Genomic DNA, 55,378 nt, shown 5'->3' with positions numbered 1-55,378 from the left:
TACGAAGCCGTCAACGGAATCTCCTTCGCCGTCCCCCAGGGCGAGATCTTCGCCCTGCTCGGCACCAACGGAGCCGGCAAGACCTCCACCGTCGAGCTCCTGGAGGGGCTGGCCGCGCCGAGCGGCGGCACCGTCCGGGTCCTCGGCCACGACCCGTACCGCGAACGGGCCGCCGTACGGCCCCGGATCGGGGTGATGCTCCAGGAGGGCGGCTTCCCGTCCGACCTGACCGTGGCCGAGACCGTACGGATGTGGGCGGGCTGCACCACCGGTGCCCGCCCGGCCGGCGAGGCCCTGGAGGCCGTCGGCCTCGGCTCCCGCGACCGGGTGCGGATCAAGCAGCTCTCCGGCGGCGAACGCCGGCGCCTCGACCTCGCCCTCGCGCTCCTCGGCCGCCCCGAGGTCCTCTTCCTCGACGAGCCGACCACCGGCCTCGACGCCGAGGGCCGCCGCGACACCTGGGCCCTCGTCCGGGCGCTCCGCGACGAGGGGACGACCGTGCTCCTCACCACGCACTACCTGGAGGAGGCCGAGTCCCTGGCCGACCGGCTCGCGATCATGCACCAGGGGCGGATCGTGCTCTCCGGCACCCCCGCCGAGGTCACCGCCGCCCGGCCCGCCCGCATCCGCTTCACCCTCCCCGAGGGCGTGGAGCCCGGCCGGCTCCCGCTCGGTCTCAAGGCCGCGGCGGACGGCCAGCGCGTGGAGATCCGTACGCACGCCCTGCAGGACGCGCTCGGCGCACTCCTCGACTGGGCCCGCGAGACCGGCGTACGGCTCGACGGACTCGACGCCCGCTCGGCCACCCTCGAAGAGGCGTTCCTGGAGATCGCCTCCCGCACCGACGCCCTCGACCTGACCGTGGACCTGGAGACCGCCCGATGAACGCCACCGCACGCCGCATGACCGCGCTCGGACGGGCCGAACTCACCCTCCTCGGGCGGAACAAGAACAACCTCTTCATCGCCCTCCTCATGCCGCTGCTGATGATCTTCGTGCTGCGGTCCTCGCTCGGGCAGATGGAGCCGGACGAGCTGCCCGGCGGCATGGCGGGCACCACCCTCATCGGCGGCACCGGGATGGTCCTGGTCCTCGTCGTCTACATGGGCCTCGTCTCCGCCCTCGTGGCCCGCCGCGAGGAACTGGTCCTCAAGCGGCTGCGCACCGGCGAGGCGACCGACCTGGAGATCCTCGGCGGCGCCGCGCTCCCGTCCGCAGCCATCGCGCTCCTCCAGTGCGCCGTCCTCACCGTCGGCGGCGCCCTCGCCCTCGACGTACCCGCGCCGCGCAGGCCCGACCTGCTCGTGCTCGGGCTGATCGCCGCGATCCTGCTGCTCGCCGGGCTCGCCGCCGCGACCACCGCGATCACCCGGAACGTCGAGAGCGCGGGCCTCACCACGCTGCCGTTCTTCCTCATCTCCGCCATGGGCTCGGGGCTCATGGTGCCCCGCGACGTCCTTCCCGACCTGGCCGCGAGCATCACCGAACTGCTGCCGTTCACCGGAGTCATGGAGTTCGTCCGGGCCGGCTGGCTCGGGGTCGGCGACACCCAGGACCTGATGACGGCGACGCTCACCACGTTGGCCTGGGGCGTGATCACCGTGTTTGCTGTCCGGAAGTGGTTCCGCTGGGAACCGCGACGCTAGAAGGCAAGAGAGGGAGGCCGGGCGCTTGTCCAGGCTGACGGGGTGGTGGAGCGGGCGCGGCAGCGCGGCCAAGGTCGAGCTGTACACGCGGTGGAGCTTCCACTTCTTCATGGTCATCGAGATCGCCGCCATCGGTCTCGTACCGATCGCGGAGTCGGGGTACAACCCGCTCTCCACCCCTCTCGGCTCCGCCCTGACCCTCCTCGTCTGCGCGCACGCCGTACTGAACGCCGTCCTCTCCTCGCGGGCCCTGGACTGGGCCCTGGACCGGCGCGAGCGGCCGGTCCGGCTCGCGATCGCGGTCGCCGTCCTGACGGCGGGCTGCGCGCTGACGGTGCTCGCGCTGCGCGCCACGGGCGTGCTCAAGGACGCCGCGAGCGCCGCCGCCGTCGTCACCGGCCTGGTCACCTTCGCCGTGGGCAGCCTCGTGCTCTGCGTGCGGCGGCCCCGGCGCATGGTCTACGGCATCCCGGCCATCGCGCTCGCGACCGGCGCGGCCGCGGTCGCGATGGGGTTCCACCCGGGCGAGGGACTCGGCTACGTGGTCGGGATCACCCTGGCCGGCGCCGGGCTCGCCGCCGCCTGCGGGTTCTCCGGCTGGCTGATGAAGATCGTCTGGGAGCTGGAGAACTCCCGCGACCTGAAGGCCCGGCTCGCCGTCGCCGAGGAACGGCTCCGCTTCGGCCGCGACCTGCACGACGTCATGGGCCGCAACCTCTCGGTGATCGCCCTCAAGAGCGAGCTCGCCGTGCAGCTCGCGCGGCGCGAACGGCCCGAGGCCGTGGACCAGATGATCGAGGTGCAGCGAATCGCGCAGGAGTCCCAGCGGGAGGTACGGGACGTGGTGCGCGGCTACCGGGAGGCGGACCTGCGCGTCGAGCTCGAGGGCGCGCGCGGGGTGCTCGGGGCCGCGGGCATCGACTGCGCGATCGACCCGGTGCCCATGGACCTCCCGGCCGGCGTCCAGTCGGTCCTCGGCTGGGTGGTGCGGGAGACGACGACCAACGTGCTGCGGCACGGCGACGCGCGGCGGTGCGCGATCTCGCTGCGGGAGAAGGACGGTTCGGTGCTGCTGACGGTACGGAACGACGGCGTGCGGGAAGAGGCGGTGATGGAGCGCGGCTCGGGCCTCGCGGGGCTGCGGGAACGGCTCGCGGCGGTGGACGGCACCCTGGAGGCGGGGCCGGACGACGGCGGTACGTTCCAGGTGACGGCGCTCGTCCCCGTACCCCGGTCGGAGAAGGGGACGAGGTCGTGACCGTACGCGTGCTGCTCGCCGACGACGAGCATCTGATCCGGGGCGCGCTCGCCGCGCTGCTCGCCCTGGAGGACGATCTCGCGGTCGTCGCCCAGGCCGCCACCGGACCCGAGGCGCTCGCCATGGCCCGCGCCCACCGGCCCGATGTCGCCGTCCTCGATCTGCAGATGCCGGGCCTCGACGGTGTGAGGGTCGCCACAGCGCTGCGGGACGAACTGCCCGACTGCCGCACCATGATCGTCACCAGTCACGGCCGCCCCGGCCACCTCAAGCGGGCCCTCGCGGCCGGCGTGCGGGGCTTCGTGCCGAAGACCGTCAGCGCCCAGCGCCTGGCCGAGCTCATCCGTGCCGTACACACCGGAAACCGTTACGTGGACCCGGAGTTGGCGGCCGACGCGATCGCCGCCGGGGACTCCCCGCTGACCGCGCGCGAGGCCGAGGTCCTCGAACTCGCGGCCGACGGCGCACCCGTCGCGGAGATCGCCGAGCGGGCCTCGCTCTCGCAGGGGACGGTCCGGAACTACCTCTCCTCGGCGGCCGCGAAGCTCGGTGCCGAGAACCGTCACACGGCAGTGCGTCTCGCACGCGAGAAAGGTTGGGTATAGTTGGCTCCGCGCTACGGCGCATGCGGACGTGGCTCAGTTGGTAGAGCATCACCTTGCCAAGGTGAGGGTCGCGAGTTCGAATCTCGTCGTCCGCTCCATGAAAGAAGCCCCCGGTCCTCTCGGACCGGGGGCTTCTTCGTGTCGTCCTACTGCCAGTTCGTGCCCGTGAGCAGCTCGTACGCCTCGATGTACTTGGCGCGGGTCGCGTCCACGATCTCCTGCGGGAGCGCGGGCGGCGGCTGCTCGCTCGTCCGGTCCCAGCCGGAGGCCGGGGAGGTCAGCCAGTCGCGCACGAACTGCTTGTCGTACGAGGGCTGGGCGCGGCCCGGCTGCCACTGGTCGGCCGGCCAGAAGCGGGACGAGTCCGGGGTGAGGACCTCGTCGGCGAGGATCAGCCGCTCGCCCTCCTCGGTGGACACGAAGCCGAACTCGAACTTGGTGTCCGCGAGGACGATCCCCCGCTCGCGCGCGATGTCCCGGGCCCGGCCGTAGACGGCGAGGGTCGTCTGGCGCAGCAGGGCGGCGGTCTCCGCGCCGACCTGGCGGGCGACCTCCTCGTACGACACGTTCTCGTCGTGGTCGCCGACGGCCGCCTTGGTGGCCGGGGTGAAGATCGGCGCGGGCAGCTCGGAGCCGTCGCTGAGGCCCTCGGGGAGCGCGAGGCCGCAGACCGTACGGGACTCCTTGTACTCGACCAGGCCGGAGCCGGTCAGATAGCCGCGGGCCACGCACTCGACCGGCACCATCTTCAGGGACTTGCAGACGAGGGTGCGGCCCGCCCAGTCGGCGGGGGCGCCGGCCGGGACATCGGTGGAGATGACGTGGTTCGGGACGAGGTCCTCGAGCCGGTCGAACCACCACAGGGAGAGCTGGGTGAGCACCCGCCCCTTGTCGGGGATCTCGGTCGGCAGCACCCAGTCGTACGCGGACATGCGGTCACTGGCCACCATCACGAGCTCGCCGGCCTCGTTCTGGTAGAGGTCGCGCACCTTGCCCGTGTGGAGGTGGGTCAGGCCCGGGACCTGAACGGGCTCGGGCTTTTCTACGAATCCGGACACGGTTCCTCCGCGTAGGTTGATCCAGGAACGGGTCGATTCTCTCGCACCTGCCCGGCCACCGGACCATCGGCCCCTCGAACGCGCTGGTCAGTACCCGATCCGGGGGTCAGTCCCGCTTGCAGATCCGGTCGAGGAGGTTCGCCGTGGCGCGCTGGATCCGCTGGTCGACATGGCCCGGCCGGTCCAGGGCGGGCGACCAGGCGAAGGTGCCCGAGGCGAAGACCCACGCCCCGGACGGGGCGCGGTAGAGCGAGGTCTCCTGGTGGCGCAGGGCGCCCTCGCTGTCCCGGTACGGCGAGTGGGCGAGCAGGATGCGGCCCTCGTGCTCGGGGAGCGCGGTGCGCGGGAAGTAGCGGTCCGCCTCGCCCGCGACCAGACCGGGGATCTCGTCCCCGTCCCCGGCGCCGGTGGCCTCCCAGAGCCAGTGGTCCGCGTTCCGTACGACCAGCGGGTGCGGCTCCGGCACCCGGCCCGCGTACTGGATCCCGAGCAGCTGCTGCTCCGGGCGGTCGATCTCGCGCCAGAGCGCGGAACGGCCGGGGCCGCGGCGCTTGCGGCAGGTGAGCAGCCGGTCGGGCACTCCGGACGGGGAGGGGCCCAGCTCCACCTGCCAGTACATGGTGTTGGCGGAGAGGAAGACGAGCGAGGTGCCCTGCTCGCGGGCGAGTTCGACGGTCCGGCGCATGGGGACGGACCAGTACTCGTCGTGGCCGGGGAAGACCAGGCCCCGGTAGCGGGTCGGGTCGACGCGGCCCGCGTGCAGATCGCGGGTCTCGGCGTAGGCGAGGTCGTAGCCGTACCGCTCGGCCCAGCGGATGAAGTCGTAGGCGTGCCCGACGTGGAGGGGGAGGCCCGCGCCCGCGTAGGGGCGGTCGAAGGAGACGGTGATCGCCGCGTCCTCCTCGCCGAGGAGCCGGCCCTGCTCGTCCCACGCGTGGTAGAGGCTGGCGCCGGTGTGGCCGTCCTCCGGATAGAGGTTGTACGCCTGCCAGGTGATGTCCGGGAGGACGAGGAGCAGGTCGGCGGGGTGGTCGTCGCGGACGGTGAAGGGGATGTGGGAGCGGTAGCCGCCGGCGGTGGTGAGCACGGCGACGTACGCGCCGATCGACCAGTGGGCCGGGATCTGCAGCCGCCAGGACTGCCACCAGTGGTGACAGGAGACCGTGCGGTCGGCGGTGAGCGGGGCCGGCTGGACGATGCCGGAGAGCCGGGGGCTGGTGGTGATCTTGGTGGCGCCCTCGCCCGCGTAGTGACCGATCCGGTAGATGTCGACCGAGAACTGCTGCGGCGGGTCCACGGTGATGTGGAAATCGATCGCCTCGCCGGGCGCCACGGCCCCGTTGGAGACGAACCCCTTGATCTGGCCCCGTACGTCGTCGGCCGTGCGGGGGCCGCCGCTGCCGCCGCGGGCCAGTGTCTCGTCGGCGTACCAGGGGACGACCTGGCCCGTGTCGTCGAAGTAGTTCTCCGAGCCGCGCAGCCAGGGCAGGGGGCCCTGGCCGAACGGGTCCGTGACGGCGTGGGCGAGCGCGCCCGACTCCCACCGCCTGATCTGGTCCGCCCCCATGTCGCGCCCCTCCCTCGACTCCCCCGTGCGCCGTGTCATGTGCTGCTGTCAGTGCCGGTCTCCAGCACATCACATAACGCACGCACTCCGTCACCGTTCGTCGCGAATTGACGTGAAACGGAAGGTGCACTTCCGGCCCTTGGGCGGTCTCAGACGAGGCGGACGGGCTTCTCGGGGCGTACGCCGGTCTCCGCGAGCCAGGCGCTGAGCGGGTCCGGGTCGCCGTCCTCGACGAGGGCGAGCACGCGGGCGGTCAGGTCCGTGCTCCGCACGCCGCCGACGAGGAGGGCGGGCCCGTCGAGCCAGTCGAGGCCGGGGGCGGCGCCCGCGGTGTCCACGGCGGCGCAGCAGACCATCGCCGTGACGTGGTCGGCGAGCAGGTCACGGCCGGTCCGGGGCGGCTGCAGCGGGAAGAGCGGCAGCGCGTCGCCGCCGAGGGCGTCCGCGTGCGGCGCGGGCTCGGCCGGCACGGGCCGTGCGGCCTCCTCGCGCGCCACGTGGGCGGTGAGGGCGGCGGCGAGGGCATCGGCGGCGGGGTTCGCGGCGAGGGGCTGCTCGGGGTCGGGGTGGGCGGCGGGTTCTTGATCGGGGTCGGGGTCGGATTCGGGTTCCGGGTGGGCCTGGGGCGCGGGGTGGGGCTGGGGCCCGGTCGCGGGCTCCGGGTTGGCCGAGAGGTGGGTGAGGACGCGGGTCAGGGTGGGGCCGTCCACGTTGTCCGTACCCGTGGCGGTGCTCGCGCCCCTTCCCGTACGCGTACTCGAAGGGGCGGACGGGGACGGGCCGGTGCCGGCACCGTCCGCCGGGCCCGTCGGGAGGACGCCCAGTTCGTCGAGGACCTGGTGGAGGCGGGCCGCGTCGCTGCGCCACTTCCGGTCCACGACCTCCTCCGGGTACTGGCTCCAGTCCACCGGGGACCAGTCCGGGCCCGGCTCCGCCGGGCCGCCGTGGAAGAGCCGGGCGGCGAGCAGCGAGGCGGCCTCGTCCACGGCGCCGGGCTCTTCGAGCAGGTCGCAGGCCGGGCGCTCGCCGAGCCGGGAGGCGAAGCCGTCGGCGAGGCGGTCCCGGCGGGAGAGCTCGGTGAGGGCCGCGACCACGCCCACGTCGAGGCTGGCCGGCCAGCGGCCCATCCGCCAGGCGGGCAGCGCGACGCGGGTGAGCAGCCGGTCCCAGCCCGCGTAGGCGAGGCCGACCTGCTCCTGGGCGACGATCCGGATGCCGTAGTCCACAGCCTGTGCGCGCTCGGAGCCGGCCACGGCGACGCCCCGCTCCATCTCGGCGGCGTGCCCGCGGCTCAGCCGCAGCAGCAGCCGGGCGACCCACGCGATCCCGCGCGCGCCCAGCCTGCCGACCGGGCCGAGCCCGGGGGTGCGGGGAGCGGCGACGGCCGCGTCGAGGCCCTGCACGAAGCGGCGGGCCGCCGCTATGTCGGGGTGCGCCGCCGGAGCCGTACCGGCGACGACGGGGGCGAGGACCGCGCGCAGTTCGCCGACGCGCATCCACCACAGGAAGGGCGAGCCTATGACCAGGACCGGAGCGTCCGTGGAGCGCCGCAGGCCGGACGTACGGCCCGCGTCGTGCGCCGGGTGCGTACGGTCCTCGAGCCAGCTGTCGCAGTCCGGGGTCAGGGCTATCGCGGAGGGCGCCGGGACGCCGAGCCGGTCGGCCAGGTCCCGCACCATCCGGTACAGATCGGGGGCGGCCCGCTCGGAGAGCTCGACCGTCGGTGTGACGGCGGGCCGGGAGCGCGCGACGACCACGGCCACGGCCGCCGCCGCGAGCAGGACGACAAGGGCGAGCACGGTGGTGAACCCACGGGCCGCGTCCCAGCCGGGCCCGGTCATGTGACCGGTGACCCCGCCCGCGTACAGGATCACCGCCGCGGCGGTGGGGAGCAGTGCGACGGCCAGCGCCCTGGCGCGGACGCGGAGCACGGCGAGCGCCCGGGTGCGCGCGGCGCGCACACCCATCTCCTCGCCGACAACGGAACCGGAGCCGCTACCGGACACGCCGTTCATCACCCCCTCCTGCCCTCGTCGGGACTGCCTGTGGCGGTCTTGGTCACTCCCCCACTGTGGCACCCGCCACTGACATCGCAATGCCGGTGGGCCAAGTGCCGGAACGCCTTCGCCGCACCCTAGTTGGGGCTTCGGCGGGCGTCATCCGGATGGCTCAGCCGTCACTCGATGGAATGGCTTTGGGCAAAGGTGATGACGGTCCGGGGCGGTTAGGGGTTCACTCCCCCGCGGCCTTGCGTGCGATGTCCGTACGGTGTTGCGAGCCGTCCAGACGGATGCGGGCGACCGCCTTGTACGCCCTCTCGCGGGCGCGCGCCAGGTCCTTTCCGGTCGCGGTGACGGAGAGGACGCGGCCGCCGGCGCTCACGATCGCGTCGCCGTCCCGCTTGGTCCCGGCGTGCAGGACGTACGCGTGCGGGGCATCCTGCGCCGCCACCTCGTCCAGGCCCTCGATCGGGTCGCCCGTCCGCGGGGTCGCCGGGTAGTTGTGCGAGGCGACGACGACGGTCACGGCCGCGTCGTCGTGCCAGTTCAGCGGCGGTTCGTTGTCGAGGGTGCCGTTGGCGGCGTTCAGCAGGACGCTCGCGAGCGGGGTGCGGAGCCGGGCGAGGACGACCTGGGTCTCCGGGTCGCCGAAGCGGGCGTTGAACTCGATGACCCGTACGCCACGGCTGGTGATCGCCAGACCCGCGTACAGCAGGCCCTGGAAGGGGGTGCCGCGGCGGCGGAGCTCGTCGACCGTCGGCTGGAGGACGGTGTCCATGACCTCGTCGACCAGCTTGGGGTCGGCCCAGGGCAGCGGGGAGTAGGCGCCCATGCCGCCGGTGTTCGGGCCCTCGTCGCCGTCGAGCGCGCGCTTGAAGTCCTGCGCGGGCTGGAGCGGCAGGACGGTGACGCCGTCGGTGATCGCGAAGAGGGAGACCTCGGGGCCGTCGAGGTACTCCTCGATGACCACGCGGTCGCAGGAGAGGGCGTGGGCGCGCGCCTCGGCGAGGTCGCTGGTGACGACGACGCCCTTGCCGGCCGCGAGACCGTCGTCCTTGACGACGTACGGAGCGCCGAAGGCGTCGAGCGCCTCGTCGATCTCCTCGGCGGTGGTGCACACGTAGCTGCGGGCGGTCGGGACGCCGGCCCCGGCCATGACGTCCTTGGCGAACGCCTTGGAGCCCTCCAGCTGCGCCGCCTCTTCGGACGGGCCGAAGCAGGGGATGCCGGCCGTGCGGACGGCGTCGGCGACGCCCGCGACGAGCGGGGCCTCCGGGCCGACGACGACCAGGTCCGCCTGGAGGTCGGCGGCCAGCCGTGCGACGGCGTCGCCGTCCAGCTGGTCGACGGGGTGCAGCTCGGCGACCTCCGCGATTCCGGCGTTGCCGGGCGCGCAGTGCAGAGCGGTGACGTCGGGATCGAGGGAGAGAGAGCGGCACAGGGCGTGTTCGCGGGCGCCGCCGCCGATGACGAGGACCTTCACGCCAGCCAGGGTAGCCCGCGTGGCCGGATGCCCCTTGTGCGGGCCACCGAGCGAGACGCCCCTACTCGTTCGTGTATTCCTCCACAACGGTCGCCCCGAGCTCGCGCACGATCAGTTCGTGACCGGACAGCGCGGAGTCGACCAGGTCCGGGTCGTCCTCCTCGGGCACGTCGTCCTCGGGCGCCACGGGCATGGGGGCGGGGGCGGCCTGCGGGGGCGTGGGGGCTGTGTGGGCGTTCTGGACGGGGGGCGTGGGCTGCGCGGGCGGGGCCTGCGGGGGCTGCTGCGCCGGGGCCCACTGCTGCTGCGGAGGCGCGGCGGGGGCCTGCGCGGCCGGGGCCTGCCCGGCAGAGGCGGGACCGGCCGGACGGCCGCCGCCGAAGCCGGTCGCGGCGGGCGGCGGGTTGACGCCGCCCGAGGGGTCGATGATCGCCTCGATCTTCCACTGCACGTTGAACTGGTCGGCCAGGACCTGGCGCAGGACGTCCTCGCTGCCACTGCTGGCGAAGTTGTCCCGCGCGCCCGCGTTGAGGAAGCCGAGCTGGAGCGTGGTGCCGTCGAACCCGGCGACCTGGGCGTTCTGGCTGAGCAGGATCCACGTGAAACGGCGCCGGTTCTTGACCGCGTCGAGGATCGACGGCCACATGTTCCGCACCTGGGCGGCGCCTTGGGCCATGTCGCCGGAGGGGGCTTGTGCGGCCGGGGCCTGCGGGGTGGGCGCGGCGGGGGCCGGGGCCGCGGGCGTCGAGGCGCCGGCGCCGGGCCAGGCTCCGGGGGCGGGTGCGCCGGGGGTGGCGGCACCGGGCCAGGCACCGGGCCGGGGCCCGCTCTCGGGCTGTACGGGAGCGGGTGCGGGGGCTTGCTGGGCCGGGGCCTGCTGGACCGGGGCCTGCTGCACGGGCTGCGGGGCGGGCGGGGGCGGCGGCGGGGCCATCGGCGTGTGGGCGTCGGGCCCGGGGACGTACCCCATGGCGGGCGCGGGCGAACCGGCCGTGAAGACGGGGGCGGGCGCGGGCATGGCGGCGGCGCCGCGCTCCAGCCGGTCGATCCGGGCCTGGAGCGACCGCTCGTCGTCGAAGGCGGCGGGCAGCAGCACGCGCGCGCAGATCAGCTCCAGCTGGAGCCGGGGCGAGGTGGCGCCGCGCATCTCGGTCAGCCCCGCGTTGACGAGGTCGGCCGCGCGGCTGAGCTCGGCCGCGCCGAAGACGGACGCCTGCGCCTGCATGCGCTCGACGACGTCCACGGGGGCGTCGATGAGCCCCTTCTCGGCGGCGTCCGGCACGGCGGCGAGGATCACCAGGTCGCGCAGCCGCTCGAGCAGGTCGGCGACGAACCGCCGAGGGTCGTTCCCGCCCTCGATGACCCGGTCGACGACCTCGAACGCGGCGGCCCCGTCCCCGGCGGCGAACGCGTCGACGACAGAGTCGAGCAGGGACCCGTCCGTATAACCGAGAAGAGAGGTCGCCATGGCGTATGTCACACCGTCGTCGGCGGCTCCGGCGAGCAGCTGGTCCATCACGGACATCGAGTCACGCACGGAACCGGCGCCGGCGCGCACGACGAGCGGCAGCACGCCGTCCTCGACGGGAATCCCCTCGCGCCCGCACACCTGCCCCAGGTACTCCCGCAGGGTGCCGGGCGGAACGAGCCGGAAGGGATAGTGGTGCGTCCGGGACCGGATGGTCCCGATGACCTTCTCGGGCTCGGTCGTGGCGAAGATGAACTTGAGGTGCTCCGGCGGCTCCTCGACCACCTTCAGCAGGGCGTTGAAGCCCGCCGAGGTGACCATGTGCGCCTCGTCGATGATGTAGATCTTGTACCGGCTGGAGGCGGGCCCGAAGAACGCCTTCTCCCGCAGGTCACGGGCGTCGTCCACGCCACCGTGGGAGGCGGCGTCGATCTCGATGACGTCGATCGACCCCGGCCCGTTCCGCGCCAGGTCACGGCAGGACTGGCACTCGCCGCAGGGCGTGGGAGTGGGACCCTGCTCACAGTTCAGACAGCGCGCGAGGATGCGCGCACTGGTCGTCTTGCCACAGCCGCGGGGCCCGCTGAACAGGTACGCGTGGTTGACCCGGTTGTTCCGCAGGGCCTGCTGCAACGGGTCGGTGACATGCTCCTGCCCGATGACCTCGGCGAAGGACTCGGGACGGTAGCGGCGGTACAGCGCGAGAGACGACACGTATACGAGGTTATAGGCGCCCACCGACAACCCGGGAACGCAAGCGCCCCTCACGCACCCGCCAGAGCCGACCTACCCTTGCTGCCTTCCGGCCCTGGGGGAGTTCAGTCAGATAGCGCCACGTGAGGGGCTCCGCCAAGGGTACCTGATCCCAGACCCCCCGCGGGCCCCGCTCCCGACCACGGGGATCCCCTTCTGGATCACGTTCGCGAGCACCCCTCAGCGTCTTGTATTGTTTGCGGCGGAGGATTCGCCTAGAGGCCTAGGGCGCACGCTTGGAAAGCGTGTTGGGGGCAACCCCTCACGAGTTCGAATCTCGTATCCTCCGCAGCCGCCTGAACAGGCGAATCGAAGACCCCGGACCGCTTCAGCGGCCGGGGTCTTCGGCATGCCCTGGTCTCAGTTTCGGTCTCGCTTATATCCGACATTCGAGATATCTCGGTCGGCATGCCAGAACCATCGGAACCCCTGCCCGTTCAAGCGGCTCGCCTTCAGGGTGAACGCTCACGTACGCCACCTGCGGCGGCCATGGGATGCACCATCCTTGATCTGCGCACGGGCCGCATCTGGTCCGCTCGTGCGATCCCGACCTCGCGAGGTGTTCCCTGTGGCGTCCCGGTCCACGCTGACGGCCTGGTTGGCCGGCCTCGACGCCCCGCGGCTGGGGCGCGCGCTCGCCCTGCGGAAGGACGCCTCGGCTCCCCCTGAGCCGCGCTCGCTGGACGAACTGGCCGAACGTCTTCTGCGACCGGACTCGGTGGCGCTGGCTTTGCCGCAGCTCCCACTGCCGTGCCTCCAGGTGGCCGAGGCCCTGGCCGCCTTGGGGACGCCCCTGTCGCGCGGCGCTTTGGCGAAGGCGCTGGGAGCGACGACACCCACCGCCGCTCGGGAACTCGACGCCGTGCTGGAGACGCTGGCCGATCGCGCGCTGGTCTGGCCTGATGGCGACGGAATGCTTCGCATGGCCGCGCCATTGCGGCAAGCCTGGGAAGCGCCCTTGGGTCTTGACGCTCCGTTGGAGGAGCTCCTGGAGGGTATGACCTCCGAGGAACTGCGCGGCATGCTCGTCACGCTGGGCATCAAGCCGCCCGGCACCAGGCAGCAGCGCACGGCCGCCGTCATGCACCACCATGGCGATCCGGAACGCATCGCCTCCGTGGTCGCGAAGGCTCCTCCCTCCGCCCGCGAGCTGCTCGAGCACCGAGCGAGGTCCGCACCGCGACACACGGAGTTCATCGTGTTCGGGGCTCCTGAGCCCGATTCCCGGTCGGGCGAGCGATGGGCCCTCGACCGGGGCTTGCTGATCCGGAACCGTCACGGATACGGGCCGGCCCGCATGCCCGCCGAAGTGGCACTCGCACTCCGCGGCCCCGACTGGCATGCCCCGTTTGATCCTGTACCGCCTGCCGCAGAGATGGTGTCCGTCGCCGCTGCGGAGGTGGAACGGGAGGCAGCGGCAGCGGCTACGGGCTTCGCGGCCCACGCCGCCTCGGTCCTGTCGGTCTGCTCGTCGGCTCCCCCGGCCCGACTGAAGTCCGGTGGGGTAGGCGCACGTGAACTGGGCCGGATCAGAAAGGCCGCACAGGCCGATGACGCCGTGGTGCGCATCGTCCTGGAGGCCGCGTACTCGGTCGGGCTCATGGCCACGGACGGCCACCGCGTCGCGCCCACCGAGAAGTACGACGCCTGGGCGGCGCAGGAACCCGCGGCGCAGTTCGCCGTACTGCTCCAGGCATGGTGGAACTTGGCGCTCACCTCGTCCCAGGCCCGCGACGAGGAGAACAAGGCACTACCCGCCCTGGCCGGAGCGCCTCCCTGCGACGGCTGCCTGCAGGCACGCAGGGGACTCCTCACCGCTGCGGCACGGCTCTCGGAGGGGCTGGGCGCGCGGGCCGCCACGGATCTGGGCCCGCTCGTGGCCTGGCACCGTCCGGTCGCCCACCTGTCATTCCAGGATGAGACGCCGTTCGCCACCGCGGTCCGCGAGACCGAGCTGTTGGGCGTCATCGCCCGGGGCTCTCTCTCCCCACTCGGCGAGGCTCTGCTGGCCGGCAACGCCGAGGTACTGGCCACCGAGTGCCGACGACTGCTGCCGAAGGCCACCGGCACAGCCCGGCTCGGCAGCGATCTCACGGCCGTCGTCAGCGGCACGCCCGCGGCGAACCTCGCCGAGCTCCTGGACGCGACCGCGGACCGGGAGACCAGCGGGACGGCCTCGGTATGGCGATTCAGCGCCGCCAGCATCCGACGGGCCCTGGACGCCGGCCGCACTCCGGACAAGGTCTCGGCCGAGCTGGCCGCCATCGCCGAGGGGGCCTGTGCCGCCCTGCCACAGCCCCTGTCCTACCTCATCGCCGATGCCGCACGCCGTCACGGCCGTGTGCGCGTCGCCCCTGCCTCCTGCGTCATACACGGCGACGAGCCGTCCCTCCTGACCGAACTCGCCGCCCACCGAGGGCTCGCCTCGCTCGGGCTGCGGCAGCTCGCCCCGACGGTGCTCGTCAGCGCCGGCACACCTGACCAGACCCTTGCCGCGCTCCGGGACCAGGGCTATGCCCCCGTCGCCGAGGCCCCAGACGGGACCGTACGCATCGAGAGGGTCCCACCCCGACGGGCCGCCGCTGTTCCGACCCCACGAAAGCCGCCCGTGAAGACCGGCGGACGACTCGCGACGCACAAAGCAGCGGAGATGTCGGGGGGCATCGACTCACACGCTGTGGCTGCACGACTACTGGCGGCACCGCCGACCGTCCCGGACCCCGATCCCTTCGGCGCCGGAGGCCCCTTCGGTACGGACACCGAGGAGGTCGTCGCTGGGTACGCGAAGCAACTGACCTACACCGACGTCCGCCAATTGGGCCACGCCCTCGACACCGGTACGGACATCACGATCGAATACGTCGCTGCCTCGGGCAGCCGCACCGTACGCACCCTCAGCCGCCTCGAACTCGACCCGCCCTACCTCGAAGCCTGGTGCCACCTGCGTGAAGCCGAACGAGTCTTCACGCTCTCCGGCATCCAAGGTGTCATGCCGGTGTAGGCGAGGCCGCGCGCACAAGGTCAGCGCTGCAGCCCGAGGATCAGACGGACGGAGTCCTCCACACGGTGCAGTTCCCCCGGAGCGAGCAGCCCCAGCTTCCGTCGCAACCGGGACTTCGCCACGGTGTGGAGGTCCGCGCAGTTCACGTACGACTCGTCGTACTTCGTCAGTCCGGCGTCAGGCCCGATCGGGACATGGGTGACCTGGGGACCGGATGTACCCGTGATCAGCGCGACCGTCACCGAAGCGAGCGGCTCGGCGATCCGGTTGACGGTGAGGACGACGACGGGGTGCGGCCCCACCGGTTGTGGCAGTGCGCAGACCCACACCTCGCCGCGAAGCGCCGTGCCTGGACTCACCACTGCATCTCGTCCGCTGCCGCAAGCTCGGCATCACTCGGCTCGACCACGCCGTCAGGCAGAGGCACGGCCTGCTCTTGGTAGAAGGCGCGGATCTCTTCGGCCGCCCCTACCTCGGCCGCTTCCCGCGCGAGGAGCCTCAGCCCTTCGCGAAGAGCGTCCGAGGTCGAGTTGAGGTGCAGTGTCCGCATGACCTCCTGAAGGGCCTGCATCTCATCGCCACGGAGCCGGACCTGCGCCAAGCGACTGGGCCCGAGCACAGCTGCCGCATTTCGCCTCGTCGCCGTCGTGGCGGCCTTCTTGGCTGCCCTCTTCTTGGGAGCTGCTGCGGTATCCATGCCTCCTCCAGCCTGTCGTACAAATGTCATACACCTAGTGTGGGGCGGGTGGCCGACCCGGTCAAGGCATTACCGAAGGACCGCTTCCCACGAGCATGGCCAAGAGCGCTGTGAGCGGGACCAGGAAGTGGCCCAGCCGACGCCTGGTCTCAGTCCTGGTCTCACTCGCCCCCGTCCAGCCCCGTCCGGACGGGGTCACTCCGAACGCCCCGCCGCAGGTCAGGACGGGTACGGCCCCCACCGGACCCCCGTACGAACATTTGGAAAGCGTGTTGGGGGCAACCCCTCACGAGTTCGAATCTCGTATCCTCCGCCAGCTCGAAGGGCCGGACCGCATCTGCGGTCCGGCCCTTCGGCGTTGTTGTCCGGGCCGTGCGGCCGGCGTCTACGGGGCGAGGCGCAGGGCGAGGCCGTCGAGGATGACGTCCAGGCCGTACGCGAACTTGGCGTCGCGGGACTCGACCGGGTCGAGGGCCGCCAGGGACTCCTGGTAGGAGTCGGCCAGGTGGGCGTGGTCGGATGCGGCCTGCTGGGCGGCGGGGGCGAGGCGGGCGATGAAGTCGGCCTCCGTCTCGCCGGAGCGCGCGACCGTCGTGAGCCAGGCCGCCTCGGTCGTGCTCATGCCGATCACGTACGCCAGGAGGGACTCGATCGCGCGGTTCGGCTCAGGGAATCCGACGGCCGTGAAGAGGGCCGCCAACCGCTCCGAGTACGCCATGAGGTTGGGGCCCAGGTAGGCGAGGCCCGCCTGGCCGAGGACCGAGGCCAGCCAGGGGTGGCGCAGCGCCGCCGCACGGAACGAGCCGGCGGCCTCGATGGCCGCGGCGCGCCAGTCCGCGCTGTCGGCGGGCGGTACGGAGATCTCGCCGAAGACCTCGTCCACCGCGAGCTCCATCAGCTCGTCCTTGGTGGCGACGTGCCGGTAGAGGGAGGTCGCGCCGGCGTTCAGACGGGCGCCGAGCTTGCGCATGCTCAGCGCCTCGATGCCGTCGGCGTCCAGCATGACGATCGCCTCGCGGACGATCGAGGCGCGGCTGAGCGCGGGCTGCTCGGCGGCGGACTGCTGACGGGCCCAGACGGACGGGATGGGGTTCGTGGGGCTGGTCAGGCTGGTCGCCTTGGTCGGGCTCGATGGGTTCGGTGGGTTCGTCGGGGTGGGCTTCTCGGCCATGTGAACCTCCGCGATGGGCGGCGTACAGCGTGCGCATTCAGCGTACAGGAGTGAGGTCTTGCGCACGGCGTGCGCCCCTGCGTACAGTGTTCGCATCGAAGGAACACCGTGCGCAGCCGAGAGGAAAACGAGGAACCCCCATGGAAACCGTCCGCAATCCACGCCGCTGGTGGATCCTGGTCGTGCTGTGCCTCAGCACGCTGGTCCTGGTCGTCGACAGCATGGCCCTCACCGTCGCGGTCCCCTCGATGACCGAGGACATCGGCGCGAGCGCCACGGACATCCAGTGGATCCTCGACTCCTACATCCTGGTCTTCGCCGGACTGCTGCTGACCTCCGGAAGCCTGGGCGACCGGTTCGGGCGGCGGAAGGTCATGATCATCGGCCTGCTGCTCTTCGGGCTCGCCTCACTGGCCGCGACCTTCTGCGACGACCCCGGTGAGGTCATCGCCGTACGCGTCGCGATGGGTGTCGGCGGCGCGCTGATCATGCCCTCGACGCTGTCGATCCTCATCACCGTCTTCGACGAGGACGAGCGCAGCAAGGCGATGGCCGCGTGGGGTTCGGTGTCGATGCTCGGCCTGGTCGGCAGCCCGGTGCTCGGCGGCTTCCTGATCGACCACTTCTCCTGGCAGTCCATCTTCCTCATCAACGTGCCGGTCGTGATCCTGGCCGTCGTCGCCGCGCTCACCCTCATGCCCGAGTCCAAGGGCCCCTGGCAGAAGGCGGACCCGCTCGGCGCGGTCCTGTCGGCGGTCGGCATGACCGCGCTGATCTGGTGGATCATCGAGATCCCGCAGCACGGCGCCTTCGAGGGCCGTGGGGTCGTCACGCTGGCGGTCGCGGTCGGCGCCCTCGCCGGGTTCGTGATCTGGGAGAACGTCACCGAGTCGCCGATGGTCCCGCTGGTCCTCTTCAAGCACCGCAACTTCAGCGGCGGTTCGCTCTCGCTGACCCTGGTCCAGATCGGCAACGGCGGTCTCCTGCTCGTCCTGACCCAGTACCTGCAGTTCGTGCTCGGCTACTCCCCCGTCAAGGCGGGCCTCGCCTTCGTCCCGCTCGCCGTCGCCGCCCTGATCGGCAACGCCGCCGGCGCCGGACTCGCCGCGAAGGTCGGCTACCGGCCGCTGATCGTGGGCGGCCTGCTGGTGATGGCCGGCTCGTTCGGCCTCCTGACGACCGTCGACGCGACCTCGGGCTTCACGGTCCCGGCGATCGGCCTGGGCCTCCTCGGCCTCGGCGCGGGTCTCGCCATGCCGGCGGCGGTCGGTGCGCTGATGGGCACGATCCCGGAGGAGAAGGCGGGCGTGGGCTCCGCCCTGAACGACACGATCCAGCAGGCGGGCACGGCCCTCGGCATCGCGATCCTCGGCTCGCTCCTCTCCAGCCGCTTCGCCTCGGAGATGCCGTCCGACGCCCCGGAGCAGGCCAAGCACTCCATCGGCGGCGCGCTGGCGGCAGCGGGCGAGAACGGCACCCTGGCGAACGCGGCACGGGAGGCCTTCACGACGTCCATGTCGGCGACCTTCACGATCAGCGCGATCGGCGTCTTCGCGGCGGCGGTGCTGGCGGGGGTGGTCATGCGGGACGGGAAGCCGAAGCCCAAGGAGGACGCCGACCTCGCCCCCCAGCAGGAACTCGCCGCCTGACGACGAGCGCACACCGAACGGAACGGCACACGGTGGAAGGCCCCGACCGGGGAACGGTCGGGGCCTTCGCCGTACCTCCGTAAAGGCGACTGATGTGGTGATGTCACCGGTTCGAGGGGTCCGAGCAGGCAGTGACGTTCCGCCCGCCGCTTCGTTCCGTGATCACTGGAACACTTTCCGCTACGCCCAGTCAGGGTGCTCTCAACGTGGAGGAATACGTGCGGAAGTTGACGACGGTCGCGGTGGCGGCGGGGCTGTTCCTGGGTGGGATGGGAGCGGCGGTGGCGGATTCGTGGCACAGCCTGCCGACGATGACCACTCGCGGCGTGGTGGCGACTGGCAAGTACACGTGGGAGCCCAGGGGGCAGAACCACGGCGGCTTCCACTTCGACGTCAAGCTCAGGGACGACGAGGTGGCGGACGGTCACAACGTCTATCTGGAGACCAAGGTCGAGGGTTACAGCTGGAGCCGCCTCTACGGCGTGCAGAGGAAGACCGTCACCCTCAAGAAGGTGATCTACGACGGTGCCGCCCAGTACACCAACGAGGCCTGGATCCGGGCCTGCCGCGACCGCGGATCCCTCCGCCCGGACAACTGCGCGGACACGCTGAACTATAAGCGCCAGGGACAGCGGTAACCGAGGAATTCGGAGGCCGGCGACGTGCGGCCTCCTCAGCAAGGGAGTTCGCACCACGATGGACGCCATCCTCCGCGCCGAGGGCGTGGATCTCTTCTACGGGCCGCAGCAGGCCGTCAGCGGCGCCGACTTCTCGCTGAAGCGCGGGGAGGTGGCGGCCATCATGGGAAGCAGCGGTTCGGGGAAGTCATCGCTCCTGTACTGCCTCGCTGGGGTACTCGCACCGTCGCAGGGAACCGTCTCGTTCGGCGGGGTCTCCCTCGCGACCCGCTCCGACGACGAACTGAGCGCCCTGCGCCGTGAACGGTTCGGGTTCGTCTTCCAGTACGGGGAGTTGCTGCCCGAACTGACCGTGGAGGAGAACGCCGCACTCCCCCTGCGCCTCGCCGGCCAGCGGAAGGCACCGGCGCACGCGGCGGCCGGCGAGGTGCTCGGACGGCTGGGCATGACCGAGCTGTTGCAGCGCAGGACCTCGCAGCTGTCCGGTGGGCAGAGTCAGCGGGTGGCCGTCGCGCGGGCGCTCGTGCACCGGCCGGACGTGGTGTTCGCGGACGAGCCGACCGGTGCGCTCGACAGCGTCAACGCCTCTGCCGTACTGGAGGAGTTCCTGCGGCTCGCCCGGGATCAGGGGACGGCCGTGGTCATCGTCACGCATGACGCGAGTGTGGCCGAACACGCCGACAGCCGGTACACGATGACCGACGGGAAGCTCAAGTGAATCCCTTCGTGCTCGGCATGCGGCTGCTGTGGCGTGGCGGACGGCGAGGCCGCGCCCGGTTCCTGCTCATGACCGTCGGCTGCGCACTCGGCGTGGCCTGCCTCGCCGCCGTACTCACCATTCCGGCGATCCTCGCCGCTCACGACGCACGGACAGCCGCTCGCCAGCCGCTCGGCGACCAGTATCCGAAGGGCGGCTGGTCGACCTCCGACACGATCGCGATCAGCCGTGATGACGCCTACGGCTCCCAGCCACTCCACCGGCTCTTCGTCGCCCGTCCGGTCTCCGGTCCGGCGCCGGTTCCTCCGGGCATCGACCGGCTGCCCGCAGCCGGAGAAGTGATCGTCTCGCCGCGACTGCGCGAGGAGCTGGCCGAGTCGCCCGGAGTCGCCGGGCTCCTGCCGGGCAAGGTGAGCGGCACGATCGGGCCGGACGGGCTCGCCGGACCCGACGATCTGTACGCCTATGTCGGCACCACCCACGCCCAGATCCCGAAGGAGGGCGCCCAGCGCGTGGACTCCTTCGGCTCGCGCTACGCCACCCACGAGGTCGTCGAAGAGTCCACCCTCGACATCCTGAGGTTCACGCTCGCCTGCGTGGTCCTCCTGCCCCTCGTCGTGTTCCTGTCGGTGTGCGCTCGGCTCTCGGCCGAGTCGCGCGCCCGCAGGCTCGCCGCGCTGCGCCTCGTCGGCCTGAGTGTGAAGGACACCCTGCGGGTCAACGCCGGCGAGACCGTGTCGGCTGCCTTCCTGGGAGCGTTGCTCGGCATCGCCGGGTATCTCGGCTTCAACGAGATCATGGCGAGGGTCGGTCTGCCGGGCCTTCACTGGTACCCGGCCGACGGGCGTCCCGACGTCGGCACGCTTGTCGCCTGCCTGGTTCTGTGTCCGGCACTCGCCTGGTTCGTCGGACGCCACAGCGCCCGCGCGGCCGCGCGGACCCCCCTCAACGTCCGGCGTACCGCCGAGCGCAAGCCCCCCAAGGTGTACGGAACGCTGCTGCTCGTACCAGGGCTCGGCGTCATCGGTGGCTACTGCGCCCTCAGCGTGCTGGGACGCGATCCGTCCGGCGGCTCTTCCAACACCGTCCTCATCCCCGCGGCCGTACTGCTGACGGGAGCGGGGCTGGTCCTCGGCCTGCCGCCGATCACCGCCTGGCTCGCCCGCCGGCTGGCCGCCACCGCGCGGTCGCTGCCCCTGTCGCTCGCGATGCGCCGCACCGAGGTCGAGCCGGGCGCGTCACTGCGCGTGGTCACCGGACTCGTCCTCCTCGTCTACGCGACGTCCCTCACCCAGGGCGTCCTCGTGGAGCTCAGCCAGGTGAGCCGCAACACCGCGCCCGTGCAGGAGTACAAGATCAGTCTCGCGCAGCTGACCCCCCAGCAGCGGGAGAGGATGACCCGGGTCGCAGGCGTCAGTGCGCACGGCATCGACGCCCCGTCATGGGAGCCAGCCGACAGCACCAGCTATCCGGGCATCGAGGCAACCGTGGCCACCTGTGCCCAACTCGCTGTCTTCAGCAAGGCAGCACCGGGGTGCGTCGACGGAAAGACCGTCCGACTTGCCCGCCCTGGGAACCCGTTGTCCGAGGACGCCCAGCCGGGCAAGTCGTTCGAGATCCTTCTGGACAACGGAGCAAAGCTCACAGTGCCGATCCCGCATGAGGTGCTGACCGCCCACACGTACGAGACGTACGACCTGAGTGCCAGGGACGTCCTCATCCCGCCCTCCCTCCTCCCACCCGACACCCTGCCCGCCGACGGTCACCTCGTTCTCGCGTCGGCCTCCGATCCGGAGACCGTCCGCACCGTCCTCGATGCAGTCGGGGCCATCGCGCCCACCGCCGAGGTCAGACCCGTCGGGATCGTCGTCGAGTCCCTCGCCCAACTCACCGTCATCCGGAGTCTGCTCGGGGCCGGCATGGTGCTCGGGCTGGTCATCGGGGTGGCCGCGTTCGTCGTGTCTGTGGCTGATCGGGCCATGGAGCGGCGGGGGCAAGTGGCTGCCCTGGTGTTGCTCGGGGCTCGGGCGGGGACGTTGCGGGTGGTGCAGTGTGTGCAGGTGGTCGTGCCGCTGGGGGTGGGGTTGGGGGCCGCCGTGGTGACCGGGTGGCTGGCCGAGTCGAGTTATCTGATCACCGGGGGTGGGGCCGTCCACTGGGACTGGAGTGGGTTGCCGCTGCTGCTCGCCTGTTGTCTCGGGGTGCTGCTCGCCGCCGGGGTCTCCGCGCTGCCGCTCGTGCGCCGGCACGTCGACCCCGAGCACATTCGGCGGGACTAACCACCGGCCCTGAGGCGGCGGTCCAGTTCCTCCGCCGCCGCCTCGTAGCCCGCGTCCGCGATGCGCTGGAGTTCTCGCAGGTCACCCGCCTTCGTCGCGCGGCGGGTCAGGAGGAAGCCGGCGTGCATCGATCCCTCGTCCAGGAGTTCGCTCAGCTCCTCGACCTCGCCCGCCTCGTCCGCCAGGTCCGCCAGGCGGTCCAGGGCCCTCTCGTTGCCCGCGTCGGCCAGGTCGCGCAGGGTCTGTTTGTCATGGTTCGGGTTTGTCATGACACCCATGCTGCAACCCTGCCCCAGGGGCAGGGTCAAGTGCGAGGATCGGCTTGTGATCACCATCGGGCAGCTGGCCGCCTCCGTCGGCGTTTCGGTCAAGACCGTCCGCGTGTACCACCAGAAAGGGCTCCTTCCCGAGCCCGAGCGCGACGCCTCCGGCTATCGCCGGTACAGCGCCGGCGACGCCATCACCCTCATCAAGATCCGGACGCTCGCCGAGGCCGGTGTCCCCCTCGCCCGGATCCGGGAGCTGATGGCCGCTTCCGAGGGAGAGTTCCGGCAGGCGTTGCACGAGATCGACGATGCGCTTGTCGCGCGGATCCGTGGGCTCCGGACGACCCGATCGCGACTGCAGCGGCTCTCCGCCGGGCAGCTCGCGCCCCTGCCCGCCGAAGTCGTCGACCATCTGGAGCAGCTGGGGCGCTGGGGGTTCACGGTCCGCTGGGTCGACCTGCAGCGCGACCTCTGGATCCTCGTCTTCGCCACCCACCCCGAGAGCGCCGACGCCCTCTTCCACGACCAGGACCAGACCCTGGCCCAACCCGCGCTGCGGCAGCTCTTCCTCGAGTACGACCGCGCCTACGATCTCGACGCCGACGACCCCGCCCTCCCCGACCTCGCCCGCCGCATCCTCGCCGCCACCCGGGAGCGGTACGGGGACGCACCAGCGGTCGAAGTCGACTCAGCCTCCCCCATCCCTGCGCTTGTCCAGGACGACCTCAACGCCTCCTCTCCCGCCTGGCGGCGGATCGATTCGCTCTTGCGGGCGGGCAGCCCCTAGGCCCCTACGCCGCCAGGCCGTGCGCCGTCCTGCGCTCCACCCTTGCCCTCAGCGCCCACGTCCCCGCCGCCGCCAGCAGGCCGCCCACCAGCGCCGTCCCCCACAGGAGCGTCGGGCCGACTCCGGTGTACACCGTCACGCCCAGAGTGAGCGCCCCGAAGCGCGCCAGGCCCCACGTCCAGCTGAAGGCGCCCTGGTAGCGGCCGCGGGCGTGGGCCGGGGCGAGGTTCGCCACCGTCGCGGCCGCGATGCCCGCGACGACCACCTCGCCCAGGGACCAGACGACCACCGACACCGTGAACCCGACCACCCCGTCCGCCAGGCCCGTCAGCGCCACGCCCGCCGCGATCAGCACGCTGCCCGCGCTCTGCACCGCCAGCGGCGGCAGCTTGGCTAGCCGGGCCGTGACCAGGGGCTGGAGCGCGACCACCAGGATCGCGTTGACCGCCGCCATCGCCCCGTACACCGCCGGGGACAGGCCGTTGTCCCGGATGGCGAGGGGCAGGGCCACCTCGGTGAGGGAGTAGACGAACAGCTGGATGCCGAAGAGGGGGAGCAGCGCCATCGCCAAGCGGTCGCGGAACACCACCCCGTAGCCGATGCCGTCGGGGCGAGACGTCTGTGCCGATGTCGGTGCCGACGTCTGCGCCTGCGTCTGTACCGACGTCTGTGCCTTCTGCGCCCGGCTCGGTTCGGTCAGGCGCGTCGCCACGATCGTCGCGTAGATCAGCATCGTCCCCGCGTCCACCGCGAACAGCAGCCAGTACCCCTGCGCCGCCAGGAAGCCGCCGAGCACTCCGCCCACCGCCGTACCGATGTTCACGCCCCAGCCGAAGAGCGCGTACGCCCGCTGTCTGCGTTCCGCGTCGACCGCGTCGGCCATCAGCGCGTACGCCGCCGGGGCGACCATCGCGCCCGTCGCGCTGATCAGCAGCGCCGCCGCCGCCATCGTCCACACGCCCGGTGCCACGAACAGCGCGCCGTGCGCCGCCGCCGCGCCGACCAGGCCGGTCAGCATCGTCGGGCGGCGGCCGACGCGGTCGGCGAGGACGCCGCCGAGCGCCGGGCCGAGGAGGTTGCCGGCGCCCAGGGCGCCGAGGACGTACGAGGTGTCGGTCCCCGTGACCCCGCGCGCGGCCAGGAAGAAGACCAGGAAGGGGGTCACGAGGTAGCCGAGGCGGTTGACGATCGTCCCGGCGAACAGGGTCCAGACGGTGGGCGGCAGGCCGCGGAAGGAGGTGAGCATGCGAGGAGACTCGCCCACGCCGCATCCGTCCGCCATTGATTAAGCTCAGGCCGAATCCAACAAGCCTATGGCTACGGTCCTCAGGGGTGGAATCATGGAAACCGGGCTCAGTTTCTCCGCCGCCGACCTCGCCCAGACCCGGTTCGCGGTCTCCCCCATGTGGGAGGTCGTCACCAGTTTCCGGCTGCTCCGCGAGGCCACCGACCCGCCCCTGCACCGGCGTTGGGCCGCGCAGGTACGGCCCCGGGTCAGCGGTGCCGGGCTCGACCGCGGCTGGCTGGCCGCGCTCGTCCCCGGACACGGCTTCCTCGCCGACTTCCTCAACCCGACGCCCACCGCCCCCTTCCCCACCCTCGCCGCCGAACTCGACACCATCCGCGCCACCCCGCGTGAGCAGGTGTGGGCCGACCTGGACATCCTCGCGTCCAAAGAGCCGTCCAAAGGGCCGTCCAAGGAGCCGGACGAACGGCGTACCGACCGCGCCCGGCTGCGGCTGCTGCGCGAGGCGCCCGAAGTGGCCCTGGAGAAGGTCGCCGACGAGATCGAGACCTACTGGGAACTCGCCCTCGCCCCCTACTGGGCCCGCATCCGACGCCTCCTCGAAGCCGACGTCTTCCACCGCGCCCGGCAGGTCGCCGAGCACGGCTCGGCGCGTGTTCTCAGCGAACTGCACGAGACCGTACGGTGGGACGACGGCACCCTGCACCTGGTCCGGCGGCACTGCGCGCTGACCCGGGACGAGGCCGGCTCGGGGCTGCTGCTCGTTCCCTCGGCCTTCGCCTGGCCCCGCGTCCTGACCCGTTCCGTCGCCCCCGAACCACCCCAACTCGCCTACCCGGCACGGGGGATCGGCTCCCTCTGGGAACCGCGTACCAGCTCCGCGGCCGACGCGGTCGCCGCCGTCATCGGGCGCTCGCGCACCCTGCTCCTCGCCGAGCTCGACACCCCGACCTCCACCACCCGGCTCGCCGCCCAGTCCGGTCTGTCCGCCGCCGGCGTCTCCCAGCACCTCACCGCGCTGCGCAACGCCGGCCTCGTCACCGCGCACCGCGCCGGGCGCTCGGTCCTCTACGCCCGTACGTCGGTCGCGGACGCGCTTCTCGCGCCGACGGGGGACGCAGGGTGACCCTCGTCCCCTACGAGTACGCGTCAGGGTCTTGCCCTGGAGTCGGCTCCAGCTCCTAGAGTGCGCCGCATGCGATATCGCGTACTCGGCGGGACCGGGATCGAAGTCAGCGCGTACTGCCTCGGCACCATGATGTTCGGCGCCATCGGCAACCCCGACCACGCGGACTCCGTACGGGTCATCCACGCCGCCCTCGACCAGGGCATCAACTTCGTCGACACCGCCGACATGTACTCCATGGGCGAGTCCGAGGAGATCGTCGGCAAGGCGCTGCGCGACCCGAAGCGCCGCGCCGAGACCGTCCTCGCCACCAAGGGGTACTTCACCATGGGCGACGGGCCGGCCCGCGGCGGGCTCTCGCGGCGCTGGCTCACCCGCGCCGTCGAGGACAGCCTGACGCGCCTCGGCACCGACTGGATCGACCTCTACCAGGTCCATCGCCCCGACCACCGTACGGACATCGAGGAGACGCTCGCCGTCCTCGGCGACCTCCAGGCCCAGGGCAAGATCCGGGCGTTCGGCTGCTCCACCTTCCCCGCCGAGCAGATCGTCGAGGCGCACGCCGTCGCGGAGCGGCGCGGGCTGCGCGCCTTCCGGACCGAGCAGCCGCCGTACTCGCTGCTCGCGCGGGGCGTGGAGAACGCGGTGCTGCCGGTGGCGCAGAAGTACGGGATGGGGGTACTGACCTGGAGTCCGCTGGCGTCCGGGTTCCTCACCGGGAAGTACCGCAAGGGGCAACCGGTCGATCTGACCAGCGGGCGGCCCTCGATCACCCCGCACCGCTTCGACCCGGAGATCCCCGGCAACGCGGCCAAGCTCGACGCCGTCGAGCAACTCGTCGCCCTCGCCGAGGAGATCGGCTGCTCGCTGCCCGCCCTCGCGCTCGCCTTCGCCGCGGCGCACCCGGCCGTGACGTCCGTGATCATCGGGCCGCGGACCCGGGACCAGCTGGACGGGCTCCTGAAGGGCGCGCCGCTCGTCCTCGACGACGAGGTCCTCGACCGGATCGACGAGATCGTCCCGCCCGGCACCAACCTCTACCAGGCGGACGGCGCCTGGCGCCCGCCGCACATGACCGACCCCGCGCTGCGGCGGCGTCCGGTGGGGGACCGCGCGGCCGGCTGAGAGCGCGGCGGCATCAGCCTCCGGAAGCCGGGATTCCGGGCCGCTGCTGCGCCTCGGAAGCTTGGAATCCGGGCCGCCGCTGCGCCCTGGAAGCCCCGACTCCGAGCCGCCGCTGCGCCATGCTTGCCGCATGGGGAACAAGGCGCGGCACACCCGCCGTATCGAGGCGGACGAACGCAGGGCCCGGCTGGCCGTACGTCATCGGCTGACCGGGACGGCACGGGCGGCGAGCGCGGAGGAGGTGGCCGGGTCGCTCGTGGCGCTGCACGCGACCGACCCGGCCACCGTCTTCCTCGCCGTCGGCGCCCGGCTGGCCGGGAAGCAGGGCGAGGTCGGGCCGGTCGCGGGGGTGGAGAAGGCCCTGTACGAGGACCGGACGCTGACCCGGATGCACGGCATGCGGCACACGATCTTCGTCTTCCCGACCGCCCTCGTCCCCACCGTGCACGCCTCCACCACCCGCGACGTCGCCACCCGCGAACGCGCCATGCTGCTCAAGGACCTGGCCAAGGGCAGCGCATACGACGACGCCTGGCTCACCGAGACCGAGCGGCTGGTCCTGGCCGAGCTGACGGTACGCGGCGAGGCGACCGGCGCCGAGCTGGGCGAGGCCGTGCCACGGCTGCGCGCGCAGTACATGTACGGGGTCGGCACCCGGCAGGAGGGGCCGCAGTCCCTCTCCAGCCGGCTGCTCCGGGTCCTCGGCATGGAGGGCCGGATCGCCCGCGGCCGCCCGCAGGGCGCCTGGACCTCCAGCCGCTTCCGCTGGGAGCCGACGCCCGAACGGCCCGATCCCTCCGACGAGTTCGCCCACGCCGAACTCGTACGGCAGTGGCTCGCGGCCTGCGGTCCCGCCACCGAGGCGGATCTGAAGTGGTGGACCGGGTGGAAGGTCACCGACGTCCGCAAGGCGCTCGCGGCGATCGGCACGGAGCCGGTGGAGCTGGCGGAGGGCACGGGCCATGTCCTGCCGGACGACCTCGAACCCGTAAGGGCCGCCGACCTGGAACCCTGGGCCGCCCTGCTGCCCGCGCTCGACCCGACGGCGATGGGCTGGCAGTACCGCGACTGGTACACCGACCCCGCGCACAAGGCCGCGCTCTTCGACCGCAGCGGCAACATCGGCCCGACCGTGTGGTGGAACGGCCGTGTCGTCGGCGGCTGGGCCCAGCGGCCCGACGGGGAGATCGCGCTCCGCTTCCTGAGCGACGAGGTCGGATCGGAGGCCAGGGCGGCCGTCGAGGCGGAGGCGGCTCGGCTGCGCGGGTGGGTGGGGGACGTCCGGGTCACACCCCGATTCCGTACGCCGCTGGAGCGGGAGCTGTCGGGGGCGTAAGGCCGGGTGAGCGCGCGAAGCCGGTGAGGCCCTGGAGGGGAACCCCCGGGTGAGGCCCTAGAGGGTCCCCTCCTGGGTCCCCTCCTGGTTCCCCTGGGTGGAATCCCCGAGAAATTCGTACGCGACCCCGGCGAGGTGTCGAGAATCGGAACCCGGCTCCGACGTCCCCTGTGAAAGGCCGGAGGAAGAGACACCGGCCAACGAACACTCAGCTAAGGAGCACGTCATGAAGTACCTCGTCATGGTGCAGGGATCCCAGGCCGACTACGACATCATGTCCGGCAAGCGCCCGGGTCAGGGCCCCGCCTGGAGCGAGAAGGACCTGCAGGCGATGTTCGAGCACATGGGGTCCATCAACAACGACCTCGCCGAGTCGGGCGAGCTCGTCGACGCGCAGGGACTCGTCGAGCCCCGGCTCACCCGGCACGTGAGCGTCGACAAGGCCGGGCAGCCGGTGATCACCGACGGGCCGTACAGCGAGACGAAGGAACTGCTGGCCGGCTACTGGATCCTCGACTGCGCGAGCCTGGAACGGGTCACCGAGATCGCCGCGCGCGTCGCCCGATGCCCGCAGCCCGAAGGGGCGCCGGAGTACCCGATCGTGATCCGCCAGATCGACCAGCGGACCGAGTCCGACCTGGCCGAGGACTGGAGCACCAACTGAGCGTGGACCCCGAAGGAGCCGAGGAGAGCGTCGAGGACCTGCTGCGCCGGCACGCGCCGCAGGTCCTCGGCGCGCTCGTACGCCGGTACGGGCACTTCGACGCCGCCGAGGACGCCGTACAGGAGGCCCTGGTGGCCGCCGCCGCGCAGTGGCCCGAGTCCGGTACGCCCGACAATCCGCGCGGCTGGCTCATCCGGGTCGCCTCGCGGCGGCTCACGGACCAGCTGCGGGCGGACGAGGCGCGGGCCCGGCGCGAGGAGACGGCCGCGCGCCTCCAGCCGCGCGAGGCGCGGGCGGCGCCGTCGGACGACGACACGCTGACGCTGCTCTTCCTCTGCTGCGACCCGTCACTCGCGCCCGCCGCCCGGGTCGCGCTGACACTGCGCGCGGTCGGCGGCCTGACGACGGCGGAGATCGCCCGGGCCCATCTCGTACCGGAGGCGACGATCGCGCAGCGGATCAGCCGGGCGAAGGCGAAGCTGCGCGACCACCGGTTCAGCCCGCCGGGGCCCGACGACCGGGACGCCCGGCTCGCCGCCGTCCTCCAGGTGCTGTACCTGATCTTCAACGAGGGGTACACCGCGACCTCAGGCCCCTCGCTGCACCGCGCCGACCTGGCCCGCGAGGCCATCCGGCTGACCCGGGCCGTCCGCCGGCTGCTCCCGAGGGAGGCCACGGTGACCGGCCTGCTGGCGCTGATGCTGCTCACGGAGGCCCGCAGCGCCGCCCGCACGGGCCCGCACGGCGAGCTGATCCCGCTCGACGAACAGGACCGGACGCGCTGGGACCGGGCCGCGATCGAGGAGGGCACGGCGCTGGTGGAGGAGGCCCTGACCGAGGGCCCGCCGGGCCCGTACCAGCTCCAGGCGGCGATCGCCGCGCTGCACGACGAGGCGCGGCGGGTCGAGGACACGGACTGGCCGCAGATCCTCGCCCTGTACGACGTCCTGGTCGCCGACTGGCCCCACCCGATGGCCGAACTGGGGCGCGTGGTCGCCGTCGCGATGGTCCACGGCCCGGAGGCGGGCCTCACCGAACTCGCCGCCCTGGAGCCCCGTCTGAAGGACCACCACCGCCTCTCCGCCGTCCGCGCCCACCTCCTCGAACGCACCGGCGCCCGAGAGGCCGCCCGCGAGGCCTACGCCGAGGCGGCCCGCCTCACGCTCAGCCTCCCGGAACGTCACTACCTGCGGATAAAGGCGGCCCGGCTGGCGGAGTAGCCGCCTGCTGCGGTCAGTGGGCGTGCGGGCCCATCGACGTGTGCGGCTCCTTGACCGATACGCACCGGAGGTCGGGCGGGACGGCGGGGCCTGAGACGCGCGTGTGCCCCCGGGGAGACCCCGGGGGCACAGGCGAAGCAGACCGACTCTCAGTCCGTCGCGAGGCCCTTCAGGCGCTTGGCGATCGTCGTGAGGCGGCGGCCCTGGTAGCGGGCGGCTTCGAGGACGTTCTCCTCGGGGGCGCCGTTGCCGCCCGCGTGGGAGGTGCCGTAGGGGTTGCCGCCGGCCGCGTAGACGGCGCCGTCGGTGAAGCCGGGGGAGACGATGACCGAGCCCCAGTGGTGGAAGGTGTTGTAGAGGGCGAGCAGGGTCGACTCGTTGCCGCCGTGCACGTTGTGGGCGCTGGTGAAGGCGGTCGCGGGCTTGTCCCAGAAGACGCCGCGCTGCCACAGGCCGCCCGTGGTGTCGATGTACTGCTTCAGCTGGGCGGCGATGTTGCCGTACCGGGTCGGCGAGCCGAGCGCGTACGCGTCGGCCCACTCCAGGTCGTCCAGCGTGGCGACCTCGACGTCCGCGGTGGCGTCCACGTGGGCGCGCCAGGCCGGGTTGCCGTCGATGGCGGCGTCCGGGGCGAGCTCGGTCACGCGCCGCAGCCGCACCTGCGCACCGGCCTTCTCGGCGCCTTCGGCGACGGCCTGGGCGAGCTGGTGCACGCTCCCGGTCGAGGAGTAGTAGATGACGGCGACGTTCACGGACATGACGAGCTCCCCTTAAGCGGATTCGGTTCCGTTTCAACCGGTCCGAGACTAAGCGGATAGCCATCCACTTCGCAAGCCCGCCTCACCGCGCGCCTCACCTCAGGGTCAGCGACGTCTCGGACTCCACCCTGGTCAGCTTCTCCGGGTTCCGGACGTAGTACAGGCTGGTGATCCGGGCGTCCTCCAGCCGCACCGCCATGACGCCGTCGATCTCGCCGTCCAGGTACAGGACGAGCGCCGGACTGCCGTTGACCACCGTGAGGCCCGCGGAGAGCGCGCCCGCGTGCTTGCCCGCGCCGCCGAGGATGAACCGGGCCACCTTGTCGGCGCCGAGGACCGGCCGCCGCGCCGCCTGCTTGATGCCGCCGCCGTCGCTCAGCAGCACCACCTCGGGGGCGAGGACGTCCAGCAGGCTCTGCAGGTCCCCGGTGGCGAGCGCGCGCTGGAACGACTCCAGGGCCGCCCGGGTCTCGCTCGCGGAGACCACCGCGCGGGGGCGGCGCGCGTCGACGTGCCGGCGCGCGCGGTGCGCGATCTGGCGCACGGCCGCCGGGGTCTTGTCGACGGCGGCCGCGATCTCGTCGTAGCCGAGGTCGAAGACCTCCCGCAGCACGAAGACCGCGCGCTCGGTCGGCGACAGCGTCTCCAGGACGAGCATCAGCGCCATCGACACGCTCTCGGCGAGTTCGGCGTCCTGGGCCACGTCGGGCGCGGTGAGCAGCGGCTCGGGCAGCCAGGGGCCGACGTACGCCTCCTTGCGTCGCGACAGGGTGCACAGCCGGTTGAGGGCCTGCCGGGTGGTGATCCTGACCAGGTACGCGCGGTGCTCCCGCACCTCCGCCAGGTCGACCTCCACCCACCGCATCCAGGTCTCCTGGAGCACGTCCTCGGCGTCGGCGGCCGAGCCGAGCATCTCGTACGCGACGGTGAAGAGCAGGTTGCGATGGGCGACGAAGCTCTCGGTCGCCGGGTCGGTCGCGGGGGCCGAAGCCGGGTCGGTCGTAGGGTCCGAAGCGCGGTCCGTCACAGGGTCGGTCGCCGGGTCGGTCACAGCTGAGTCCTCTCTGCCGCCGGTCGGTCACCTCACCGACCGGCGGTCAACTTTCGTTCCTGCGCCCCAAGTTAGGCCGCCTGCTCCGCGACCGCGCCGCGCTCCGCGCCCTCCGTCGCCACCAGCCGCTCCCGCCCCGCGTCCTTGGACCACCACTTGCGCGCGCCCGGCTTCCGGGACTCGTACCCCAGCTGCCACTGAACGCCCTTGCAGATCAGCTCCTTGACCAGCGCGCCCGTACGACCGCCCACGTACTGCTTCTTCACCGTGTCGTCGCGCTCCGCGAGCTGCAGGAGCCCCGCGCGCCGGCCGATGCTGAGGCACTGGCTGACGAACCCCACCTCGACGTCCGCGGGGCGCTCGCCCGCGATCCGGCTGAGGACCGTCTCGGCGGCCTGCGGGCCGAGCTGCATCGCGGCCTGGCAGCTCATCCGGTACGGAAGACCCGACGGCGCCGCCGCGTCGCCCGCCGCCACGACGCGCTCGTCGTCCACGCTGGTGAGGGTCTCGTCCGTGAGCAGCCGGCCCAGGGAGTCGGTGCTCAGGCCGCTGCGCGCGGCCAGGTCCGGCACGGTGAACCCGGCGGTCCAGACGGTCACCGCGCTCGCCACCTCCCGCCCGTCGGCAAGCCGCACCGCGTCCCGGGTCACCTCCGCCGCCTTCGCGCCGGGGCCCTCGACGACCGTCACCCCGAGCCGGGCAAGGCGCTTGGCGACCGCGCGCCGCCCGCGCGGGTGCAGGGACGGGGCGAGGGCCTCGCCGCAGACCAGGGTCACCTTCCGGCCCACCTCCGCCAGCTCGGCCGCGGTCTCGATGCCGGTCGCCCCGCCGCCCACCACGGTGAGCGGAGCCGGCGCGGGCGCGGCCTCGACGGCGTCCCGCAGGCGCCGCGCCTCCTCCCACCCGCCGAGCGGGTACGCGAACTCCGCGGCCCCCGGCACCCGCGCCTCTGCGCTGCCGCTGCCGACCGCGTAGACCAGGTAGTCGTAGCCGACCGTCTCCCCGGACGTCAGCGCCAGGCTCCGCCCGGCCACGTCGATGTCGGCGACGGTGTCCACGACCAGCCGGACCCCGGCGGCGAGGAGCTTGCCGTACTCCACGACCCCGTCGTGCGAACCGCCCACGTACTGGTGCAGCCGGATCCGGTCGACGAACGACGGCCTGGGGTTCACCAGCGTCACGGCCACGCCCTCGCGCCCCGTGAGCCGGTTGGCCGCCATGACTCCGGCGTACCCGCCACCGATCACAACCACCGCCGTGTTCCCAGCCATGATGACTCCCTCGTCGTCGCGCTTCGGTGAGCTTCGGAAGTCCTTCGGAGAGCCCCGAAAGCCTCGCTCACCCTCTAGACACCGCCGGGCCGCCGGATGTGACATGTGGGGGCCACTACGGGCCGATGTGAGCCGGATCACGTGACGCCGCGCAGCGATCCGGTAACCGGATAGTGCTCCGTTATGCTCGTGGCAAGGGCGGACCAAGGGGGTCGGAGCGGGTCGGAGTGAAAGGGCAGGCGGACATGATCAGCGCGAAGGACCCCAGGGCGGCGGCCGACGTCCCCCTGCTGCCCACCGTCGGACGGGCCGTGCCCGAGCGTGCCGACGCCGCGCGGAACCGCCGGAAAATCCTGGACGCCGCCGCCCGGATCGTCGCCGAGGCCGGGCCCGGCGGGGTGACCATGAACCAGGTCGCGCACGCCAGCGGCATCGGCGTCGGCACCGTCTACCGGCGCTTCGGCGACGTCTCCCAGCTCCTCTGGGCGCTCCTGGACGACCGGGAGGTGCAGTTCCAGGAGGCGTACATGGGCGGCCCGCCGCCCCTCGGCCCCGGCGCCCCCGCCGACGAGCGGCTGCACGCCTTCCTCGACGCGCTCGTCGACCGGGTCATCGAGCAGCGCGAACTCCTGCTCGCCGCCCAGGCCGCCGCGCCCAGCGCGACCTACACCAGCGGCGCGTACCTCGCCATGCACACGCACGTGGCCATGCTGCTCGGCCGGCTCCGGCCCGGGACCGACAGCGCGCTCCTCGCCCACATGCTGCTCGCGCCGTTCACCCCGAGCCTCATGAACCACCTCACCGCCGAGCGCGAACTCACCGCCGACCAGCTCAAGTCCGGGGTCGACGCCCTCCTCAACCTGGGGAACCCGGAGACCCCGTAGGGCCCTTAGGGCTCGTACGGGTCACCAGCGCCGCCAACCCGTCCAGTACCCGCGCAAGCCCGAACCCGTACGCGTACTCAGGGCTGTACATCCCCTCGTACGCCACCGCCGCCGCCTCCCCCACCCGCGCCGCCAGCGGGAACCGTTCCGCGTCGAACATCCGCTCAAGCAGCGGCGCGTGCGCGTCCCACCACTCGTGGTCGGACATCGCGCTCTCCCGGTCCACCGCCCGCGCGTCCAGCTCCGTACGGGCGGCGGACTGGACGAAGCCGAGCAGGTGCGTCAGGGCCGAGTCCCGCGTCACGTCGTCGAGCCCAAGGCCCTCGAACGCGCCCAGCTCGTGCTCGTACTTCGCCATCACCCCGGGCCCGAGCGGCGGCCGGTGGACGCGCAGCTCCGCGAGCCAGGGGTGGCCGAGGTAGAGCGCGCGGTTCGCGTCGGCGACCGCCGTCACCCGCTCCCGCCACGGCACCTCCGCCGCGAAGGGGGCCCGCTCCATCGCCAGGAAGACCTGGTCCAGCATCAGGTCGAGCAGCTCGGCCTTGCCGGGGACGTACGTGTACAGCGTCATCGGGGTCACCCCGAGGCGCTGCGCCACCGCCCGCATGGAGAGCGCGTCGAGGCCGCCCTCGTCGGCGAGGGCGACGGCCGCGTCGACGACGGCGTCCACCGTCAGCCCCTGACGCGGCCCGCGGCGGCCCGCCGGGACGCTCACAGTGTCCCGCCACAGCAGCTCGAGCGTCCGCGCCGGATCCCCCGCCCCGCTGCTCCGTTCCTTCGCCATGGCACCCATTCTCGCAGGTCAGGAGGGTGTCCCTCAATAATCCCATTACTTTGTACGCTGTATAGAGTAACGTGTCAGGGGTACGGGACCACTATCGGAGGGCGCATCCCATGACCACCCCCGCCGCAGCGGACAACCACCACGTCATCCAGGTCCGCGGAGCCCGCGAGAACAACCTGCGGAACGTCGACGTCGACCTCCCCAAGCGCCGCCTCACCGTCTTCACCGGCGTCTCCGGCTCCGGAAAGTCCTCGCTCGTCTTCGGCACCATCGCCGCCGAGTCCCAGCGCCTGATCAACGAGACCTACAGCGCCTTCCTCCAGTCCTTCATGCCGGCCCTCGGCCGCCCGGACGTCGACGGACTGCACAACCTCAGCGCCGCGATCGTCGTCGACCAGGAGCGGATGGGCGCCAACTCCCGCTCCACGGTGGGCACGGCGACCGACGCGTACACGATGCTCCGGATCGTCTTCAGCCGCCTCGGCACCCCGCACATCGGCACCTCCGGCGCGTTCAGCTTCAACCTGCCCGAGGGCATGTGCCCGCGCTGCGAGGGCGCGGGCCAGGTCTCCGACATCGACGTCGACGAACTCGTCGACCGCACCAAGTCCCTCAACGAGGGCGCGATCACCGTCCCCGGCTACGCCGTCGACTCCTGGATGTGGCAGGTCATGGCCCACTCCGGTTTCTACGACCCCGACAAGAAGCTCGCGGACTTCACCGAGCAGGAGTGGGAGGACTTCCTCCACAAGCCGTCCTGCAAGGTGAAGGTCGGCAGCAACAACTTCACCTACGAGGGCCTCGTGGTGAAGCTCCAGCGGACCGTCCTCGTCAAGGACCGGGACGCCATGCAGGCCCACATCCGCGCCTTCGTGGACCGGGCCGTCGTCTTCCGCACCTGCCCCGAGTGCGAGGGCAGCCGCCTCACCAAGGCCGCGCTGTCCTCCCGTATCGACGGGGTCAACATCGCCGAGTGCTCGGCGATGCAGATCAGCGACCTGGCCGGCTTCGTCCGCCGGATCGAGGACCCTTCCGTCGCCCCGCTCCTCGCCGGCCTGCGCGAACTGCTCGACTCGCTCGTCGAGATCGGCCTCGGCTATCTGAGCCTCGACCGGGCCTCCGGCACGCTCTCCGGCGGCGAGGCGCAGCGCGTGAAGATGGTGCGCCACCTCGGCTCCTCCCTCACCGACGTCACGTACGTCTTCGACGAACCGACCATCGGGCTGCACCCGCACGACATCGCCCGCATGAACGACCTGCTGCTGCGGCTGCGCGACAAGGGCAACACCGTCCTCGTCGTGGAGCACAAGCCGGAGGTCATCGAGATCGCCGACCACGTGGTCGACCTCGGCCCGCGCGCCGGTTCGAACGGCGGCGAGATCTGCTACTCCGGCGACGTGCCGGGCCTGCGCACCTCCGGGACGCTGACCGGCGAGCACCTCTCCCACCGGGCGAAGCTCCGCCCCGAGGTACGGCCCCGCACCGGCGCGCTCTCCATCACGGACGCGACGCAGCACAACCTCCGGAACGTGAGCGTCGAGATCCCGACCGGCGTCCTGACCGTCGTCACGGGCGTCGCCGGCTCCGGCAAGTCGTCCCTCATCCACGGCAACCTGCCCGGCCGCGAGGGCGTGGTCGTCGCCGACCAGTCCCCGATCCGCGGCTCGCGCCGCTCGAACCCGGCCACGTACACGGGCCTCCTGAACCCCATCCGTACCGCCTTCGCCAAGGCCAACGGCGTCAAGGCGGCGCTGTTCAGCGCCAATTCGGAGGGCGCCTGCCCGAAGTGCAACGGCCTCGGCCTCGTCTACACCGACCTGGCGATGATGGCGGGCGTCGCCTCGGTCTGCGAGGAGTGCGAGGGGAAGCGGTTCACGAGCGAGGTGCTCTCCTACACGCTCGACGGCAAGAACATCCACGAGGTCCTGTCGATGTCGATCGAGGAGGCGTACGACTTCTTCACCGCCAAGGGCCAGGCGCGGACGATCCTCGGCCGCCTGAAGGACGTCGGCCTCGGCTACCTCCGCCTCGGCCAGCCCCTCAACACCCTCTCGGGCGGCGAGCGGCAGCGGCTGAAGCTGGCGATCCACATGGCCGAGAAGGGCGCGATCTACGTCCTCGACGAGCCGACCACCGGCCTCCACCTCGCCGACGTCGACCAGCTCCTCGCCCTCCTCGACCGCCTGGTCGAGGCCGGCAACACGGTCGTCGTCATCGAGCACCACCAGGCGGTCATGGCCCACGCCGACTGGCTCGTCGACCTCGGCCCGGGCGCGGGCCACGACGGCGGCCGGATCGTCTTCGAGGGCACGCCGTCGGAGCTGGTGGAGAAGGGCGAGACGCTGACGGCTCGGCACTTGCGGGAGTACGTGGGCGGGTAAGCGGTCAGTGGGCCGCAGGGGCCTGGTCCGGCAGGCGGGTGTCGACCACCGTCCACCCCATGGAACCGTCTGGACCGCCCCCGCTCCCACCCCGCACCATCGCCCCATGGCGACCTTCCTTCTCCTCCACGGCTTCCAGAACCACCGTCTCCCGGGCCACTGGCACCACTGGCTCGCGGGGCGGCTCGCCGAGCGCGGGCACGAGGTGCGGTACCCGCAGCTGCCGGAGCCGGACGCGCCGGTCCTGGCGGAGTGGCTGGACGCCCTACGGGAGAACCTGCACCGCCCGGGCGACGGCGGCGAGTTCGTCGTCGTCGCCCACAGCCTGTCCGTGGTCCTCTGGTTGCGGGCCGCCGCCCTCGACCCGGAGGGGCTCGACGTCGACCGGGTCCTGCTCGTCGCCCCGCCGTCGCCCGCCGTGACGGCGTCGATCCCGGAGATCGCCGCCTTCGCGGAGGGGCTCGACCTCGGCTCCGTACGGCTCAAGGCGCCGGCCCGGCTCGTCTACGCGGCCGCGGACCCGTACTGCCCCGAGGGCGCGGACGTCCCCTACGGCATCCCGCTCGGCCTCGACATGGACGTCGTCCCGGGCGGCGCGCACCTGACTCCGGACTCGGGGTACGGGGAGTGGCCCTCGCTCCTCCAGTGGTGCGAGACCCCGAGGACGAGGCTCGTGCCCCGGTAGGGTCGGCCGGATGTTCCCGGAGACCGAAGCACACGAAGAGGGCCTGCTCGACGTCGGTGACGGCAACCGCGTCCACTACTCGGTCGGGGGCAACCCGGCCGGGAAGCCCGCCCTGTACGTCCACGGCGGCCCCGGCACCGGGGCCCGCCCGAGCGCCCGGCGCGTCTTCGACCCGGAGAAGTACCGGACCGTCCTCTTCGACCAGCGCGGCTGCGGCCGCTCGTTCCCGCACGCGAGCGACCCGGCCGCCGACATGTCCGTGAACACCACCGCGCACCTCGTCGCGGACATGGAGCGGCTGCGCGAGCACCTCGGCATCGACCGCTGGCTCCTGTACGGCGGCTCCTGGGGCTCCGCCCTGATCCTGGCGTACGCCGAGGCCCACCCCGAGCGCGTCTCGGAGATCGTGATCGTCTCCGTCACGACGACCCGCCGCTCGGAGATCGCCTGGCTCTACGAGGGCGCCGGGGCGTTCTTCCCCGAGGCGCACGAGCGGTTCCGCGCCGGGGCCGGCGGGGCGGCGACCGACGGGGCGGCCGAACTCGTCCCCGCGTACGCCCGCCTCATGGAGGACCCGGACCGTTCCGTACGGGAGAAGGCGGCGGCGGACTGGTGCGCCTGGGAGGACGCGGTGCTCTCCATGGAGGGCATGGGCACCCCGTACACCGACCGGGTCGACGACGCCCGGCTCGCCTTCGTCCGGATCTGCGCCCACTACTTCGCCCACGGCGCCTGGCTGGAGGAGGGCGCCCTGATCCGCGACGCGCACCGCCTCGCGGGCATCCCGGGCGTCCTGATCCACGGCCGCCGGGACATGGGCGGACCGCTGACCACGGCCTGGGAACTGGCCCGCGCCTGGCCGGACGCGGATCTGCACGTGGTCGAACGTGCCGGCCACCTCGGCGGCGAGGAGACCCGCGCCCTCATCCTCTCCGCCCTGGCGCGCTTCGCGGAGAAGTGACCCGTCACCCACCCGGGGGAACAGCTCCCGGCCCCCTCCTGGCCGCCCCCGCCTCCTCCTAGAGTGGCGAGCCATGAGGTGGCTCCGCAGGGCAGCAGCAGTCGAGAACGCCGTCGTCGCCGGGCAGATGCGCAGCTTCTTCAAGGGGCTGTCGGCCGAGACCAGGAAGAATCCCCGGCTGGTGGCCCAGGCGTACGGCGAGCACCTCTTCCACCGGCGGCGGCGCACGCTCGTGGACGAGAAGCGCTTCGCGGCCTCCCGTTTCCACGTCGGCATCGGCGTCGGCGCCGACGACTTCGCCCACCTGACCAAGCGGGCCGTCCTCGTCACGGACACGCTCCTGCTCTCCCACAACGGGGCGGGCCGCAGCCACCACGTGAGGCAGCTCTCGAACCGGGGCTCGTACATTCCCCGGACCGAGGAGGAGGACCGCATGGGCATCCTGCCCAGCGGGCACAGCACGACGGAAGACCTGCGCATGCTCTGCCCGGACCTGGACCGCCTGGGCAGCTGGCTGCTGCAGACCGAGCCGCTGCTGCGCGCGGGATGCGCCTGGTACCTGCCCACGTACTCGGTCTCCCGGCTCACCACGAGCCACGGGTACGGGGGTGAGCCGATCGACCCCGTCTACGAGTCGCACGACGGCCCGGTCACCCACTCGGACATCCCCGGCCTCCTCGACTTCGCGGCCACCGGACGCAGGGTCGTCGCCCAGAGCCACACCCCCGCGGCGGTCAGCCGGCTGGTGATCCCGGTCATCGAGGAACTGGAGCTGCCGTTCATCGACGGCATCTCCTTGGAGACCTTCAGCGAGATCACCGTCGGCGAGTTCGACTCCTACCGGGCCAATCGCGGCTGGCTGCGCATGGAGCTGGCCAACCTCGACGGCGCGCTCGACGCCGAACAGCGCGCGGTGGAGGTGATGAAGATCGGCCTCCGGATGGCGGACGGAGTCCGGGGCATGCAGGCCCAGATGAACCAGGTCCGCCGCAAGCGGGCCGTGTCCGTGACCGGCGCGGTCGTCGGTACGGTCACCGCCAGCCTCGTCGCCGTCTACGGCCCCGCCCTCCAGTCGGCGCTCACCGCCGTCGTCGGCGGGGCGGCCGGCGGGCTGTGGGGCGCGTTCCAGGCGGGGGCCGACAACAGCCCGCGGACGCTCCGCGAGAACTCCTGGTACTACGTCTGGACGCTCTCCCGCGCCGCCGACCGAAACCCGTGACCGCACGCGACGGCGACCGTACGGCTCACCGGTCGTGCGGCGCCCGGTCCTCGGCGAGATCATCGGGGCATGACCACCGAGATCCACCTCGCCCAGCAGCCCGAGGCCGACGAACTCCTCGGCCGTTCCCCGCTCGCCGCGCTCGTCGGGATGCTGCTCGACCAGCAGGTCCCCATGGAGTGGGCGTTCTCCGGGCCGTACACGATCGCGCAGCGGCTCGGCGCGGACGATCTCGACGCCGGGCAGATCGCCGCGTACGACCCCGAGGCCTTCGGCGCGCTGCTCTCCGAGAAGCCCGCCGTGCACCGCTACCCGGGGTCGATGGCCAAGCGGATCCAGCAGCTGTGCCAGTTCCTCGTCGACGAGTACGGCGGTGACGCCGAGGCCGTCTGGGCGGACGCGAAGAGCGGCAAGGAGCTGCTCGCCCGGCTGAAGGCGCTGCCCGGTTTCGGGGTGCAGAAGGCACAGATCTTCCTGGCGCTGCTCGGCAAGCAGTACGGCGTACGGCCCACGGGCTGGCGCGAGGCGGCGGGGGCGTACGGCGACCAGGGCTCGTACCGTTCGGCGGCCGACATCACGGGGCCCGAGTCGCTGGCGAAGGTACGGGCCTTCAAGCAGGAGGCCAAGCGCGCGGCGAAGGCGGCCAAAGCGGCGAATGATCCCAAATCATCGGGGAATTGATCGTTCCGGATGTCAATCCTGCTAAATCAGACATGAATTGTGCCGAACCTGTTCACAGAAGGCGTCGGAGATCGCTAACTTCCCTTCAACCTCGTTCGCACCGGGAAGGACCTCTGTGAACGCATCCTCTCGCAGAGCCGCGGCCACCCTGGCCGCAGCCGCACTCGCCACCCCGCTCCTGCTGGCCGCCGCTTCCCCCGCCACCGCCAAGCACGACCCCGCGGCCAAGCCCGCACGGGACGCAGCGAAGCTGGCCAAGGAGCTCGTCCGCGAGACCTCCGCACAGGGCGCCTACAAGCACCTGCAGAAGTTCCAGGCCATAGCCGACTCGGCCGGCGGTCACCGCGCGGCCGGCTCGCTCGGGCACGACGCCTCGGCGGCGTACGTCTACCAGCAGCTGAAGAAGGCCGGCTACAACGTCTCGTACCAGAAGTTCACGTTCCTCTACACGCAGACGCTGGCCGAGAAGGCCTCCGTGATCTCCCCGGCGCCGCGTGACGTCACCATCTCGGCCATGACGTACACGAAGTCGACGCCGGTCGGCGGCATCAAGGCCGACCTCGTGGCCGCCCCCGTCGACGCGGACGGCACGAACGGCTGCGAGCCGGGCGACTTCGCGTCCGGTGCCTTCACCGGCAAGCTCGCGCTGATCAAGCGCGGCGGCTGCACCTTCGCCGCCAAGCAGGAGAACGCGGCCGCGGCCGGCGCCGTGGGCGCGATCATCTACAACAACACCGAAGGCGCGCTCTCCGGCACCCTCGGCGACCCGGCCGCCGGCAAGATCCCGACCGGCGGCATCACCCAGGCCGAGGGCGAGAAGCTCGTCGCCGACCTGGCGAAGGGCCCGGTGAACCTCTCCTTCGAGATCCGCCAGCTCCAGGAGAACCGCACCACCAACAACGTCATCGCGGAGACCAAGGGCGGCAACGCCGCCAACACCGTGATGCTCGGCGCACACCTCGACTCGGTGACCGCCGGACCCGGCATCAACGACAACGGCTCCGGCTCCGCCGGCCTCCTCCAGGCCGCCCTGGAGCTCGCCGAGTCGAAGGACAAGGTCCGCAACAAGGTCCGCTTCGCCTGGTGGTCGGCGGAGGAGAACGGGCTGCTCGGCTCCGAGCACTACGTCGCGAACATGAGCGAGCTGGACAAGAAGGAAGTCAAGCTCTACCTCAACTTCGACATGATCGCCTCGCCGAACTACGGCCTGTTCGTCTACGACGGCGACAACTCCGACGGCGTCGGCGCGGGCGCGGGCCCGGAGGGCTCCGCCCAACTGGAGCGGGACATCACCGACTTCATGGACAAGCGCGGCCTCCCGCACGAGGGCACCGACTTCACGGGCCGCTCGGACTACGGCCCGTTCATCGAGATCGGCATCCCCTCCGGCGGCACGTTCACCGGCGCCGAGGGCGTCAAGACGGCCGCGCAGGCGGCGAAGTTCGGCGGTACGGCCGGAGTCGCGTACGACGTGAACTACCACGCGGCCGGTGACAACCTGTCGAACATCAACATGAAGGCCTTCGACGCCAACATCGACGTCATCGCCAACGCCGTGGGCACCTACGCCCACGACATCAGCTCCCTCAAGCGCCCGGTCACCACGGTCCCGACGGAGGGCGACGCCGGCAGCGGCGGCGGCCTCCACGACGGCCACGACCACGAGGTGACGGAGTAGCACGTACGGCCATAAGGGCCCGGTCCCCTCACGGGGGCCGGGCCTTCGGGCTTCCGCAACCGGTACGCCTACCGCTTCCGGCGCGCGGTCCCGAAGATCGACCGGCTGATCTCCCGCCCCAGCTGCGTCCCGATCGACCGCGCCAGCGACTTGAAGATCCCGCTCCCCACCACCTGCTCCGCGAGCGACGCGTCCTCCTTCTTCCTCGAAGGGGCAGGCGTCGCCTTCTCCGCCTTGGCCGCCTCCGCCTCCTCCGCGGCCCGTACCGCTTCCGCCTCCGCCGCCCGCTGCTCCGCCGTCAGCTTCTCGTACGCCGACTCCCTGTCGACCGCCTCCGCGTACCGCCCCCAGAGCAGCGACCCCTTGACCGCCGCCTCGAGCGCGGCCGCGTCGATCGGCCCCATCAGGGACTCCGGCGCCCGCAGCCGCGTGGCCGCGACCGGCGTCGGCGCACCGGTCTCACTGAGCACGGTGATCACGGCCTCGCCCGTCCCAAGGCCGGTCAGGACCTCCTCCAGGTCGTAGGGGGAGTTCGGGAACGTCCGTACCGTCGCCTTCAGCGCCTTCGCGTCGTCCGGGGTGAACGCCCGCAGCGCGTGCTGCACCCGGTTGCCGAGCTGCGCGAGCACGTCCCCCGGCACGTCCTTCGGGGTCTGCGTCACGAAGAAGACCCCGACGCCCTTGGAGCGGATGAGCCGTACCGTCTGCGTGATCGACTCCAGGAACGCCTTCGACGCCCCCTTGAAGAGCAGATGCGCCTCGTCGAAGAAGAAGACGAGCTTGGGCTTGTCCAGGTCGCCGACCTCCGGCAGGTCGCCGTACAGGTCGGCCAGCATCCACATCAGGAACGTCGAGAAGAGCTGCGGCTTGTCCTGCACGGCCGGCAGTTCCAGTACGGAGACCGTCCCGCGCCCGTCCGCGGCGGTCCGCAGGAACTCAGCTGTGTCGAACTCCGGCTCCCCGAAGAACCCCCCGGCGCCCGCCTGCTCGAACGCGGTGATCGCCCGCAGGATCACGCCGGCCGTCACGGTCGAGAGACCGCCGATCCCCTTCAGCTCGGGCTTGCCCACGTCCGACACGAGGAAGGCGACCACCGCCCGCAGGTCCTTCAGGTCCACCAGCTCCAGACCCTTCTGGTCCGCGTAGTGGAAGATCAGCCCGAGCGACTGCTCCTGCGTCTGGTTGAGCTGGAGCACCTTCGACAGCAGGACGGGCCCGAAACTGGTCACCGTGGCCCGTACGGGGATCCCCGGACCGACCCCGCCGAGCCCGTAGAACTCGCACGGGAAGCCGGTCGCCACCCACTCCTGCCCCACCTGGCCCGCGCGTTCCCGGACCTTCTCGCCGTCGGCGCCCGGCGCCGAGATCCCCGAGACGTCGCCCTTGATGTCGGCGAGGAAGACCGGCACCCCGTTCGCGGACAGCTGCTCGGCGATGAGCTGGAGCGTCTTCGTCTTGCCGGTGCCGGTCGCGCCGGCGACCAGACCGTGCCGGTTGAGCATCGGCAGCGGGATGCGGATACGCGCGTCCGGGTGACATTCCCCGTCCCACAGCAGCGCGCCCAGTTCCAGCGCGGGTCCCGAGAAGGCGTACCCCGCCGCGATCTCGCCGGTCGGAGACTGCTCGCTGACGCTCATGACAGGACCTCTAGTTCCCGAATTGTCACGGATTGCCCCAGCATCCCACCGGCTCCGCGTGGCTGCGCCGGGAGCCGCTCGCCCGGTAGGCTTTCCGTGTGATCTTCAAGCGCATCGGAAACGGCCGGCCGTACCCCGACCACGGCCGGGAAAGCACCCGGCAGTGGGCGGACGTCGCCCCGCGCCCGGTCCGCCTCGATCAGCTGGTCACCACCAAGGGCCAGCTGGACCTGGAGACGCTGCTCGCCGAGGACTCGACCTTCTACGGCGACCTCTTCGCGCACGTCGTGAAGTGGCGGGGCGACCTCTACCTCGAGGACGGGCTGCACCGCGCCGTGCGCGCGGCGCTCCAGCAGCGACAGGTGCTGCACGCCCGCGTCCTGGAGATGGACTGACGCCAAGGGCGTCCCTCCAGCGGACGCCATGGGGTCCCTACAGCGGACGCCATGGGCTCCCCGCAGCGCCCGGCTGATCCAATCGGGGGCTCGACCCGCCCATCCGGACGCGATCACATGATCTTCCGGTATCCAACCCTGGGCACCGGCATTACGCTGCGTCCATGAGCATGCTCACTCCCCCAGGAATGGGCGGAAAGTACCGCATCACGGGGGACAAGTACCCGCGCATGCGCCGCCCCCGCCACCGGCGCAGGATCGTCCTGGCGGCCGGAGCCGCAGTGGTCGTGCTCGGCGCCGCCGGGTGGGGAACGCTGCAGCTCGTCGACGTGTTCTCGGGCGGCAGTGCGGACGAGACCAGGACGACCGCCGGCCGAGCCGCCGACTGCAAGCCGGCTGTCCCGAAGGCGACGGGCACGCCCGTGGCCGCCTTCCCCAAGCCCGCGCAGATCACCGTGAACGTCTACAACGCGACCCCGCGCAGCGGCCTCGCGAAGTCGACCGCCGACGAGCTGAAGAAACGCGGCTTCGTCATCGGCAAGGTCGGCAACGCCCCGGCCGCGTACGACAAGAAGGTCCCCGGCGCCGGGATACTGCTCGGCGGCCCGGGCGCGGCCAAGGGCGCGTTCCCCGTCCTCGGCACCCAACTCAAGGGCGCCACGACGAAGACGGACCCCCGCGCGACGGCGGACGTGGACCTGATCATCGGCACGGCCTTCAAGTCCCTGGACCCGAAAGCAACGGCGGACGCGGCCCTGATGGCTCTGAACAAGCCCAAGCCCGCGCCCGCCGCGAAGTGCTGAGTACCCGCCGACCCTAGTCGGCGGTTCCGTACATGCGGTCGCCCGCGTCGCCGAGGCCCGGGACGATGTAGCCGTGCTCGTTGAGGCGCTCGTCGACCGAGGCCGTCACGACGGTCACCGGCGTGCCCGCCAGCTCGCGCTCCATGATCTCGACGCCCTCCGGGGCGGCGAGCAGCACGACGGCGGTGACGTCGTCGGCGCCGCGCTTGATCAGCTCGCGGATCGCCGCGACGAGCGTGCCGCCGGTCGCCAGCATCGGGTCGAGGACGTACACCTGGCGGCCCGAGAGGTCCTCCGGCATCCGCGTCGCGTAGGTCGACGCCTCCAGCGTCTCCTCGTTGCGGATCATGCCGAGGAAGCCGACCTCGGCGGTCGGGAGGAGCCGGACCATCCCGTCGAGCATGCCGAGACCGGCGCGGAGGATCGGGACCACCAGCGGCCGCGGGTACGACAGCTTCACACCGGTCGTCGGCGTGACGGGGGTCTCGATGTCGACCTGCTCCGTGCGCACGTCCCTGGTGGCCTCGTAGGCGAGCAGGGTGACCAGCTCGTCGGCGAGCCGGCGGAAGGTCGGGGAGTCCGTGCGCTTGTCGCGCAGCGTGGTGAGCTTGTGGGCGACCAGCGGGTGATCGACGACGTGGAGACGCATGACTCCAACAGTAGCCCGCACTGGCATCAACCCACGCCGTGGAGGGAAGGTGGGGGCAAGGACCCAGTCGTGGGGTGGTGGCCCATGCCAGATCCGGAAGACCCGGCGAACGCACGGAGCGGTGAGACGCCGCCCGAGACGGACGCGGAGCGCCGCAGGCGCCGCGCCCAGTTCCTGCGCGAGCTGCACGAGGCGAAGGCGCTGCGCGACCGCGTGCAGCCCCGGCGCGCGCGGGCGGCCCGGATGCGTCAGCAGATGCGGATGAGGACCTTCCGCTGGTGACGGCAAGGGCGCCCGGCATCACGCGCGCGCCGCCCGTGCGCCGGGGCCGTGCGCCGGGAAAGTGCGCCGGGTTCGCACGCCCACCGTCGGCGTGTCGTTCAGACTGATGCACGACGCAAGAGCCGAAGACCTCTCCTGAAGCCGCTGTTTCTGCCACGATGCCGATTGGGCGGGGCACTCAGGAGCGCACCGCCGGATCGTCAATCCTCTGATCAGTGGGAGAGTCACGGTGTACTTCGCCGCACTGCTCGCGCGCACCGAAGACGGGTGGAAAGCGAGCGACACAGAGCTCGACGATGTGGAGACCCTGTCCGATCTGGTCGACATGGCCCGCGAGGCCTCGGTCGACGACGACACGGTGATCGTCTTCATCGAGCAGGAGGACGCCTGGTTCGGCGTGCTCAGGATCGAGGGCGAGGACGACCCTCGCATCTACGTCTCGGACGGGGCGGCCGCCGCCCGCTCCTCGTACGGGGAGATCCTGACCAAGGAGATCCTCGGGGACGACCTGGACGACGCCGACACCCTGGACGACCTGAACCTCGACGGTACGGAAGACGGCGAGCCGCTCGACCGCGACGACGAGGACGAGGAGGCCGGTGCGTCCGCCGACGCCGTACCCGCCGAGCCGGTCGGCGACCGGCTGCTCCTCGCGGACCTCGGCATGTCCGAGAGCCAGCTCCAGGAGCTCGACAGCGACGCGCTCGGCGAGATCGCGGACGCGCTGGGCGCCTCGGACGTGCTGGAGACCGTCCGCTAGTGACCGAAGCAGTACCCGACCCGGTACCCGCCCCCGACCCCGTACCCACCCCGACCCCCGCCCCCGCCGATCCCGTACGGGATCGCTGGCGGGAGCCCATGCGGCGCGCGCTCGCCGAGGCCGACCGGGCCGCGCTGGCCGGTGACGTACCGGTCGGCGCGGTCGTGCTGTCCCCGGACGGCACGGTCCTCGCCGTCGGCCACAACGAGCGCGAGGCGACGGGCGACCCGACCGCCCACGCCGAGGTCCTGGCCCTGCGCCGGGCCGCGGCGGCGACCGGCGAGTGGCGGCTGACCGGCTGCACGCTCGTCGTGACCCTGGAGCCCTGCGTGATGTGCGCCGGCGCACTCGTGCAGTCCAGGGTCGACCGGCTGGTGTTCGGCGCGCTCGACGAGAAGGCGGGCGCGACCGGTTCACTCTGGGACCTGGTCCGGGACCGCCGTCTCAACCACCGTCCCGAGGTGATCCAGGGCGTCCTCGCCGAGGAGTGCTCCGCCCAGCTCACGACCTTCTTCCGAACCCGCTGACAGCGCTGCCGACAGGACTGCCGAACGGACCGCTGACCTGCGGATCGATACGGATTTCATCGCAGCGGCATGTTTGGGCTAAGCTCTCTCTCGGTAGCGTGTCCGAGCGGCCGAAGGAGCTCGCCTCGAAAGCGAGTGTGGCGCAAGTCACCGAGGGTTCAAATCCCTCCGCTACCGCTTCGATCGAAGGGCCCGGTGCATCGCACCGGGCCCTTCGGCGTATCCGCCCACCCTGCGCTCCATGCGCTGCCGCAGCACGCCGCCGTACGACAGAAGGCCCCGACCACGTGTGTGCGCGTGGTCGGGGCCTTCTTCGTCGGACGGGGGGAGCGGCATCGGGGGGACAAGCCGCTCCCCCCGATGAGAACCGGTCCTGCAAGTCCAGCGCCGCAGTCAGGGGGGAAGCTCGCGGCGCGGACCCCGCAGTGAGGGCCGGTTCCTCGGCCCGTCGGATTCCTGCCAGATCCTCCGGGCTCGACATCCATACTGCTCCGCCGTCACCCTTCCGGGGGGCGGCAAAAGGCCCCGATTCCCGGGCCCTTGGTCCATAAAGGCGCGGTGAAGTGGCTGAAGTGGCTCCGTTAGACTCACGCCTCCACGCAGGGGTCGCAGACAGGGGAGGGCGCGGCAGATGGCGCAAGCGAAGAAGGTCGCGCTGTACGCGGTGGTGGTCTTCGTGCTCTACACGATCATCAATTCCCCGGACAGGGCCGCCGATCTCGTCCAGGTAGGGTTCGAGGGCATATCGTCCGCCGCACAGGGCGTCGGCGAGTTCATGACCGAACTCGTCAACTAGAACCACCGACGAGGAGTCCTGCTGTGATCCGCCATCTGGTCCTGTTCAAGCTCAACGAGGGCATCGCGAAGGACGACCCGCGCGCCCTGGCCGCCGCCGAGGCGTTCGACGGGCTGGAGAAGGAGATCCCGGAGCTGGCGTTCTGGGAGTGCGGCTGGAACATCAGCGGGCGCCCGATCGCGTACGACTTCGCCATCAACTCGGCCGTCGAGGACCCCGATGCGCTCCAGCGCTACCTGGAGCACCCCGCCCACCAGGCGGGCGTCGCCCTGTGGCGTGAGATCGCCACGTGGGTGATCGCGGACTACACGTACTAGAGCGCGCGCCTCGGTCCGCTCCGGCCCGGTTCCCGGAAGGCCCCCCGCCGTCACGGCGGGGGGCCTTCCGGCTGTTGGCATCTGCCGCGACGCCGTCAACACGTGGTTATACGGTGCTTGCACACAGTGGACATGTCTTGTGATGCTATGACCGCTTTTGACGGATGAGTTGACCGTAGTTGACCAGCAAAAGGGGTGGCGTGAACGTGCCGGCCAGTACAGCGCCTCAGGTCCCGCCCCAGAACGAGGCCGGCGGCCCGGACACCGCGCGCCCCCGGCCAGAGAACCAGCGGCCGGAGAACCAGCGGCCAGAATCCCAGCGGCCGGCGAACCAAGGGCCAGAGAGCCGGCAGCCGGAGACCCAGCAGCCACAGAGCCCCAAGCCCCACCAACCCCAACCCCACCGCCCCCAGAGCACCCGCCCCCCGAGCACCCGCGGCGCCGACACCCGCGCCCTGACCCAGGTGCTCTTCGGGCAGCTCAAGGAGCTTGAGCCGGGCACCCCCGAACACGACCGCGTACGCGGGGCGCTGATCGAGGCCAACCTCCCGCTCGTCCGGTACGCGGCCGCCCGCTTCCGCTCCCGCAACGAGCCGATGGAGGACGTCGTCCAGGTCGGCACCATCGGGCTCATCAACGCCATCGACCGCTTCGACCCGGACCGCGGCGTGCAGTTCCCGACCTTCGCGATGCCCACCGTCGTCGGCGAGATCAAGCGGTACTTCCGCGACAACGTCCGCACCGTGCACGTACCGCGCCGGCTCCACGAACTCTGGGTCCAGGTCAACGGCGCCACCGAGGACCTCACCACCGCCCACGGCCGCTCCCCCACCACCGCGGAGATCGCCGAGCGCCTGAAGATCGGCGAGGACGAGGTGCTGGCCTGCATCGAGGCCGGCCGCTCGTACCACGCCACCTCCCTGGAGGCGGCCCAGGAGGGCGACGGACTGCCCGGCCTCCTCGACCGGCTCGGCTACGAGGACCCGGCCCTCGCCGGCGTCGAACACCGCGACCTCGTACGGCATCTGCTCGTCCAGCTGCCCGAGCGCGAGCAGCGCATCCTGATGCTGCGCTACTACAGCAACCTGACGCAGTCCCAGATCAGTCAGGAACTCGGCGTCTCACAGATGCATGTGTCAAGGCTCCTCGCCCGGAGCTTCGCCCGTTTGAGATCCGCAAACAGGATCGAAGCGTAGCTGGAACGGGTAGACCGGTTCGGAGCAGTTCTACGGCACCCCAAATGCCGTACACCCCTTGTTTCCTGCGGATATTCACCCACGCCATGTCGACAAGTCACTACAGCGTGTTGCCGACATGTGACATTCTGCTGGAACCGCGTTTGCCGCAGCCCCGCCTCCGGTATTCAGGTGGAGGCTGCGTTCCTCCGATGGTCGTGGCCGCCGCGACCGTCCGCGACCTCAAGGGGGTGGCATGTCCGCAGAACAGGGCAGCTCGAAGGTGCTCACGCTCACGCCCGCGGCGACGCCGGAGACGATGTCCGAGTCGATGCCCGACTCGATGCCCGGCTCGGTGGCCGTCTCGGTGGCCGTCTCGATGCCCGGCTCGATGGCCATCTCGATGCCCGACTCGATGGCGGTCTCGATGCCCGTCCAGCCGTCGGCGGAGACCGTCGAGGCCCCCGCGCCGATCGTCGTCACGCCGGAAGCCATCGACACCCGCACGCTCTCCCGCTCCCTCTTCCTCCGGCTGCGCGCCCTCGACGACGACGGCGCGGCGGCGGACAGCCCCGAGCGGACGTACGTCCGCGACACCCTGATCGAGCTCAACCTCCCCCTCGTCCGGTACGCGGCGGCCCGCTTCCGCTCCCGCAACGAGCCGATGGAGGACATCGTCCAGGTCGGCACCATCGGCCTGATCAAGGCGATCGACCGCTTCGACTGCGAACGCGGCGTGGAGTTCCCGACGTTCGCGATGCCGACCGTCGTCGGCGAGATCAAGCGCTTCTTCCGCGACACCTCCTGGTCGGTCCGCGTTCCGCGCCGGCTCCAGGAGCTGCGCCTCGCCCTCACCAAGGCCAGCGACGAGCTCGCCCAGAAGCTCGACCGCTCCCCGACCGTCCCCGAACTCGCCGCCGTCCTGGGCGTGTCCGAGGAGGACGTCGTCGACGGCCTCGCGGTCGGCAACGCGTACACCGCCTCCTCGCTCGACTCCCCGTCCCCGGAGGACGACGGCGGCGAGGGCTCCCTCGCGGACCGCCTCGGCTACGAGGACACGGCCCTGGAGGGCGTCGAGTACCGCGAGTCCCTGAAGCCCCTCCTCGCCAAACTCCCGCCCCGCGAACGGCAGATCATCATGCTGCGGTTCTTCGCCAACATGACCCAGTCGCAGATCGGCGAGGAGGTCGGCATCTCCCAGATGCACGTCTCACGCCTCCTGACACGGACGCTGGCGCAGCTCCGCCAGGGCCTGATCGCCGACTGACCCCTGCCCGGGGCGAATTCGCCCACCCCATTCCCAACTGACACTTAGTCAGCAAGACTGCCGCCATGCGGCGACAGAGGTCACTCCTGACAGTGGTCGCGCTCTGCCTGGGCGGAGCGCTGACCGCGTGCGGCAGCGGCAGCGACGACGAGGGCTACGCGGCCGTCGGCGCGGGCTCCTCACCCAAGGGCCCGATCGCCCCCTCGGGATCGGTCACCCTGATCCCCCTCGACGGCAGCCCGTCCCCGTCCCCCTCCACGAGCGGGACGACATCGAGCACGACGTCCCCGTCACCCCGGACCCCGGGCACGACACCGGCACCTGGCGGCACGGCTCCGGGAAACGCGCGTACGGGTACGGAATCGGACTCGGGTACGGCGACGGGCCCGGCCCCAGGAACCACCTCCGCCCCCGGCCACCCCACACGCCCGCCGAACACGGCGACCGCCCCACCCCCGGGCACGACCACCTCACCCCCACCGACCACCCCCGCCCCGCCGGCGACGCCTGCCACCCTGACGCTCTCGGCACCGGTACTCACGGACGCCGACAAGCGCTGGTGCGAGCAGGTCACGATGACCTTCCGCAACACCGGCGGCACGGCGGCCACTTCGGGAACGGTCACCTTCGCGACGCACATCATCGGCGCCCTGGGCGTCGACTGGGCGACCATCGAGTCGGCCCAGCCCCTGCCGGCACCGATCGCCCCCGGAACGGCGCGGACCCACACGTACACGGTCTGCGTGGACTCCTGGCGCGTCCCGCTCGGCATGCGCGTCGACACCCAGAAGGTCACGGCGACGTGGAAGTGACCGGCGGGTGACACTCGCTCCGGTGCCTCCGGAGCAACACGTTGGCGTCGGTCTCGCCGCTCCAGTCGTACCGTCCGCGCGCCTCCGCCCTGCGCGCCGCCAGCACCCCGCACTCCGCGCACCCGGGCTCGGGCGCGGGCGGCCGGCTCATCTCGTACTCCACGCCCGCCCGCTCGTTGGCGGCCCGCACCCCCGCGCTGAGCCGCTCGGCGGGCGTGGCGGGCCGTACACGCGCCGGATCGGCCTGCCACTCCCGCCCGCCCCCGACGGGCCGCAGCATGGCGTACGGCCCCGCCTCGCCCCGGTACTCCCCGACCCTGCGCGCCTCGGGGTCGTAGACGAACCCACCGCACTCGCTCTGCCCTGCCATGCCTCAGCTCCTCAGGCCCTCACCCGATCGGGCGACTACTCTGCGTGCTCTCAGCGTTGCTCAATGGAAGAAGCGGCCACAACGCTCGACGCGTGCCAAGGGCCACTGTCACAAGGGGGTTGGGTGTGACCCAGCGAAACGCGAGGGCGGCGGGCACGGAGGCCGCGACGACGGCGGAGGTCTTCGGCGAGCTGCTGCGCCACTACCGCGAGGCAGCAGGCCTCACCCAGGACGCCCTGGCCCGCCTCGTCCACTGCGACCGCTCCCAGGTGGCCCGCGTGGAGGCGGCCAAGCGGGTCCCGACGGACACCTTCGGGAGAGCGTGCGACGAGGCGCTGGGGACGGGTGGGGTGCTGGTGCGGTTGTGGGGCCGGATCGACTGGTATCCCCAGGTGGAGCATCCGGACTGGTTCGAGCGCCGGGCGGAGATGGATGCGGAGGCGTTGATCCTGCACGAGTACCAGGTGGGCGTGGTGCCGGGCCTGTTGCAGACGCCGGAGTACGCACGCGCCCTGTTCTCCCGGGCGACGAGTGGGGCGGAACTGGAGGAGAGGGTTCGCGCCAGGTTGAGCCGCCAGCAGCGCTTCCTGTCAGGGGACGGACCGCTCTACACGGTCGTCCTGGACGAGAGCTGCCTGCACACCGTCATCGGGGGCCCGAGCATCATGCGCGCCCAGTGCGCCCACCTGCTGGAGGTGAGCGAACTCCCCAACGTCTTCGTGCAGATCGCACCTTCGCAAGACCACGGCCTGCACCGTCCGAACACGTCGTTGTCGCTGATCAGGCTGCCCGACGGGCACGGGTGGGTCTACTCGGAGTCGCTCGACAGCGGGCATTTCAGCGACGATCCGTCCGTCTTGTTACGGCACACCCAGACCTATGATGGGCTGAGGGCGGATGCACTGTCGGCCCGCCAAACCGCCGCGCTGATAAGCGACTTGATCGAAGGGTACGGGCGTCATGGAGAGGCACGATCTGCAGCCCGCGACGTGGATCAAAAGCAGCTACAGCGGGGACAACGGCGGCAACTGCCTCGAAGTCGCCCCCGGATTCCCCGGCCTCGTCCCCGTGCGTGACAGCAAGGCGCCCGAGGGGCCCGCGCTCGTCTTCGGGAGCCGGGCGTGGGGCTCGTTCGTGAGGGCGCTGTGAGCGGGATGCTGCCCAAGGGCACCAAGGTGCTGTCCATCGGGCTGCACCCCCGGTCGCTCGACTACCGCACGATGCCCGAGGGCGTCACCAAGGAGTCGCTCACCGCGCGCATCGAGGCGGCGAACTCCGCCCTCCAGAAGGCCGGGTTCGACATCGTCACGTGCCTGGTCGACCCCGACCCCGAGACGGCCGGGGCGGCGGTCGCGGAGGCGCTCGGCGGTCACGAGATCGGGCTGGCGATGATCGGCGGGGGTGTACGGATGATTCCCGAGAACACCCTTGTGTTCGAGCGGGTGGTGAACGTCCTCCTGGAGCACGCGCCCGGCATCCGGCTCAGCTTCAACTCCTCGCCGGAGACCACGATCGACGCGCTGCGTCGCTGGATCGAGCCGTAACGCAGCGCCTCAGGCGAGGAACAGCGCGGCGACCGCCGGGGCCGCGTACATGAGGGGCCAGGCGACGTGCGGGTACTGGCGGGCGCGGATGACGGTGATGACGGCGCCGGTGAAGTAGAGGATCACGCCGATGCCGGCCGCGAGGCCGATCGCGGGGACCCAGAGGCCGACGACGAGGCCCGCGGCGCCGGCGGCCTTGGCGAGCCCGAGCCAGGGCCACCAGGTGGTGGGGACGCCGTACTCGGTGAGGGGCTGGGTGACCCACGGGGCCTTGATGAAGACCGAGAGCGCCGAGAAGCCGACCATGAACGCGGCGACGGCGGTGACGACGATGTGGGTGGTGGTCATGGCGGGCTCCTGGGTCGGTCGGTCGGTCGGTCATGCGCGAGCGCTTCTCGCTCGCACACCCCACTGACGGAGCGCACCGCACATGTGTGACGGGCTATTTCGGAAATTGTCCTGGCCCACCCTCGTGGGCTTCTGGCGTGGCCGCCCTCTTCTCCGAGTGTGGCGGATGGAGGCGGCGCCTCAAGGGCGCTCCTCCGTCGCGTCGGTGCAGGGGCTGGGCGCCGGGCCGACTTCGCTCGCACTGATCGATGTCAGATGCGCGCGATAGCTTCCCCGCATGGGTCTGTACCTGGTGAGCGTTGGCGCGGAGGAATGGTTCGGCGACGAGGAGGACGGGTGGGGCGAGGTCGCTTCAGCCCTCAACGCTGAACTCAGGCGGCGGGGCCTGCCGCCCTACGAGGACGTACCCCCGGAGACGGACTTCGCGCGGGGTTCAGGGCAAGCGTTCGAGGAGAAGCTGGCCCCCTCCATGACCGGGTTGGTCGCCTTGTGCGAGACGCACCTGTCACGAGAGGAATCGGAGACCCTCCTTGGCTGGACCGTACTCGTACCCTTCTCGCTCGACGAGGTGATCTGGTCGCCCATCGAATCCAGCGACTTCGACTCCATGGTCGCCGGCGCCCCTCAGGTACTAGCGCTGGCCGAGAGGCTGGCGACAGCCATCGATCTGCCACTCGAAACCCCGGCAACATGCGACAACCTCGGCCTGAGCACGTGGTTCGGGCACCAAGCAAAGGAACTGGCCACTACTCGGCCTGGACCGTGGAGCGAGGACCTGGACGCGGCCTTCTACGTCGCACTCTTCCTGCGCGCCGCCCAGCACTCGATCCGACGTGGCTGCCCCATGGTCTACAGCTGAGACCCACGTTCCGTCCCGACCATGCGCGGATCACGGAATCAGAAGCCGGCGGGGGCAGGGAGGGGCGAGGGGTTGGTCTCGCCGCTGTAGAAGCGTCGCACGGGGGCCGACGCCCCGTGAGCTGGTGCGTCGGGTTCTCACATGGGTGGGGTCGGCTTTCGTTTGGGTGGGTCTTCGATCGGATCGGGTTCCCAGTACCAATCTTCCCCTCGGTGGACGGCGCGGCCGGGAACGGGGTTGGGTCCGCCATCGCGGCCGGCGTGCCAGTGGATGAGGGCGATCACCGCGCCGATGAAGAGGACCATGCCGAGGCCGGTCCACGCTGTCGGGTCGCCTTCCGCGAGCCGTGGCCCGCCTGTGGTCCAGAGGAAGCGTCCGAGCCGCCAGGCCGCCACCACCAGCACATACGCGAGCCCGAGTCCGAAGGGCAGGAAGACCAGCCCGAGGGCCAGACAGCCTTTGTCCACACTCCCGCGCCTCATCGCAGCCCCCTAGCTCCCCCCGCCCGCTGCCGGCTGTCGCCGGGGCGGGACATACCCGCCCCGGGCAGCCCCGACACCGGGCACCGCCACCGCTTACATCGAGGCCGACGCGACCAGGCCGGGGGGTCTTCACCTGCTGGCCCTTGAGGTCGAGTAAGTGAGCGTAACCATGTATGAGTGGGTGTCGTTGTCAGAGTGTGAATCTGACGGAATGGGCGAAGACGCAGGGCGTGCATCCGCA

54 protein-coding genes, 3 tRNA genes, 1 other RNA gene and 1 pseudogene (1 of these 59 cut by a window edge) are annotated in these 55,378 nt (G+C 71.7%); 39 read left to right on the top strand and 20 right to left on the bottom strand.

All coding sequences use genetic code 11. The features are described from left to right. From AB0F56_RS30695 to AB0F56_RS30675, 5 genes are all read left to right on the top strand, one after another. Nucleotides 1–885, top strand: the 3' portion of a protein-coding gene (locus tag AB0F56_RS30695; RefSeq protein ID WP_362015497.1) for an ABC transporter ATP-binding protein. It extends 51 nt beyond the left edge of the window; only the last 885 of its 936 coding nucleotides appear in the window; its start codon lies off the left edge, out of view; its stop codon occupies nt 883–885. Then, nucleotides 882–1,646 carry an ABC transporter permease gene (locus AB0F56_RS30690; RefSeq protein WP_362015494.1) on the top strand — a complete coding sequence of 255 codons (765 nt, stop codon included), beginning with the start codon at nt 882–884 and terminating at the stop codon, nt 1,644–1,646. Before AB0F56_RS30695 ends, AB0F56_RS30690 begins: the two co-directional genes overlap by 4 nt. A gap of 25 nt (nt 1,647–1,671) precedes the next feature. Beyond that, the gene (locus AB0F56_RS30685) at nt 1,672–2,904 is read left to right on the top strand and encodes a histidine kinase (RefSeq protein WP_362015492.1); all 1,233 of its coding nucleotides are present in this window, start codon (nt 1,672–1,674) and stop codon (nt 2,902–2,904) included. Continuing rightward, nucleotides 2,901–3,509, top strand: coding sequence for a response regulator transcription factor (locus AB0F56_RS30680; RefSeq protein WP_362015490.1), 609 nt, complete (start codon nt 2,901–2,903; stop codon nt 3,507–3,509). Before AB0F56_RS30685 ends, AB0F56_RS30680 begins: the two co-directional genes overlap by 4 nt. Nucleotides 3,510–3,531: 22 nt before the next feature. Continuing rightward, nucleotides 3,532–3,607, top strand: a tRNA-Gly gene (locus tag AB0F56_RS30675). A gap of 48 nt (nt 3,608–3,655) precedes the next feature. Here AB0F56_RS30675 and AB0F56_RS30670 read toward each other — a convergent pair. The 6 genes from AB0F56_RS30670 to ffs form a co-directional block, all read right to left on the bottom strand. After that, entirely contained in the window at nt 3,656–4,567 is a 912-nt protein-coding gene (locus tag AB0F56_RS30670) for a phosphoribosylaminoimidazolesuccinocarboxamide synthase (protein ID WP_362015488.1), read from the bottom strand. A gap of 106 nt (nt 4,568–4,673) precedes the next feature. Beyond that, nucleotides 4,674–6,134, bottom strand: a complete 1,461-nt coding sequence (locus AB0F56_RS30665; RefSeq protein ID WP_362015486.1) for a N,N-dimethylformamidase beta subunit family domain-containing protein — start codon at nt 6,132–6,134, stop codon at nt 4,674–4,676. A 149-nt stretch (nt 6,135–6,283) separates the two neighbouring features. After that, nucleotides 6,284–8,149, bottom strand: coding sequence for a hypothetical protein (locus AB0F56_RS30660; RefSeq protein WP_362015484.1), 1,866 nt, complete (start codon nt 8,147–8,149; stop codon nt 6,284–6,286). A gap of 217 nt (nt 8,150–8,366) precedes the next feature. Beyond that, the gene (purD, locus tag AB0F56_RS30655; protein WP_362015482.1) at nt 8,367–9,617 is read right to left on the bottom strand and encodes a phosphoribosylamine--glycine ligase; all 1,251 of its coding nucleotides are present in this window, start codon (nt 9,615–9,617) and stop codon (nt 8,367–8,369) included. Nucleotides 9,618–9,678: 61 nt separating this feature from the next. Then, nucleotides 9,679–11,799: a DNA polymerase III subunit gamma and tau gene (locus AB0F56_RS30650; RefSeq protein ID WP_362015480.1), complete on the bottom strand. Its 2,121-nt coding sequence runs from the start codon at nt 11,797–11,799 to the stop codon at nt 9,679–9,681. Nucleotides 11,800–11,835: 36 nt separating this feature from the next. Continuing rightward, nucleotides 11,836–11,934: signal recognition particle sRNA small type (gene ffs / locus AB0F56_RS30645), an RNA gene on the bottom strand. A 108-nt stretch (nt 11,935–12,042) separates the two neighbouring features. Between ffs and AB0F56_RS30640 the strand changes: the two genes are divergently transcribed. Together AB0F56_RS30640 and AB0F56_RS30635 are read left to right on the top strand one after the other, a co-directional pair. Then, a tRNA-Ser gene (locus tag AB0F56_RS30640) sits at nt 12,043–12,127 on the top strand. A gap of 309 nt (nt 12,128–12,436) precedes the next feature. Continuing rightward, nucleotides 12,437–14,839 (top strand): helicase-associated domain-containing protein, encoded by a 2,403-nt coding sequence (locus AB0F56_RS30635; RefSeq protein WP_362015477.1) that lies wholly within the window; start codon nt 12,437–12,439, stop codon nt 14,837–14,839. A 20-nt stretch (nt 14,840–14,859) separates the two neighbouring features. Here the strand turns inward: AB0F56_RS30635 and AB0F56_RS30630 are convergent, their stop codons facing one another. From AB0F56_RS30630 to AB0F56_RS30620, 3 genes are all read right to left on the bottom strand, one after another. Next, nucleotides 14,860–15,198, bottom strand: a complete 339-nt coding sequence (locus AB0F56_RS30630; RefSeq protein WP_267032369.1) for a type II toxin-antitoxin system PemK/MazF family toxin — start codon at nt 15,196–15,198, stop codon at nt 14,860–14,862. Beyond that, the gene (locus tag AB0F56_RS30625) at nt 15,195–15,536 is read right to left on the bottom strand and encodes a hypothetical protein (protein ID WP_362015474.1); all 342 of its coding nucleotides are present in this window, start codon (nt 15,534–15,536) and stop codon (nt 15,195–15,197) included. The genes AB0F56_RS30630 and AB0F56_RS30625 overlap by 4 nt, the downstream gene beginning before the upstream one ends. Nucleotides 15,537–15,921: 385 nt before the next feature. Beyond that, on the bottom strand, nt 15,922–16,644 hold the full coding sequence (locus AB0F56_RS30620; protein WP_362015620.1) for a TetR/AcrR family transcriptional regulator C-terminal domain-containing protein: 723 nt from the start codon (nt 16,642–16,644) through the stop codon (nt 15,922–15,924). Nucleotides 16,645–16,847: 203 nt separating this feature from the next. Here AB0F56_RS30620 and AB0F56_RS30615 point away from each other — a divergent pair, with 203 nt between their 5' ends. The 4 genes from AB0F56_RS30615 (at nt 16,848) to AB0F56_RS30600 (ending at nt 21,991) form a co-directional block, all read left to right on the top strand. After that, nucleotides 16,848–18,356, top strand: coding sequence for an MFS transporter (locus AB0F56_RS30615; protein WP_362015471.1), 1,509 nt, complete (start codon nt 16,848–16,850; stop codon nt 18,354–18,356). Between the two features lie 206 nt (nt 18,357–18,562). Next, nucleotides 18,563–18,994, top strand: a complete 432-nt coding sequence (locus tag AB0F56_RS30610) for a hypothetical protein (RefSeq protein ID WP_362015468.1) — start codon at nt 18,563–18,565, stop codon at nt 18,992–18,994. A gap of 58 nt (nt 18,995–19,052) precedes the next feature. Next, complete coding sequence (locus AB0F56_RS30605) at nt 19,053–19,712, top strand: ABC transporter ATP-binding protein (protein ID WP_362015465.1); 660 nt, start codon at nt 19,053–19,055, stop codon at nt 19,710–19,712. Next, the gene (locus AB0F56_RS30600) at nt 19,709–21,991 is read left to right on the top strand and encodes an FtsX-like permease family protein (protein ID WP_362015462.1); all 2,283 of its coding nucleotides are present in this window, start codon (nt 19,709–19,711) and stop codon (nt 21,989–21,991) included. The genes AB0F56_RS30605 and AB0F56_RS30600 overlap by 4 nt, the downstream gene beginning before the upstream one ends. Here AB0F56_RS30600 and AB0F56_RS30595 read toward each other — a convergent pair. Next, on the bottom strand, nt 21,988–22,260 hold the full coding sequence (locus tag AB0F56_RS30595) for a hypothetical protein (protein ID WP_362015460.1): 273 nt from the start codon (nt 22,258–22,260) through the stop codon (nt 21,988–21,990). The genes AB0F56_RS30600 and AB0F56_RS30595 overlap by 4 nt on opposite strands. Before the next feature lie 55 nt (nt 22,261–22,315). Between AB0F56_RS30595 and AB0F56_RS30590 the strand changes: the two genes are divergently transcribed. Beyond that, nucleotides 22,316–23,044 (top strand): MerR family transcriptional regulator, encoded by a 729-nt coding sequence (locus AB0F56_RS30590; RefSeq protein WP_362015457.1) that lies wholly within the window; start codon nt 22,316–22,318, stop codon nt 23,042–23,044. A 4-nt stretch (nt 23,045–23,048) separates the two neighbouring features. Here the strand turns inward: AB0F56_RS30590 and AB0F56_RS30585 are convergent, their stop codons facing one another. Next, the gene (locus tag AB0F56_RS30585; RefSeq protein ID WP_362015454.1) at nt 23,049–24,290 is read right to left on the bottom strand and encodes an MFS transporter; all 1,242 of its coding nucleotides are present in this window, start codon (nt 24,288–24,290) and stop codon (nt 23,049–23,051) included. A gap of 94 nt (nt 24,291–24,384) precedes the next feature. Here AB0F56_RS30585 and AB0F56_RS30580 point away from each other — a divergent pair, with 94 nt between their 5' ends. From AB0F56_RS30580 to AB0F56_RS30560, 5 genes are all read left to right on the top strand, one after another. After that, nucleotides 24,385–25,416: a DUF5937 family protein gene (locus AB0F56_RS30580; RefSeq protein WP_362015451.1), complete on the top strand. Its 1,032-nt coding sequence runs from the start codon at nt 24,385–24,387 to the stop codon at nt 25,414–25,416. A gap of 69 nt (nt 25,417–25,485) precedes the next feature. Beyond that, nucleotides 25,486–26,541, top strand: coding sequence for an aldo/keto reductase (locus tag AB0F56_RS30575; protein ID WP_362015448.1), 1,056 nt, complete (start codon nt 25,486–25,488; stop codon nt 26,539–26,541). Nucleotides 26,542–26,671: 130 nt separating this feature from the next. Continuing rightward, entirely contained in the window at nt 26,672–27,877 is a 1,206-nt protein-coding gene (locus tag AB0F56_RS30570; protein ID WP_362015445.1) for a winged helix DNA-binding domain-containing protein, read from the top strand. A gap of 226 nt (nt 27,878–28,103) precedes the next feature. Beyond that, nucleotides 28,104–28,541, top strand: a complete 438-nt coding sequence (locus AB0F56_RS30565) for a YciI family protein (protein ID WP_362015442.1) — start codon at nt 28,104–28,106, stop codon at nt 28,539–28,541. Nucleotides 28,542–28,543: 2 nt separating this feature from the next. Then, nucleotides 28,544–29,761 (top strand): sigma-70 family RNA polymerase sigma factor, encoded by a 1,218-nt coding sequence (locus tag AB0F56_RS30560; protein ID WP_362015440.1) that lies wholly within the window; start codon nt 28,544–28,546, stop codon nt 29,759–29,761. 149 nt (nt 29,762–29,910) lie between these two features. Here AB0F56_RS30560 and wrbA read toward each other — a convergent pair whose 3' ends face one another. The 3 genes from wrbA to AB0F56_RS30545 all read right to left on the bottom strand — a co-directional run bounded on the left by wrbA (nt 29,911) and on the right by AB0F56_RS30545 (nt 32,841). Continuing rightward, entirely contained in the window at nt 29,911–30,519 is a 609-nt protein-coding gene (gene wrbA / locus AB0F56_RS30555; protein ID WP_362015438.1) for an NAD(P)H:quinone oxidoreductase, read from the bottom strand. Nucleotides 30,520–30,613: 94 nt separating this feature from the next. Continuing rightward, nucleotides 30,614–31,546, bottom strand: a complete 933-nt coding sequence (locus AB0F56_RS30550) for an RNA polymerase sigma-70 factor (RefSeq protein WP_362015617.1) — start codon at nt 31,544–31,546, stop codon at nt 30,614–30,616. A gap of 95 nt (nt 31,547–31,641) precedes the next feature. Next, a complete protein-coding gene (locus tag AB0F56_RS30545; RefSeq protein ID WP_362015436.1) occupies nt 31,642–32,841 on the bottom strand; it encodes an FAD-dependent oxidoreductase in 1,200 nt (399 codons plus the stop codon). A 245-nt stretch (nt 32,842–33,086) separates the two neighbouring features. Between AB0F56_RS30545 and AB0F56_RS30540 the strand changes: the two genes are divergently transcribed. Beyond that, nucleotides 33,087–33,725 carry a TetR/AcrR family transcriptional regulator gene (locus AB0F56_RS30540; RefSeq protein ID WP_362015434.1) on the top strand — a complete coding sequence of 213 codons (639 nt, stop codon included), beginning with the start codon at nt 33,087–33,089 and terminating at the stop codon, nt 33,723–33,725. Here the strand turns inward: AB0F56_RS30540 and AB0F56_RS30535 are convergent. Beyond that, nucleotides 33,697–34,509, bottom strand: coding sequence for a TetR/AcrR family transcriptional regulator (locus AB0F56_RS30535; protein WP_362015431.1), 813 nt, complete (start codon nt 34,507–34,509; stop codon nt 33,697–33,699). The two genes, AB0F56_RS30540 and AB0F56_RS30535, sit on opposite strands and share 29 nt — an antisense overlap. 110 nt (nt 34,510–34,619) lie before the next feature. On the opposite strand from AB0F56_RS30535, the gene AB0F56_RS30530 reads away from it, so the two are divergent. The 6 genes from AB0F56_RS30530 (at nt 34,620) to AB0F56_RS30505 (ending at nt 42,114) form a co-directional block, all read left to right on the top strand. Next, nucleotides 34,620–36,890 (top strand): excinuclease ABC subunit UvrA, encoded by a 2,271-nt coding sequence (locus AB0F56_RS30530; RefSeq protein WP_362015425.1) that lies wholly within the window; start codon nt 34,620–34,622, stop codon nt 36,888–36,890. A 106-nt stretch (nt 36,891–36,996) separates the two neighbouring features. Further along, entirely contained in the window at nt 36,997–37,575 is a 579-nt protein-coding gene (locus AB0F56_RS30525) for an alpha/beta hydrolase (protein ID WP_362015422.1), read from the top strand. A gap of 10 nt (nt 37,576–37,585) precedes the next feature. Next, the gene (gene pip / locus AB0F56_RS30520; protein WP_362015420.1) at nt 37,586–38,536 is read left to right on the top strand and encodes a prolyl aminopeptidase; all 951 of its coding nucleotides are present in this window, start codon (nt 37,586–37,588) and stop codon (nt 38,534–38,536) included. Nucleotides 38,537–38,609: 73 nt separating this feature from the next. After that, a complete protein-coding gene (locus AB0F56_RS30515; RefSeq protein WP_362015418.1) occupies nt 38,610–39,755 on the top strand; it encodes a hypothetical protein in 1,146 nt (381 codons plus the stop codon). A gap of 69 nt (nt 39,756–39,824) precedes the next feature. Beyond that, nucleotides 39,825–40,436, top strand: coding sequence for an HhH-GPD-type base excision DNA repair protein (locus tag AB0F56_RS30510; RefSeq protein WP_362015416.1), 612 nt, complete (start codon nt 39,825–39,827; stop codon nt 40,434–40,436). 115 nt (nt 40,437–40,551) lie between these two features. Further along, nucleotides 40,552–42,114 (top strand): M28 family metallopeptidase, encoded by a 1,563-nt coding sequence (locus AB0F56_RS30505; RefSeq protein ID WP_362015413.1) that lies wholly within the window; start codon nt 40,552–40,554, stop codon nt 42,112–42,114. Between the two features lie 68 nt (nt 42,115–42,182). Here the strand turns inward: AB0F56_RS30505 and AB0F56_RS30500 are convergent, their stop codons facing one another. Further along, nucleotides 42,183–43,751 (bottom strand): helicase HerA-like domain-containing protein, encoded by a 1,569-nt coding sequence (locus AB0F56_RS30500; protein ID WP_362015411.1) that lies wholly within the window; start codon nt 43,749–43,751, stop codon nt 42,183–42,185. Between the two features lie 98 nt (nt 43,752–43,849). On the opposite strand from AB0F56_RS30500, the gene AB0F56_RS30495 reads away from it, so the two are divergent. Next, on the top strand, nt 43,850–44,146 hold the full coding sequence (locus AB0F56_RS30495; protein ID WP_009067182.1) for a type II toxin-antitoxin system VapB family antitoxin: 297 nt from the start codon (nt 43,850–43,852) through the stop codon (nt 44,144–44,146). A 164-nt stretch (nt 44,147–44,310) separates the two neighbouring features. Further along, nucleotides 44,311–44,949 (top strand): LytR C-terminal domain-containing protein, encoded by a 639-nt coding sequence (locus tag AB0F56_RS30490; protein ID WP_362015408.1) that lies wholly within the window; start codon nt 44,311–44,313, stop codon nt 44,947–44,949. A gap of 13 nt (nt 44,950–44,962) precedes the next feature. On the opposite strand, the gene upp is transcribed toward AB0F56_RS30490, so the two are convergent. Beyond that, nucleotides 44,963–45,598: a uracil phosphoribosyltransferase gene (gene upp / locus AB0F56_RS30485; protein WP_361435637.1), complete on the bottom strand. Its 636-nt coding sequence runs from the start codon at nt 45,596–45,598 to the stop codon at nt 44,963–44,965. Nucleotides 45,599–45,682: 84 nt separating this feature from the next. On the opposite strand from upp, the gene AB0F56_RS30480 reads away from it, so the two are divergent. From AB0F56_RS30480 to AB0F56_RS30440, 9 genes are all read left to right on the top strand, one after another. Next, complete coding sequence (locus AB0F56_RS30480) at nt 45,683–45,880, top strand: hypothetical protein (RefSeq protein ID WP_362015405.1); 198 nt, start codon at nt 45,683–45,685, stop codon at nt 45,878–45,880. Between the two features lie 229 nt (nt 45,881–46,109). Further along, nucleotides 46,110–46,640 carry a hypothetical protein gene (locus AB0F56_RS30475; protein WP_362015402.1) on the top strand — a complete coding sequence of 177 codons (531 nt, stop codon included), beginning with the start codon at nt 46,110–46,112 and terminating at the stop codon, nt 46,638–46,640. Nucleotides 46,641–46,738: 98 nt separating this feature from the next. Beyond that, complete coding sequence (tadA, locus tag AB0F56_RS30470; protein ID WP_362015615.1) at nt 46,739–47,167, top strand: tRNA adenosine(34) deaminase TadA; 429 nt, start codon at nt 46,739–46,741, stop codon at nt 47,165–47,167. Between the two features lie 92 nt (nt 47,168–47,259). Next, nucleotides 47,260–47,344 (top strand) — tRNA-Ser (locus AB0F56_RS30465). Nucleotides 47,345–47,798: 454 nt separating this feature from the next. After that, nucleotides 47,799–47,963 (top strand): hypothetical protein, encoded by a 165-nt coding sequence (locus AB0F56_RS30460; RefSeq protein ID WP_355110869.1) that lies wholly within the window; start codon nt 47,799–47,801, stop codon nt 47,961–47,963. A gap of 23 nt (nt 47,964–47,986) precedes the next feature. Continuing rightward, nucleotides 47,987–48,280: a Dabb family protein gene (locus AB0F56_RS30455; protein ID WP_362015400.1), complete on the top strand. Its 294-nt coding sequence runs from the start codon at nt 47,987–47,989 to the stop codon at nt 48,278–48,280. A 206-nt stretch (nt 48,281–48,486) separates the two neighbouring features. Then, entirely contained in the window at nt 48,487–49,476 is a 990-nt protein-coding gene (locus AB0F56_RS30450) for a SigB/SigF/SigG family RNA polymerase sigma factor (protein WP_362015397.1), read from the top strand. Between the two features lie 235 nt (nt 49,477–49,711). Further along, the gene (locus tag AB0F56_RS30445; RefSeq protein ID WP_362015394.1) at nt 49,712–50,722 is read left to right on the top strand and encodes an RNA polymerase sigma factor SigF; all 1,011 of its coding nucleotides are present in this window, start codon (nt 49,712–49,714) and stop codon (nt 50,720–50,722) included. 65 nt (nt 50,723–50,787) lie between these two features. After that, nucleotides 50,788–51,534: a hypothetical protein gene (locus tag AB0F56_RS30440; RefSeq protein ID WP_362015391.1), complete on the top strand. Its 747-nt coding sequence runs from the start codon at nt 50,788–50,790 to the stop codon at nt 51,532–51,534. On the opposite strand, the gene AB0F56_RS30435 is transcribed toward AB0F56_RS30440, so the two are convergent. After that, on the bottom strand, nt 51,515–51,904 hold the full coding sequence (locus AB0F56_RS30435) for a hypothetical protein (RefSeq protein ID WP_362015388.1): 390 nt from the start codon (nt 51,902–51,904) through the stop codon (nt 51,515–51,517). The two genes, AB0F56_RS30440 and AB0F56_RS30435, sit on opposite strands and share 20 nt — an antisense overlap. Before the next feature lie 125 nt (nt 51,905–52,029). On the opposite strand from AB0F56_RS30435, the gene AB0F56_RS30430 reads away from it, so the two are divergent. The 3 genes and pseudogenes from AB0F56_RS30430 (at nt 52,030) to AB0F56_RS30420 (ending at nt 53,448) form a co-directional block, all read left to right on the top strand. After that, nucleotides 52,030–52,980 carry a helix-turn-helix transcriptional regulator gene (locus AB0F56_RS30430; RefSeq protein ID WP_362015386.1) on the top strand — a complete coding sequence of 317 codons (951 nt, stop codon included), beginning with the start codon at nt 52,030–52,032 and terminating at the stop codon, nt 52,978–52,980. Next, nucleotides 52,949–53,053, top strand: a pseudogene (locus tag AB0F56_RS30425) (DUF397 domain-containing protein); the annotation flags it as partial. The gene AB0F56_RS30430 and the pseudogene AB0F56_RS30425, both read left to right, overlap by 32 nt. Continuing rightward, nucleotides 53,026–53,448 (top strand): hypothetical protein, encoded by a 423-nt coding sequence (locus tag AB0F56_RS30420; RefSeq protein ID WP_362015383.1) that lies wholly within the window; start codon nt 53,026–53,028, stop codon nt 53,446–53,448. The pseudogene AB0F56_RS30425 and the gene AB0F56_RS30420, both read left to right, overlap by 28 nt. Before the next feature lie 9 nt (nt 53,449–53,457). On the opposite strand, the gene AB0F56_RS30415 is transcribed toward AB0F56_RS30420, so the two are convergent. Continuing rightward, nucleotides 53,458–53,796 carry a DoxX family protein gene (locus tag AB0F56_RS30415; protein ID WP_362015380.1) on the bottom strand — a complete coding sequence of 113 codons (339 nt, stop codon included), beginning with the start codon at nt 53,794–53,796 and terminating at the stop codon, nt 53,458–53,460. A gap of 277 nt (nt 53,797–54,073) precedes the next feature. On the opposite strand from AB0F56_RS30415, the gene AB0F56_RS30410 reads away from it, so the two are divergent. Then, complete coding sequence (locus AB0F56_RS30410; protein ID WP_362015377.1) at nt 54,074–54,655, top strand: hypothetical protein; 582 nt, start codon at nt 54,074–54,076, stop codon at nt 54,653–54,655. Nucleotides 54,656–54,792: 137 nt separating this feature from the next. Here the strand turns inward: AB0F56_RS30410 and AB0F56_RS30405 are convergent, their stop codons facing one another. After that, nucleotides 54,793–55,137 (bottom strand): hypothetical protein, encoded by a 345-nt coding sequence (locus AB0F56_RS30405; RefSeq protein WP_362015375.1) that lies wholly within the window; start codon nt 55,135–55,137, stop codon nt 54,793–54,795. Between the last annotated feature and the right edge of the window lie 241 nt (nt 55,138–55,378).

Origin of the sequence: Streptomyces sp. NPDC026092 (assembly GCF_040638605.1) — a bacterium.
Taxonomy (GTDB): Bacteria; Actinomycetota; Actinomycetes; order Streptomycetales; family Streptomycetaceae; genus Streptomyces.
Note: the sequence above shows the minus strand (reverse complement) of the source record. Positions and strands in the feature narration are given on the sequence as shown.

Bases quoted from the DNA above. Each gene is read 5' to 3' on its own strand.
- AB0F56_RS30575 (WP_362015448.1), top strand. From the start codon at position 25,486: ATGCGATATCGCGTACTCGGCGGGACCGGGATCGAAGTCAGCGCGTAC.
- AB0F56_RS30440 (WP_362015391.1), top strand. From the start codon at position 50,788: ATGCGGCGACAGAGGTCACTCCTGACAGTGGTCGCGCTCTGCCTGGGC.
- AB0F56_RS30665 (WP_362015486.1), bottom strand. From the start codon at position 6,134: ATGGGGGCGGACCAGATCAGGCGGTGGGAGTCGGGCGCGCTCGCCCAC.
- AB0F56_RS30480 (WP_362015405.1), top strand. From the start codon at position 45,683: ATGCCAGATCCGGAAGACCCGGCGAACGCACGGAGCGGTGAGACGCCG.
- tadA (WP_362015615.1), top strand. From the start codon at position 46,739: ATGCGGCGCGCGCTCGCCGAGGCCGACCGGGCCGCGCTGGCCGGTGAC.
- AB0F56_RS30410 (WP_362015377.1), top strand. From the start codon at position 54,074: ATGGGTCTGTACCTGGTGAGCGTTGGCGCGGAGGAATGGTTCGGCGAC.
- pip (WP_362015420.1), top strand. From the start codon at position 37,586: ATGTTCCCGGAGACCGAAGCACACGAAGAGGGCCTGCTCGACGTCGGT.
- AB0F56_RS30615 (WP_362015471.1), top strand. From the start codon at position 16,848: ATGGAAACCGTCCGCAATCCACGCCGCTGGTGGATCCTGGTCGTGCTG.
- AB0F56_RS30585 (WP_362015454.1), bottom strand. From the start codon at position 24,290: ATGCTCACCTCCTTCCGCGGCCTGCCGCCCACCGTCTGGACCCTGTTC.
- AB0F56_RS30570 (WP_362015445.1), top strand. From the start codon at position 26,672: ATGGGGAACAAGGCGCGGCACACCCGCCGTATCGAGGCGGACGAACGC.
- AB0F56_RS30510 (WP_362015416.1), top strand. From the start codon at position 39,825: ATGACCACCGAGATCCACCTCGCCCAGCAGCCCGAGGCCGACGAACTC.
- AB0F56_RS30660 (WP_362015484.1), bottom strand. From the start codon at position 8,149: ATGAACGGCGTGTCCGGTAGCGGCTCCGGTTCCGTTGTCGGCGAGGAG.
- upp (WP_361435637.1), bottom strand. From the start codon at position 45,598: ATGCGTCTCCACGTCGTCGATCACCCGCTGGTCGCCCACAAGCTCACC.
- AB0F56_RS30690 (WP_362015494.1), top strand. From the start codon at position 882: ATGAACGCCACCGCACGCCGCATGACCGCGCTCGGACGGGCCGAACTC.
- AB0F56_RS30535 (WP_362015431.1), bottom strand. From the start codon at position 34,509: ATGGCGAAGGAACGGAGCAGCGGGGCGGGGGATCCGGCGCGGACGCTC.
- AB0F56_RS30580 (WP_362015451.1), top strand. From the start codon at position 24,385: ATGGAAACCGGGCTCAGTTTCTCCGCCGCCGACCTCGCCCAGACCCGG.
- AB0F56_RS30595 (WP_362015460.1), bottom strand. From the start codon at position 22,260: ATGACAAACCCGAACCATGACAAACAGACCCTGCGCGACCTGGCCGAC.
- AB0F56_RS30605 (WP_362015465.1), top strand. From the start codon at position 19,053: ATGGACGCCATCCTCCGCGCCGAGGGCGTGGATCTCTTCTACGGGCCG.
- AB0F56_RS30515 (WP_362015418.1), top strand. From the start codon at position 38,610: ATGAGGTGGCTCCGCAGGGCAGCAGCAGTCGAGAACGCCGTCGTCGCC.
- AB0F56_RS30545 (WP_362015436.1), bottom strand. From the start codon at position 32,841: ATGGCTGGGAACACGGCGGTGGTTGTGATCGGTGGCGGGTACGCCGGA.
- AB0F56_RS30490 (WP_362015408.1), top strand. From the start codon at position 44,311: ATGAGCATGCTCACTCCCCCAGGAATGGGCGGAAAGTACCGCATCACG.
- AB0F56_RS30525 (WP_362015422.1), top strand. From the start codon at position 36,997: ATGGCGACCTTCCTTCTCCTCCACGGCTTCCAGAACCACCGTCTCCCG.
- AB0F56_RS30530 (WP_362015425.1), top strand. From the start codon at position 34,620: ATGACCACCCCCGCCGCAGCGGACAACCACCACGTCATCCAGGTCCGC.
- AB0F56_RS30460 (WP_355110869.1), top strand. From the start codon at position 47,799: ATGGCGCAAGCGAAGAAGGTCGCGCTGTACGCGGTGGTGGTCTTCGTG.
- AB0F56_RS30540 (WP_362015434.1), top strand. From the start codon at position 33,087: ATGATCAGCGCGAAGGACCCCAGGGCGGCGGCCGACGTCCCCCTGCTG.
- AB0F56_RS30435 (WP_362015388.1), bottom strand. From the start codon at position 51,904: ATGGCAGGGCAGAGCGAGTGCGGTGGGTTCGTCTACGACCCCGAGGCG.
- AB0F56_RS30405 (WP_362015375.1), bottom strand. From the start codon at position 55,137: ATGAGGCGCGGGAGTGTGGACAAAGGCTGTCTGGCCCTCGGGCTGGTC.
- AB0F56_RS30625 (WP_362015474.1), bottom strand. From the start codon at position 15,536: ATGGATACCGCAGCAGCTCCCAAGAAGAGGGCAGCCAAGAAGGCCGCC.
- AB0F56_RS30415 (WP_362015380.1), bottom strand. From the start codon at position 53,796: ATGACCACCACCCACATCGTCGTCACCGCCGTCGCCGCGTTCATGGTC.
- AB0F56_RS30565 (WP_362015442.1), top strand. From the start codon at position 28,104: ATGAAGTACCTCGTCATGGTGCAGGGATCCCAGGCCGACTACGACATC.
- wrbA (WP_362015438.1), bottom strand. From the start codon at position 30,519: ATGTCCGTGAACGTCGCCGTCATCTACTACTCCTCGACCGGGAGCGTG.
- AB0F56_RS30445 (WP_362015394.1), top strand. From the start codon at position 49,712: ATGTCCGCAGAACAGGGCAGCTCGAAGGTGCTCACGCTCACGCCCGCG.
- AB0F56_RS30500 (WP_362015411.1), bottom strand. From the start codon at position 43,751: ATGAGCGTCAGCGAGCAGTCTCCGACCGGCGAGATCGCGGCGGGGTAC.